We start from the raw sequence: 45,334 nt of genomic DNA, 5'->3' as shown, positions 1-45,334 counted from the left end.
GGATCAACAGTTGAGGCGAATCAGGGGTGCTAAAATCCCGGCACTGGCACCGGCAGTGACTTGGAATGCGGCACCGGAAGTAATACTTGCGGCACCCCCACTGGTCAAACTTACCGAACCCCCGGCAGTGCCACTTAGGGACCCGGCAGCTTGCAGACCCAAGGAACCCCCCGCTTGAACATTCAGCGAGGCCCCGGCTTTAATCCCAACTTGGACCGCTGACTGCACATTAACTTGAGTTGCGCCACTAATGTCAACTTTCAGGGGTGATTTAATCTCGATTCCTGTTTTTCCCAACACTTCGACTTTTAAGCCATCAATTTTAATCCCCGAATTGGATATTTCAATACGATTCGCGCCCACTTTCAGCACGATTTTAGTGGTGCCGGTGAGCTGAATTTCTCCCGCATCGACTTTGAGGGTGCGGGTTTTTCCCGAACTCCCGGTTTTCACGTTCATGTCTCCGACGGAGGTGACATCTATTTTTTTGCTGCCATTATCATCCATTAAGACGGTATGACCGCTATTGGTTTTGGCTTCGAGTTTTTTGTTTTTATCATCTAACAACAGATAATGAGAACCGCTGGTTTTCATTTCTATCTTTTTGTCTGTATCGTTCAGATGCAGTTTATGTTTATTTCCGTCAACGGTTTCGATATAAATTCCTTTTTTACTGCTGCCTTTATCTTCTTCGACAAATTGCAATTTATGACCGAGACGAGTTTTAATCGTTCTGAGACGCACTTTTCCATTGGCGACGGATTCGGCCACTTTTTCCGGGGGTTTATCTTTGCCATTCCAGACACCGCCAATGATATAAGGTCGATGAATATCTCCATGTTCAAAGGCAACCAGCACTTCGTCGTTGATTTCGGGTAAGCAGTCAAATCCGCGATCGGGTCCGCCCCCGATCGCCACCACCCGCGCCCAATTACTTTCATGTTCTTCTGTCAGGGTAGGAAATTTCACCCGCACTCGTCCTAACCCATCCGGGTCGTTATTATTAGATACCACTCCCACCATCATGGTTTGTCCCGGTTCTAGTCGAGTTTCCGGTGCGACGGTGGTGGCAATATCATCCGCCCGCAATCCTCGGACACTAAATTCCGTGGTATAAATGCCATCTTGATAAAGGTGACGGGCTTCGGTAATGTAGTATTTGCCGCTATATTTTCCCATGTCGGCAAATTGGACCAGTTTGCCGGTGCGGATGTCGGGATTGCCTTCGGCAACAGCATCAGCTTGGACAAATTCTCCGCCTAATTCGTTGCACAAAGATTGGGCGATCGTATCGGCTTCTTTATTACTAAAAACAGGTTTATCCACAACTATCATCGTGGCTTTGGAGGGTTTACCATTGAAGGCAGAACTGGTTTTCTTCCCCTCTTGATATTGGGTGCTGGTTAATACCTTGGCAGACTCAGCCTTAGAAACAATCGCTTTTTTTTGTTTATAATCCCACCCGCGCACTTCCACTGCACTCACTTGTTCGCTACTGGAAACTCGCACTCTAAAACTATGGATATCCTGCAACCATTTTAACTCCAAGGTACTGCCTGCTTTGGGTTTTCTAAAATTAAGTTTTCCATCTTGAACAAACAGTTCAAATCCATTGCGGGTTGCTCGTTCCCGCAGAAATTCCATGTTGGTTTGGTTTTCTTGAAACACATAATCATGGGGAGAACCACTAGAATCAATAGTCCCACCGGAGATTCCCACTTCTCCAATCACTTTCTTGAGAATATCCGTATCGCTCATATTTTGAAAAGACCGATTATATCTCCCCCGATGCAGCCGATGACCCACGTCATACCCGCGAATCAGCATGGTAGCTTCTGAGGTTTCGGTAAAGCTACATTCAATGGAGGTAATCTCTCCTTTAAACAGGCTGGCAGTGGTTTTCCCTTGGGAAAATTCCTGGGCTTCAGTGGTACTAGAACTAAACCCAATTTCGATGGATTTACCAATGGCAAATAATTTTTCATGTCCCCAGGGGTCTCCGGTCCCGGGGAAGTAGTCATTATTAATCATCAGGGTAAACATTCCCGGCTGATGAAGGCTTTCTTCTACGGAGATTTCTATAATATCTGCCCTTAATTGTTCAGACGCCTCGGTTCCATCTATTTTTAAGCTAGGTTGAGCTAAGTAAGAGATTGCTGTCATGGTTCTTAATGTAATTTTGGTATAAATTTCTGATGATAATGAATCAATGAAAAGAGCTATTCAGTTCTAATCAACCGATTCTCCCCCATCCTTATAACGGTAGGTTTTTTACGAGGTAATTTTTTCAAGTTTTGGTTGTTCATAGCCCTCCCCTTGGCAAGGGGAGGGTTGGGTGGGGTCCTCTTCTCCTTGGATGATAAGAAAGAGGTTTAATCCTTTACTTAATCAGGGTTCCATTGCAAATCCGGCTATCAAAAGTCGTGTTTTTGCGAACTGGGTGGACCCCACCCTAACCCTCCCCTTGCCAAGGGGAGGGGACCGGAAATAAAAACCTACTCTTGTAAGTCTCACCCATCCTCCCCATCTTCCCCATCCTCCCCATCCTCCCCTACTTCCCATCAGGGTTCTATTGCAAATCCGGCTATCAAAAGTGGTGTTTTTGCGAACTGGGTGGACCCCACCCTAACCCTCCCCTTGCCAAGGCTATGCGTTACTCGCATCTTTCTTAACAATTGATGAGCATTCGCTCAACCCTTATGCTCTCGTTACCTCTTGTCAATAAATTAGGTTGATTCTCAACAAGCCCTCAGTTAAGATTTGTGAAGCCAATGGCGAAAACCCTTGACTGGCAAGGCTTAGAGAATGTTAAGAAATATGTGAGTAACGCATAGCCTTGCCAAGGGGAGGGGACCGGAAATAAAAACCTACTCTTGTAAGTCTCTTCCATCTCCCCTACTTCCCAGTTGCCTTATCCACTTCAGTTAGGGTCAAATCCACTCGCGCTTGTACGGGAGTGCCATCGGGTAAAAAGCGGGTTAATCGATAGCTGAGTCGGGTGACGAAACAGCGCATATATTGTTGTTGTCCCCAGGCAAAAATATAGGTGGGAGGACGTTTTTTGGCGGCAGTTCCTTTGGTGGCAAAACTGACCGCTTGTTTGAGCAGATTGATAGAGGGGAGGATGCTGGTGCCGGTTTCGTAGGTGTCAAAGATGATGTTACTAATGGTGAGGGTGCAAGGTTCGGGATGGGCAAAGCTGACTTTGGATAATCCGGAACTGGTCCGCGCACCTCGACTGGGATTGACGCTAATAGAGTGGTCGAATACCAGTTCGGTGGGGTTGAACATGAATTCGATGGTGTCGCTTTCTTGGGAAATTAGTTTTGCTTTTTCGAGTTTCCCGGAGGCAACGTTGTTACCAGGCATGGCGGTTTTTCCTTATTATGAATACGGCATTAAATACTACATTTACCAGGGCGATCGCCGAGAATACCGACCCCCATTCCGTTCGCGATCAATGGTTAGGCGCTGTTTAATCAAATCGTAAACTTTTCGGGCTAAAATCTCTAAGTTTTCCGGTTCCGGTGTGGGTCCATATCCCAGGGCGGTGATGGTGACTTCTCGACTTCTAGGATCGGAATAGTCGGGGGGATTTTGGGCAGGGACGGGGGACCGATCGCCTTTGGGTTCTGGAGGGGTCTCTCGTTGTACTCCCCAGGGGGTTAACACAAATTCCCCATCGGTATCGATTTGGGCGGTTTGGGTGAGTAAGTCTTCCAAATTCGTCCAAGCGGTTGGCATGGAGTCGGTTGTAGCAGCGATTCCCACATCTAAGGGAGGACTATTGAAGGGGGTTAAGGCGGACAGTTGAGCAAAATTTGCGGGAATCTCTTCTAAGGAGAGGGTGAGGGGGAGTTGAGGGGAGGGATTTGCAGACAGGGTACGTTGGGTTTGCCGATCGCCGATGGAATGCCACTGTCCCAAGGGTTGTCCTGCTTTGGTGGCGATCGCAATTTTGTCTAAAACCCGATCGGACCTCTCCCCCCTGCCCCCCTCCCCTAAGAGGGAAGGGGGAAATACATCTCTTTCTCCCCCTTCCCTCAGAGGGAAGGGGGCTGGGGGGTTAGGTCTCTTTTCCTCTGTGAGGGAAGGGGGAAATAAATCTCTTTCTCCCCCTTCCCTGTTAGGGAAGGGGGCTGGGGGGTTAGGTCTCTTTTCAAAATTGAGATACTCCCCTTCCTCCTCACCGGATGCGATCGCCAGTTCTAACTCAAAACTCGTTAAAGATTCCCGGGCAATGGATTTTAAAAATTGCGGTTCAAAAGGTTTTTGTCCCAGGGGTTGATGGGGCAAAAAAGGCTTGTTAATTCCCAGAGGTTTCAACCCCGCAAGGCGACTGCGATCGCCCGGTTCCTCCCCATAATTCTCCACAGCTTCTACCATCATTTACCCCCTAAATAAAGAACCCACCAGCACCCCTGCCACTCGGGTGAATTTTACCACCGCCACCGAGAGCATTGCCACTGCCACCAGGGTTCGTATCCACCGAAACATTTAACCCTTCATAAGCCAAAGATAACTCTTCAATGGCTACCGTTGCCGCATCTGCCCTTAATGCCGGTGCTCTCCAGGCAACGGGAACCGCCCCGACTAGGGTCCAACATTGAATCGTTTCTCCGGCGGTATTAAATAGTAAAATATTAATATTCCGACGCTGGGGACTCGCGGCATTATCCGGACTGATTTTGGTCAGCATTCGCGATGCCCAACCCCAAAAGGCGGCATCATTGGTTAGCCCTCGTTTGAGGGTGACTTCTGAAAATTGGGTGTTTCCCAGGATAATTCGCTGTTGGTTGTTGACTCCCCCTTCAAAATAGGTGTCATAGTTAACCGTCACGCTCAACCCCGAACATTCGCTAAAACAAGCGGAGATGGAGTTAGTTTCCTGCATCTCCACATAAAAGCGATTGGCTGCAATATAATTCAGTCCGTGGGTTTCCGTCTGATTTTGTTTCGTCATGAATTAATGACTCCCCTTTGATTTGGTGACACATTGAGGCCCCAAAACTATAGCTCAGTTTAGGGTTGTTGGAGGGTTGTGGATACTAGACAAAGGTCGAACTTCACCCTTTTCCCTAGACTAATTTGGATTAGAAGAAATTGTAGGGTGGGCAATGCCCACCTTTCTGTGTTGGTGGGCATTGCCCACCCTACTCCTTCATCCTTTTTTTTATGGAACTCCCGAGGGCGCAGATTCTCGGTAAATTGGAATGAGTCCCGCGCGATCGAGTAGGTTTTGAACTTCTAAGGTGGTGATAATTTCGGCAAATTTTTCTCCGACGGAGGGGAGACGATTGTCCCGGGGATAAATCACCGCCAAAGAATAGGCTAAGGGATAGTGATTTTGGGAAAAAGCGGTCACATTCGGGCGATAACTGCCTTTATTATTACACAAGTCGGTGAGGGGAGAAATCGGTTGGTTATCCAGATTTCTAACTAAGGGAGAAACTGGAGGTTGGTTTCCCTGACTTAAGGCGAGGGGATAAACGGAACATTGTCCAAAGACTTTACTCAAGGTGGCAAATCCAATACTACCGATATTTCTATCCTCAAAATCTCGGATGACGGTTCGCAGCATATTGAAGGTAGACAGTGGGGTAATTGTGGCTGGAATTCTGACTAAACTATCCCCGGTAGTTTGGGCTCTCAGGAGGTTGTGAAATTCAGCGATCGCCCGTTCATCTTTGAGCACGCGCTGTTCAAAGATTCGCAAAGCTTCTTCTTCATTAGGAATATAGAGTTTGACGGGCAGATTAGGACCGCCTACTTCTTGCCAATTGGTAATTTTTCCCGTATAAAGTTGCCGTAATTGCTCGAAAGTAATGCTCCCATTTAACCGTTGGGGGAGGCCATTTTCTCGCCGAGAATAGCTGAAGGAAACGAAAACGACAATGCCATCGTAGGCAAATTCTCGATAGCCAATTTGAGTATGAATTAAATTATCGTAGGCGGTGCGAGCATTGGCTAAATTGGTAATAGCAAAGTCCGTTTCTCCGGATAAAACCTTGGCGATCGCCTCGGTTGAAGAGGGTTCGGGTACATAGCGAAAGGTGTATTTCGGGGGTTCGCTGGGGTCTTCGGGTTGGAGGCGTTGTTGCAAGTCTTGCTCTAATGTTCTGCCCGGGGCAATTAAATTCGGTTGCTGGAGGACATAACTCCAAGTGCCATTTACTGATGCGGTATAAGTAAACTTTCCCAGGGGAATACTGGCTACTTTGTCAATACAACAAACCGGGTCTTTTGCCATAGCTTTTTGCTGCCGAGTCACCATTGCCCACCAAATTAACAGGGCCAGTAATAGTAAACCCAAAATCCCCAATAAAAAGGCTAAAATTCGGGTGCGTTGACGGCGTTTTTTTTCAAGGGTTTTCACAATAACTGTTTCCGGTGTTCCCGAGGGAATCACGCTGCCATCGCCGATCCACCATTCCCCGGATAATTTTAGCAGGGTTTGCCGCGCCACTTGAGCGGTTTCAAATTTTTGAGTTCCCAGTCCAATTAAGTTTAAAATAAAGTCTTTCAGTCCAAGGTGAACGCCCAAAGGCCAATCGTCCTCTATCCTGGGGTCGAGTTCCTGTTCCGTTTGCGGGTTGAAGGTGTGGCCAACTAATAGATAAAAGGCAATATATCCTAAGGCTTTTAAATCTTGTCCGGGAGATGAATAAGTAGAGTCAGACAACAGGGCTTGACCAAAATTTTCCCAGAGAGCTAAATCGCATAAGTAAATAAAAAATCCTTGAACATTGGGGACAAAAATTAGGCTATCTAAACTGAGGTTTCCATGAATAATTCCCTGTTTCAGCGCACCGGAACGCAGACGAAATTTCTGCTCATGGAGAAACTCTAAGCTTTGTAATACTTGGTCGAGAACTTGGCGGACTTGGGGGCTAGTAAAGGGTCCGGTTTCTAAGAGGTAGCTGGACAGGGTGGGGAAAGCGTCGATTTGACCTTTGGTGACGAGATAGCAGCGTTCTTCTCGTAAGGGGGCGACTGCCTCCCAGGGGGAAATCAGCCGCTGGTCCTGGATGCGACCATCGGCTAAATTAATCCCACCGACTAACCGAAATAAGTCTTTGCGCTGGCGAATTTCTTCGGAGTTAAAATAGCGTTTGGGTAAGACATATTCTTTGAGGATGACGGGTTGGCGATCGCTGAGTTGGATCGCTTCATACAGCCGTCCCATTCCGCGATGGCGCAGCAATTTTTCAATTTGGTAAGTTCCGCGATCGCCTCGAATTTTGGTTTCCGGTGCTAAGGGAACCGGAAACCCACATTGTCTGCAATATTTGGCTTGGGATTTTGCCTCCAGGGTCTGTTGAGCCACTTCGCAGCTTAAAGGATTTCCTCGGACACAATCATACTTTGAATACAGGGGTTGAACCAGTTGAATAACCTCTGGTACTGTCCCTATTTCAATTTCTGGGGCGAGTTGCTGCGACTGTTTCTCACTATTTTGGTTTTGACGAAATCTTCCCGGCAGCTTAAATTTTAATTCCGGCAGTTTGGGGGGTTTAATTTTTAAGTTTTGCTGGGCGAAGGGAATCACCCATTGAAATCGAGCGGGGACAAATCGGAACAGGCGATTCTTCATGCCCATTTTCACGGAGGAACCCCGCATGATGATGCGACTGATTTCTCGGCTACCCGCTTCCTGGGCTAATTTTTTGCCAACTTCTTTAGACATAATCTGGTTATTTTTTAAAAGTTGTTTTAGAATTTAAGGGAATGTTTCAGTTGACCGCCTGATAGTGAATGTTTGGAGGAATCTCAAATGGCGCTCCCGGAAGTTGTTCGATTATTTAGAGCAGTTCAAGCCGATCCTTCCCTTAAAGAAAAATATAATTCTGCTCCCAGTTTAGAGAAATTAGTCGCGATGGCTCGTCAAGATGGATATGATTTTACAACGGAGGAATGGATGGAAGCGACCCAGTTTAAGGTCGAAGAACTAGAGTCAAAGTTATCGGAAATTCCGGGCATTTAACCCCCGCAAAGTAAACTGGCACGGCATTGCCTGGGCTGGGCTTAAACGGGCTTGCCATCCACTTTGACCTGACCCTGGTCACATTCGAGATAAAGGTCGGAGCCTAGGGGGGCAAAGGTAATCCCAAATTTGGCAAAATCAAATTCGGCAGCTTTGGCACTGGCAATCAGGGCATTTCGCAAGGTATTTAAGGCGGTTGTATATTGCGTAACTTCTTCCCCGGTTTGACCTTCTAATTTGCGCCGATTGCGGTCTGAAATTAGCCGGTTGACTTCCATTTGGATCTGTTGAACATGACCGTCTAATCCCCCAGGGGTGCGGAACAAATCCGCGACTCGTTCCCGCTTGAGGGTTTCTAACCAGCGGGTGGGTTCGATGTAGGGGTCACTGATATTATGGCGATCGTCTATTTGCGCCTGTCTATCTTTGCCTTTTCGCTGAAGGGTTGTATCCGGTGCAGCCTTGACGGTTAATTCCTCCTCGGGAGTTTGAGCAGTGGCTGGGGTTGAGTGTTCTTCGTCTTCCTGGAGTTGCAGGGTCTCAGGAGTGGCGGTTGCCTGGGTATCGGGCTGGATTAACTCGGCTTCGGGTTCGTCGCGATCGCCTCCCTGACGCTGAATCGTGGGTTGGACCCCCGGAGTTGCCGATTCCTCTGGTGGAAAGATATCAATATTGGCAAAGTTGAAACCCTGACGCTTTTTCCCCTCGGATTCGGCTTGGACCCCCGGCGTCTGTTCCGGGGATGCTTCCGTCGGTGAGGGGAAAGGACGCGACTCAAATTGACCCTCTACTGTAGAGGCTTGGGGATATTTTTTCTTACTTTTGCGCTGAACTAGGGTTCTGATTTTTTTCATAAAGACTCCTCCTGGGGCGAGCAAAAACCGGCACCCTCAAGGGTGGGGGTTTTTATAAACCTCTGAGTAACGTATTCCGTATAAGATGGAATCCACTTATTTTACGGGACTCGGTTGGGGAGTCACATTCGACTTATGGCTAGTTATCCCAACCGTTACCGGGTGACTGGCGGTGGCGGGGGTGGCGGTGGCGGAAGGGTTGGCGCTGTGGGGGTAGGCGCAGGTTCAGCAGTGGGTTCAGCCGCCGGTTCAGGTGTCGGTTCAGGTGGGGGTTCAGCCGCCGGTTCAGCCACCGGTTCAGCTGGGGGACAACCGATTTCCGAAACAGAACCATCGGGCATGATGGCGCGACAGAGGGAGGCGTCAATCAGGATGGTATTCCGGAGTTTGGCGTCGGTTAAGTCGGCGCGTTCGAGGTTGGCCCCTTCGAGGTTGGCGGTGGAGAGGTCCGCTTCGGTGAAATCGCAGAGATAAAGATTGGCTTTGGGGAGAGAGGCCCCAACGAGGTTCACGAAGTTGAATTCGGCATCAGCGGCGATCGCCCCATATAAATCCGCATCCCTTAAGTTAGCTTCATGCAAAATTGCACCACTGAGGTTGGTGACGATTAAAGAGGCCCTGCTGAGATTGGCCCCAATCAGGTTGGCATCGAGGAGAGAGGCCCCGTTAAGATTGGCCCCGTTCAGATTGGCCCCGCTGAGATTGGCCCCGTTCAGATTGGCCCCGCTGAGGTTGACGCCGGTGAGGTTGGCCCCGCTGAGGTTGATGCCGCTGAGTTCGCAGTTGCGACAGTCTCGGGTATTGAAGAGTTGTTGCAGGTGCTGGGGGTTCTCAGCAAGCAGGGGAATTGCGCTGGTTACCCAGAAGGCGATCGCCAGTAGGATTTGTTTCATGAATGCCTCAAGCTTGGCTATTCTATTGTCATTGTCTCCCCTGGGTTTTCCCATTGGCTATTCTAACTAAATAGAAGAAATCCAGGGAGGAAAGGGGGTTGACACCAGACTCCAGGGGTTGAGAGGGTCCAAGGTTGCCATCTATCTGGAGGGGGAGATTGATAAAAGATTGCCAAAAGTTGCCCTCCTTTATGGTGATTTGCCCTACGATTAACTGCATCTCCGGTCCCCTCCCCTTGGCAAGGGGAGGGTTAGGGTGGGGTCCCCGTGACGTGGTTTGCGCCACAGCACGAGCAATGCTTGGTGCGAGTGTCACTATCAGCTTGTAGTTTGAAAAAAGGAGACTAAATAAATGGCTTACTTTTATTCATTGCGGGGTTGGTTGGAACTCGAAGCAGAACAGTTTGAACAGGCGATCTCTTTGGTAAAGTTACTCCAACTGAGTCATAAACAAGATCCAAAAGCTGGACTATCTTTACAGGGTTGGTGTTGGGGCGAATCCCCGGTTAATTGGACTCGGTATTTATTTTAGGGTGCGGATGTCACTGCTGAAGGTTTAGAGTTGTTCCAGGATAATTTGTTCAAACTTCTGGCAATGGATTTAAACTTGTCCGGTTATTTTCACGCTCAAGGGGAAGACGGTGAGAAAACGATAATTTATCGGGTGATTGACAATCAAGTTTACCAGGAAGAAAGCCGGATTTTGATGGGAATCCAGTAGAGAAAGAAAAGGCGCTCTATAACATCGCGCCTAAATGTAGAGGCGATTCGCGAATCGCCTCTACATTTAGGGTCTGCCTGCCCCAAATGAGTAAGTTTTGATTTAATCAGAGGACAACTCAATGGTACTTACATTGGATGCCACAAATTTGGTGTTAAAAGATGTACATCGTTTGTTGAATCTGCAAAGACGGCTTAATGACTCTTTCACCTCATTGCTCTCTTTGCAACCTGTGACAGAATCCGAACAGAAGGCTTTGTCAGAAATTCGCCAAACTTTTGAAAGTTACTATGAAGCGGGGAAAATTTTAGAGGGCCAAATTCAATTTTTATTCATTTCTCCGTTAATGTGGCTGTCTGGGTTTCACCATCCTCAGATTAAAATTAGTCTGGAAGTGGGAATCGCTGATATTGATATCGAAGATGCTGAGACCAAAATTAAGGGTCGGATGGATATTCTAGCCGCGACTCGGAGTCGAGAAGAGGCAACCGTTACTGCTTTATGGGTCATGTTAATTGAATCAAAAAATAGCAGCATTGATGCTTCAGAAGGATTAGCACAGTTACTCACTTATGCTTACACAGGGTTAACTCATCAAGATGCGGTTTGGGGAGTCACCACGAATGGCATGGATTATCAATTCGTGTGGGTTCAAAAAGGTGAACCTCCCACCTATCAACTCTTTCCCAAGCTAAGTTTACTCTATCCAGAACAGTCTATTCAGTTATTGCAGGTAATGAAGGCAATTTGTCAGGAGCATCTTGACACTTGATGTTGGGACAAGGCATTGAAGGGTCCTTCATTTGATTTTGTTGACTTAGGCATGATTAGGCAGGTCCTAGTAACGAGTTATGAGATTCTCTACCTATAGGGTTAGGTCATAGACTGGCTATTTATGCTAATTTGAGGTTAAAGCATAATGCTGCTGTGAACATCATTATTAAATTAGTGCTTAAATGAGTCTAAGGCAAATTGAATTATTTTTACCGAAAGCGAGTGCTGACAAAGTAGAAGGCTTGCTGGAAAACCAGTCGGTTGAGGCGATTTGGCAGAGTCCGATTTCTGAAGAGAAGACTTTGGTTAAAATTATCCTGTCTTCTCAACAAGCAGAAGAGGCGATCGATACTCTATCTTCTCATTTCTCCTCCTTAGAGGATTTTCGGATTATTCTCCTGCCGGTTAGTGCCTATTTACCTCATTCCTCGGAGTCGGAATCATCGGAGGAAGAAGATAAGAATCCCTTGCCCGAGGTGGAATTAGACCCCCAGGGGTCGCGGCTGAATCGGCAAGAACTTCAGCAACAAATTGACCGAGATTTAGAGTTAAATATTCAGCATATTGTCATGCTGTTAATCTCGGCAATTATTGCGGCGATCGGCTTATTGCGAAATGATTCGACGATTATTATTGGAGCAATGGTCATTGCGCCTTTATTGGGTCCGAATATGGGGTTATCCCTGGCAACGACTTTGGGAGATATGTCCTTGGCTAAAAAAGCCTTACAAATTGGGGCCTTTGGAATTTCTCTGGCCCTCGCTTTATCTTTATTGATTGGATTTTTTATTCCCATTAATCTGGATATTACCGAAATTGCTTTAAGAACTCGGGTCCGGTGGTCCGATGTTTTGTTAGCATTAGCGTCGGGAATTGCCGGTGCATTGTCGTTTACTTCGGGGACGATTAGTGGACTGGTGGGGGTGATGGTTTCTGTGGCTTTGCTGCCGCCTTTGGTGACGTTTGGGCTGTTGCTAGGTTCGGGACGGTGGGAGGCTGCTGTTGGGGCGATGTTGCTATTTTTTACGAATTTAGTTTGTTTGAATTTAGCCGGGGTTTTGACCTTTTCGGTACAAGATATTCGTCCAGGGGAATGGTGGTTGGCTTCTAAGGCTCAAAAAGCGACGAATGCCGCTTATTTTCTCTGGTTTGGTTTGTTGTTTGTGGTAATTACCAGTATTGTGTTTTGGAGAAGAACCCATTGGGTTTAACGGTGTCTAACCCAGTAAAATTAGGGAAAAAATAGACTGTTTCCATTTTTGTAATATATCTTTGTGTTCTGGGCAACAAATTAAGATTTGTTGCTCAGGCGGTTGTGAAGTTGCTGAGTCTTATAGAATAAAAGTATCTTCATCAAGACAAATAGTAGAAAAGGTCTTGAATCTGATGCTTGAAAAAATTTCAGGAAATTAACCCTGTATTCTATTCAGTGACCTATCATGCATACCTTAATTTCTGAACCGCTACAACTCCCTATTCCTGAGTTATCCAACCCAGAAGACCTGCTGAATACGTTACTCAAACTCCGTGAAACAGTTCAGGATGAGGGTCGAGAACTGTTTGAACAATGGCGTCCGGGAATTCAAAGACGGTCATTTCTAATTAGTGGGTTGAATTTTGCCTATTATTTAGCCTTGCGAAGGCAGGATTTACGGGATTTACAAATGGCGTTAACTCCCTGGGGATTATCCTCCCTCGGACGCAGTGAGGCGCGGGTTTTGCCGAATTTAGAGGCAGCGATCGCCACCTTAGGGGCGGTTTGTAATCATGACCCCGCAACTTTACCGAAACGCCCTCCCTTACGGGCATTCTTCCGGGGCGATCGCATCCTCAATTACCGCGCCCGCGCCGTCTTTGGTTCCCCCTCCCCCAGTCGCCGCGTCCGAATTATGGTCACTCTCCCCACGGAAGCTGCGGAAAATTATGAATTAGTCCGAGATTTACTCACTCAAGGCGCGAATTGTCTGCGGATTAATTGCGCCCATGATACCCCCGTGGAATGGGAAAAGATGCTGGGTTTCATTCGTCGTGCCGAAGCAGAAACCGGCTATTCTTGCAAAGTTTATTTTGATTTAAGCGGTCCCAAAATTCGCACGGGCAAGTTAATCACATCGGATAAAAAAAAGCGTTTGTTTCTAGGCGATCGCTTTGTTTTATCAGGCAATAAACCCAAATCCCACAAGGGAATGCCCAGTATTAGCTGTACCTTACCCGAGGCAATTTCGGCCTTGAAAGAAGGTGATCCAGTCTGGATTGATGATGGCAAACTTGGCGCGATCGTTGACTCGATTCTGCCTGATGACGTTTTGCTGCGAGTCACCCACACCCGTCCTAAAGGAGAAAAACTCAAAACCGATAAAGGCATTAATTTTCCCGAGACGGTTTTCCCCTTAAGTTCCCTCACTCAGAAAGATTTACAAGATTTGGATTTTGTCGCCAAACACGCGGATATTGTCGGCTATTCTTTTGTGCAAACTGCCGAAGATATGCGGCGATTACAAGAGGAGTTAAGATTGCGATCGCCCGAAAAAGCCCGCACTTTGGCGATCGTTGCCAAAATCGAAACCCAAGAAGCCGTCCGAAATCTCCCGGAATTAATCGTTCAAGGGGCCAGTAAACAACCCTTTGGCGTCATGATTGCCCGAGGGGATTTAGCGGTAGAGCTCGGTTTTCAACGGTTAGCCGAAATTCAGGAGGAAATTCTCTGGTTATGTGAAGCGGCACAAGTTCCGGTGATTTGGGCAACCCAAGTGCTCGAAAGCCTTGCCAAAACTGGGATTCCCTCTCGGGCGGAAATGACCGATGCGGCAATGGCGGAACGCGCGGAATGCGTGATGCTGAATAAAGGGCCGTTTATTTTAGAGGCAGTGCAGATTTTAGATGATGTCTTGACGCGGATGCAGGCGCATCAGTCGAAGAAAACCCCTCAACTCCGGGCATTGCGATCGTGGTAAGGGTCCCTCCTCGGTAAAGTAGCCTCTGGTTCATCGAGGAATGGGTTCATGAACAGACTGATACTCAAATCCGGAGTTCAAAAGTCATCTTGAGCCCGCGCAGGCGGGCTTTGTCCGTATAGCCCCACCCTTTAGGGTGCGGGTTTTTTATTGAAAATCCAAAAAAAAACGCCCACTGGGTGAGTGGGCGTTGCCATCAGGGTGCATCTACTCCATTTAATATAGCAGTGAGGGGTGATACCCCGCAAGTAGATTTACAAATCTTTACAATAAATCTGGGAAGGGGAATTTGTAGTCAATTACACTGCTGCAATTTTAAAAATGGGAGATAAAAAAAACGCCCACTGGGTGAGTGGGCGTTGCCATCAGGGTGCATCTACTCCATTTAATATAGCAGTGAGGGGTGATACCCCGCAAGTAGATTTACAAATCTTTACAATAAATCCTAAACTCTTTGCAAATGCGGGTTTTGCTGGCCCTCCCCAAGATACCGGGGAGGTTCGTGGATCCAGCATGAGCCGGATCAATGGCCCCAGGGGTCAAAAGGTGAAAGGGGCAAGGGAGTCCCAGTTGCTGATTCACACCAATGGGTGAGTGGAGTTTTCAGCCGAGAAGTCAGGGCAATGTTAACAGCATCAGGCTCGATTTTCTCCGTAAAAACCCTGAGATTTTTTTCGCTGATTAAACATTAAATTTTCAGGGAATTGTCCCCGAAAGAGTTACAATTAAAACGAGGAAAAATTTAGGCGGTTTAATCTCAGCAGCCTCATTCATGGGTTGTCTTGCCCAACAGTGAGGAGAGTTTAAGGTAGAAACCGGACTGCACAGCCCCGCCAAATCATCATGGGGCGCAGACAGGTACACAGTTCCCAGAGGAACATTAAGGGTGAGGACAACCATCCCCAATTGGGGTGATGAACAGACCCCGATCGCAGGAGTTAAGGCGATCGCCCGTCTGGGATGAGGCTTCATCCTGGGGAGTTCCCAGACTGGGTGGGATGAAGAAAAGCATTGCTTGGGCTTGCGGATTATTCGGTCTTCAAATCGGTGAGATTTGTCGAGTTTTTCCTGGCATTACTTAGGAATAATTAGCAACAACTACGATGAATAAGACAGGGTACTCTTGGTTGATAGTTCGGGGAATTTTAATTTGCTTCATTGCCCTGATTATTGCGTTTCCCTCTCAATTATTTTTGCCTCAGACTGACAGTTGGGGTGACTTAGAGTCTCAACCGAATGAACCGGGCTGGATTAAGAAAAAGGGGCGGGTCAATTCGGGGTTTAAATTTGGATTTAATCTGAAAAAACAGGGGAAGAGGATGATAGATTTCAAAGGCTATGGGATTTTTCCCTTGGCGATCGCCCCAATTCCCCGGATTCATGAAACTAAAGAAGATAGTCTGGGTATGAGATGGAATTTTTTGAAGCAAACCATTAATGCCACGCGACAACTGTTATGGAATTTCTCCAAAGCCTTACAAAAGGTAATGGAAAAACAATGGATCGAGGAAATTGTCCCGATTCCTAAAAAATAGAGGACTTTGGTGGGGACCAAAATCCTCTGAAAAACCGTTTTATACTCAATCCGGTTGCCAAAAACTTATTTTCTCTGGATGTTGACCCTGGGAAAGCCGGGTTGATTCCTGTCCCTGCATTTTTCAATTGCTCGGCTGTAGGGATACTCTAATAGGTCCCGCTGGCGATCGCCGAATTAGCCATTTTTACCAAATCTTCAGGCTTTCCAGCTTTAATTCCCATCTGATAGCGCGTGCCATTTTGGTCCCAAGTCATCGTCGAATCTGAGCAGTTTGCACCACAAACTGCATCTATAAAATAGCCGGTGATGCCATCATCTAACGGGACCGCTTTCCCTTCTAACTCCGGACTACTTGCTAAAAGAGATTCTCCAGAAACGCTGCCAAATCGACAAGCAGTCCCTCCGGTACAGTCCGGCGTAAATCCGAGAATCAGCGCATATTGAGAAGCCGTTACTGTCTCAATATTGCCATAGAGTTGGGTAGCACCATCGGACCCAAAAATATAATCTGGCAAAAGAATTGGAATCTCAGTTTCTTGTTTAATTTGCGGCAGAATTGGCTCAAAAATTGGATTAGGAATAGGCGCTTGGGAAACCGGAGGATTCTGGGGTACAGAGGGAACGGAAGGATTTGTAGGACCATTCCCCGGGGGAGCATTCACCTCAGTTGTGGGACTGGTGGCACAAGCGGATAACACTAAGAAACTTAGGCAAAGAACTGTTTTAAGGTTTAGCATCGTTAAGAGTGGAGGGGTAAACAATGAGGAGAAGCAGACTGGGATGCCAAGGGTTAGATTATAACCCACAGGCGAGGGGAACTGGATAAAATTACAGATTCACCAACCCCGCACCCAGTGTCGTCTCCTTTCTCTGTCTACAAAAAAAATTCACACTCTCCGTTGAATTTTGCAATCAAAATCCGGATTTACAAAAATCAACCTTTAAAAATCAAACTCTGCCGACATAATAAATGGCACAAATTGCTTAATTTGTGCTGATGTCCGCTACAAAAACGCTCGATGATTCCGGCTTGTTCAAAATTACTGAGTAATCGAGTAATCGTGACTCGGGAAGACCCGATGGTATCGGCAAAATCCTGATGAGTCATCCGTAAATTGATTAATGTTCCTTGATTGTTGCCCAGGGGATGACCAAATTCTGCGGACAGCCATTCCAATAAACTTAAAAAGCGATCCGTAACAGAAAGTTGATGAATGATGCTGAGAAATTTTTCACTTTTCCAAGCCTGACCTAACAAGGCTTGTTGCAAATAAAGATGAGGACCGATTTGGCTAACCTCGACGGGGGTTAAACATTCCAGTTGATATGGGTTCATTTGAGATAACGGTTTACCGACAATATCTCCCTCTCCCCAAAAGCCTAATGTGATGACTTTCCCTTCCTCATTCCAGGTCATAGAACGGACTACTCCGGTTTCAATTTTCCAGATTATGTCGGGTTTTAATGGCAATATTTCTTTACTTTTGAACCGTTCGCTTAGGGCGATTGTCCGCGTCAGTGACGGTAGAGAAAGTTGAGAGTCCATCAGTCGAAGGGGACTGGCAACGGATGTATTTGTGCTCATGTTGGTTCCTCGGTGATAAAGGGGTAACCGGGCAATTTAGGGTGGCCTGTAATTTAGAGTGAGTGGCGGTAAAGTTAGGGGAATTATGTCCATTATTTAATCCACTTGGTTTTCCCCGGTGGTTTAATCCATTCCGGTTAGGTCAATGGACGATATAATCCAAGTTGATAGCTTGGTTTGGGGACAGTTCACCTTGTGTTAATAAGCGATTAATCGTGGGGGAAACGGGCATGGTTTGGCGACAATCTGGACAATACCAATACAACCCATTTCGATTGATAGATCTCAGCATTTTTCCCGAACAACAAGGACAGTTCATATTAAGTTGAGGGGTAAAGGCATTTGTATTGAGTTGAGTGAGGAGGGAGCATCTCAATTTGGCAAAGAGACCTAACCCCCCAGCCCCCTTCCCTAAGAGGGAAGGGGGAGCAAGACGTATAAATTCCCCTTTGAGGTTAAATTGAGATGCTCCCAGTGAGGACTCCTTGGGTGGATCCATAAATCCAGGAGAGTCAGGGAGCTTCTACTTGCAAGTTATTCTCAATTAATAATAGGAGAGTTTGATAGCATTTGTCAATGTTAATTCATGAAATTTTGTGAAGAGGCCCCAAATTTTCTAGTAAAGTCCCTAGATTGCCGGGTAGTTTAGGGAAAATTGGGACAAAAAAGCCCCTAAATCCGTCATTAGCTCTATTCATTGATATAACTTTTGAGAGATTTATCGATTTTAAGACCAATTTGATGACTCCATTAATCAATAAAGATTAGCAATAAGGGTGTTCCAACAAATAAATCATCCAAATCCCGATGGTTAAGCACCTAACAAGACTGTATTAGCCCGCGCAGGCGGGCTTTGTCCGTGTAGCCCCAGGGCTTCAGCCTGCGGGTTTTTTGGGTATTTTATTTTTTGGAGTTCCCTAAGTAAGATGGGGAGAGAAGACAGGCCCCACCCCGAGGGGATGGGGGCAATCTGAATTATCGGGATTGGAATCCCTTCTGAACTCCGTAGTGAACGGTTTTAAATTGCAGGCGATCGCCTCCGGGATGATAGAGGGTGTAAGTCGCCTGACCCGGAATCCGTCCCACACTGCCGACCCCGATCGCCTGTCGGGGAGGGGTATGAGTCACCGTTGCCGATTCTGCTGCATCTAAAGTGGCGATCGCATCCCGAAGAGAACCCCCTTCAATCTGATACTGAAAACTCAATCCAGACCGACCACAAAACAGATAATTCGCCCCCATCCTCATCAGACGGTCCAGAACTTTCATCGGCGGTGTTTCCGGCGTAATTTCATCATCCACACTCACCGTTGTGCCATGAATCAGCAAACAGTCCAACTCAAAAAAACCAAAATCTAAACCACTAATCCATTGAACCGTTTCCCGGGAAACCGAATCCCACAAAACCTTAGTCGTTTTCATCCCATATTGTTCTATCAACTGAGTCGGTTTTCCCGTCCGTCCGAGTCCATGCAAAATCAGACATTGTTCCTCCCACCATCCTTGACAGACCTGCGCTTCCAGTTCCCCCGGGCGCGGATTCCTAATCCGATGCACCAACTTTTCCGACTCCGGAGTTGGTCCAACTACATCCCCTAAAATATAAAGCGCTTCCAGGGACAACTTAGACCGTTTTAAATCCTGAATCACCGCTTCGTATGCCTGTAAATTTCCTTCAATCCCGCTGAGAATTGCCCAATATGCCATCTTGACTGCTGAACTTACTAAAACATCAACAAACCCTTAAAGTTCCTATCTCTGTCTCGACTCATTCAGAGAAAAATCCACAAACATTCCACCGCAAAAATTACCGTTCACAGACATGAGTCGGGTCATCCGCCCGTTCTGCATATTCTAACCCTCGGGCCAACCGCCAAGCAAAAATTTTCGGCAATCCTCTGGCAACGATCGCCTCACAGGTTTGGTGATAATCATAAGTCACTTCCCGCAGAGTCACCTGTTCCGTTTCCGTATTATAAATAACGTAGGTGGCATTAGTCCGTCCATGACGCGGTTCCCCAACCGAACCCACATTGATAATCCGTTTCAAAGGCGTAGTAAACGTTTGGGATTCTCCGTTCCCATTTTGAGTCACCCGAACCCGCAACTCTCCCCCCTCCAGAGTGCGAACATAAGGAACATGAGTATGTCCACAAAACAGCACATCCGCCCCAGTTGCCAAGACTCGTTCACTGGCCACAAATGCATCCATATTCGGCAACAAATATTCATGGGGACTATGCGGACTCCCATGCACAAAAGCGAGATTATCTTGTCGCAAAATGTGGGGAAGTTCGGCTAAAAATTGCCGGTTTTCTGGGGTAATTTCTTGGTCCGTCCATTCATGAGCTTGTTTGCCCCGACTTTCGGCTAAAACCGAGGGATAGCTGCACTCACAGGCATTCAATCCTTCCACAATATCCTCATCCCAACATCCCGCACAGGTGGGAATTTGTAAACTGCGAATCCGTTCCACAACTTCGTTGGGATAGGGTCCATAACCGACCAAATCCCCCACGCAAAAAATCTGTTCTGCTTGTTGTTCTTCGATATCGGCTAATACCGCATCTAATGCGAAAATATTGCCATGAATGCAAGAGATAACGGCGAGTTTCATGAGAGAGCTACCTCGGGAATTTCTAGGTTTTCTTTGAGTTGTTGTTGATAGTAAGCGATGGCATTGTCCCCTAAACAAAATTCCTGTAAGGTCAGGGAAATTGCTGATTTATCTAAGGTTTCGCCCACCACTTCTAAACCACTGAAACGGTCCGGCCTGCCCTCTAACCAGGGACTGCGATTTAAGGGTTGAAAGTCTTTTTTGACCTCATCCCGGGTAAAATCTCCGAGAATCGATTGCCCGTCAACGAGTTCAAAAATCCCTTTAGCGCGGGTGACTGTCCCATACGCGCCTTCGGTGAGTTCATACCAAAAAATCTCTAAACTGGCGGGGTCGAGAATTTCTCCAGTGAGGACCCCTCGAAAAATCTCGGAGGGGGCCGTTGTCAGTTCGGGACGAGGGACGGCAATCACCGGATTCCCCCACTCATGCCAGGGACTGCCGGAACTGCCTTCCGGGACGATCGCCACGCGATCGCACTGATAGCGGTCTAAAACAGGGGCCGTTGCCTGCAAATCCAGATGAAATCCTAACTCGATATAGGCAACGGTATCAGGACCCATTGTCCGCAACCGCGATTCCTCCTCAAGGGTGATAATTTCCACGAGATCGCCAAACTCATCGGCAATCCAAGTGCCATCAATCGGCATGGTATCCGCACTCGGGCAAAAATACAGTACCCGCTTTTGCACCTGGGCAATCTGTTCTCGAATCCAGGTCGTTTTCCCCACTCCGGAGGACCCACCTACAGCAGTAATCATCGGATCCATATTATAAGAATGATAATCATTCTTATTTTAGATGCAAAAAGCGATCGCGGCAAAAATTTTTGCTGCGATCGCCTTTTTGTTCAGTCCTGAGCATAACCCAAGACGAGGCATTTTTAGTTAAATTTTCCCAACGAGAGCAACACCCGGCGGGGATTTAACCCCCGCAGGGTGTTGCAACTTTAGTTCAAATCCCCTCCAGGTGTTGCGTTAGGAGATCAACCGGCGAGTGTTCGAGGCAACCCGGTTCAGGAGGGTCAGGCGGGACCGTTTTAATTGGCCTGCAACTCGCTCATCCCAAAACTGGGTAATTTGTTCGCCGACTTGTTGGGGATAGAAATAGTGAAAAAAGTAGCCCCCCTCGGGAGATTGCCAGAGGCGATCGCCATCTTTGAACCAAGGTTGCCATCCCTGCAATAAGTTGGGTTCAATAATCACATCATTTTGACTGCCGCAGACCAACAGGGGGACTGGCACTCCTCCGGGAAATAACCGGCCTTGCTGATACAAAGTATGGAGAGACAACGACTGACTGAGTGCCCTATCAAACCGGCGGCGAATTTGTTGAACAATCGTCGGAGATTGGCATCCAAATATCTCATGGACCGTCCGAGTCAAAATCGCCGATCGAGAATAAGGTAGGCATTGGAGTTGATTGTAATAGTAAGACTGCCAATCTGCTGCCGCATCGACCCCCACAGAGAGCAAGGTGAGAGAACGCACGGTTTCGGGATGACGGCGGGCATAGAGTAATCCCAGCAGACCCCCGGTGCCATGTCCAAGCAGATGAATCGGGCGATCGCCTTGGGTTAAATAATCATGGAGCAATTCTAAGGCAATTTCTATAGACATGGGCTCATCTTGGGTTTGGGAATATTCCCATTGGCCCACGGTCAGATGTCGCGATAAAACCTTTAATAAAGGGCGATCGAATACTTGGAGAGAGGGGCTAACATTTAGGCAAAGTGCATCGGGAAATTGAGACATGATATCAGTTCCTTGTCAGTACAATTAGCATTAAATCGGGGTAAGGGCATCCGGATTCAAAGTCCCTCTCCCCTTTTGGGAGAGGGATTTAGGGTGAGGGAATGCGCTTTATTTTAGTTTCTATACTCCGAACTCACTCTTGAGTTGAGCGACCCAGGTTTTGATTCGGCTAGGGGTCAAGTCAGACTGATTGTCTTCATCAATTGCGAGTCCGACGAATTTACCATTTTTAACCGCCTTTGAACCATCAAAATCATAGCCATCCGTAGGCCAATATCCGACGGTTTTACCCCCCAAAGATGAGATTTTTTCCTCTAAAATGCCCATTGCATCCTGAAAGTTATCAGCATAGCCCACTTGGTCACCGGCTCCAAAGTAAGCCACTTTTTTACCATTAAAATCAATGGAATCCAGGTCTTCATAAAACCCTTCCCAGTCTGATTGGAGTTCGCCAACATTCCAGGTGGGGCAACCGACAATAATGCACTCATAATTTTCAAAATCACTCGGGTCAGCATTACAAATTTCTTCTGATTCCACCACACTCTCGCCCCCGAATTCTTTTTGAATGAGTTCGGCTACGCTTTCCGTGTTACCTGTTTGAGTGCCATAAAATAGTCCAATTTTTGCCATTGTATTTTGTTGTGAGAGTCGGGTTTACAAAGGGTTTTAGAAAACCGGGTTTCTGAATAGTGAGATAGAAACCCGGTTGCGGGTTGCGATCGGCCCACCGGCTTTATGCTTCTTCAATAGAAGGAGTCAAAGCCTGTTCAACGCGACGGAAATTAAATCCCATCGCCCGTAAGGCGTGCCAGAGATGCCCTTGGAGGAAGAAAAAGGCTAGGAAAAAGTGAGAATTCGCTAACCAAGCCCGAGAAGTATGGTCCCCGAATGGCAACTTCACCGTATCCGCAAAATAGGGGGCAATTCCCAATTTGACCTCTAACGGAGGACCATAAAACTCAACAGGATAGGCGAGGGTATTCACGGCACAGAAGTAAGCTGCGACAAATCCCGCCAACGCAATGCCTCCCAGGGAATAGGAGAGAATCGCTTCCCCCGAGAAAATCAACACTTTTCGGGCCCACTTCAAGGGCGGGACTAGAATGTGCCAAATCCCCCCAGCAATTAGCATCACCCCGACATAAATATGACCGCCCACTAAATCCTCTAAGTTGTCAACGGAAACAAAGTGAGTTTGATAGCCATAAATGACCGCTGGATTCAGGGTGGGTTCGGTCACTAGCCGCACGGTTTGGGTAGCGGCATCGTATAAACCGCCCCAATACATGGCTTTCGCAACTAGCAATAAGGCTCCTGCGCCCAAAAATAGCAGGTGATGGCCTAAAATTAGTCCCAATTGTTTGGGGTCGTCCCATTCAAAATGAAATTTTTTGGCTTGACCCTTAGCAGTTTTCAGGTTTTCCGGTGCGCGGAGGGTATGGAACAGTGCACCGGCGGCGAGTACCGCTGAAGAAATCAGGTGAACGACTCCAATTACAAAGTAGGGGTAAGTATCTACCACCTGTCCCCCGTCCCCGACACCCAATCCGAGGGTGGCTAGATGTGGCAAGAGAATCACACCTTGTTCTCCCATCGGGCGGGTGGGGTCGAACCAGGATATTTCGTATAAGGTGAAAGCACCAGCCCAAAAGGTAATCAGGGCTGCTTGGGCAACATGGGCGGCAATAAATAAGCCGGAAAGGTTGGCGAATCGGGCATTTCCGGCCCACCAGTCGTACTTGACCCTTGGATTGTCGTAGGTCTGCATAGGTTTAGTGCTAGAGAGAGAAAAGGCTCGTTATTGAACTTTATTCTCAATAGACCATACTCGTTATTAAAAATAATTGTCAAGTAAAAATTATGAAGTTTTATGAAGAACTGCCCATTTTGGGGGGATTTTCGACAAGAGTTCCCGGGAGAAATGGTTTTCCCGCTTGGGTTTCAGGATTTTGAGGAATTCATGGGGATAGCTGGTATTGAGGGGGAGGAATGGCTGGAGAGTCGATTTATCTCTAAGTATTCTCAATAAATGAAAAAGGCCCCTTCTAGGCGATCGGGGTAAAATCCAGTCGTCTGAAAGGGGACCATTCCCCGGGTTGTCGGATTTAATTGCAATTTGATACCGTGGGGGATTCAATGTAGGGGTTTGGTTTCCAAACCCCTACTATCAGAGGGTTTTGTAGGGGTTTGGAAACTCAATACCCACCATAAGAGAGAAAGTGATAAATTTTAATTCCACAAATTAACGCCAAGGCGGGGATTTTCAATCCCGCCTTTATTTTAAATCTCCCTTGTCAGTTCCTCAAGTCGTTCCCGAGTTAACCCCGTGACATTGATAATTTGTTCCACTGGCATTCCACTGCGGAACAGATTCATGGCAACTTGTTCAAAACCTTGTTGAAGACCTTGTTGAAGACCTTGTTGGATACCTTGTTGGATACCCTGTTCGATACCCTTTTCCAACCCTTCATCTAAAATGGATTGATACATGGACGACTCGCGCATGAGGTCCCTCCTTAAAATCCGTTGAATTGACTCTTGATTCAATATTAACCCAGCCAGAATCGAGGAAGCAGCAGCAATATTAGCCTGTTCTTCTGGATCCTCGATTTGTTCCACCGCCTGCGCCACTTGAGTTAACACTGCAACGGGGTTATCGGTACGACTTAAGGCAGCAAAGGGGAGTAAACCCGGTGAGTTTAAGAACAGTTCCGTGGGTTGTTCCCATAACCGAACCACCTCAAACTCGTGGTGGAATTTATCTAAGTTAAACTGATTTTGATAGACTAAGGGAGATTCGGTGGGTCTGAGGTAAATCACCACCTGTTTCATTTCTTTGTCCGGGAAGCGTCGATAAACCCTCAGACGATAGTCCGCCATCCGAAAGAAAATTTTGGGGTCCGGGTTTATTTGGAATTCTAGGTGGAGAATAAAGTCAAACGATTGCAGTAAAATCAGGGAATCGGCGCGAATCGGTTCTAGGGAGAGTTCCCTGGGACTAAGTTCGGTTAATTCAACGGCTTGTCCCACGAACAACCGGGCAAAATCTAGGCTAAAGTGTTCCGCTAAGAACTTACAGATGTTATCATACATAGTGACAGTTTATTTTGACGATGAACTGTTGATTTTTATTCATGTCTAAAATAACACAAAGCCCGCACTTGTGCGGGCTTTTTCTTAACTATTGGTCCCGGTTAGGGTGAAGGATTACACGGTGGCAGCGCGTTTATAGGCTTCATCCAGGACTTCGGAAAGGGTGGGGTGGGTATGAACGCTAAAGGCTAATTCATTGACGGATTCCCGATTGGCGATCGCATTGGCAGCTTCTTGAATTAAATCAGCGGCATGATAGCCAAAAATATGGACGCCGAGGATTTCTCCGGTATCTTTGCGGTAGATCACTTTGGCAATTCCATCGGTTTCTCCCTCGGCGATCGCCTTGGAATTCCCCTTGAAATAGGTTCGCACTGCCGCAACTTCAAATCCCTCTTCTTTCCCTAATTCTTGCGCCGCAGGTTCAGTTAATCCCACAAAACTCATTTCGGGATGGGTAAACGCAGCAGCAGGAATACTCCGATAATCAATAGTGCGAGGACGTCCACAAATGTTTTCAATCACGGCAACCCCTTGTGCCGATGCAGCGTGTGCCAACATCATTTTACCCATTGCATCGCCGATCGCCCATACATTAGGAACAGGTTCACCCCCGGCTAACAATTGCATGGCATCATTCACCGGGAGGAACCCTCGGCGATCGGTTTCTGCACCCACAGATTCCAATCCTAAGTTTTTAGTAGCAGGAATTCGTCCCGTTGCCACTAAACAGGCATCGACTTCTAGGACTTCCACCACTTCCTTAGTTTTGGGGTCCATTAATTCAATCACCACCGGAGCACCGGGAGTGACTTTGGCTGCTAAAACTCCCACCCGAGTTTCAATGTCCCGAGGTGCAATTAACACTCGTTGCGCTTGTTTGGCAATATCCGGATCGAAGGTTGGCATCAGTCTATCCAACGCTTCAATCATGGTCACTTCCGAACCCAAGGCGGTGTAAATATCAGCAAATTCTAACCCGATATAACCACTGCCAATAATGGCAATCCATTGGGGTAACCAGTCTAATTTAATTGCATGATCGCTGGTAAAAACCGTTTTGCCATCGACTTCAATCCCAGGAGGAACCCAAGGCACGGAACCGGGTGCTAACATGATATCTTTAGCGGTAATTGTCTTTTCACCACTAGAGGTTTCTACGACAACTTTTTGACTTCCGGCCAGTTTTCCCCACCCTTCAATCACATCCACATTCAGGCGTTTGAGACTGTTGACCAATTCGCCGCGCAATTTAGAGACGGTATTATCGGCATGATTGGCGATGGTTTCGCGATCGAACGAGATGCCACCGAGTTGAATGCCGAGGGTTTTCAAGTGATGAGCATCCCGCAACTCTCGCACTCGTCCCGAGGCTGCAAGCAGGGCTTTTGAGGGAATACAGCCACGATTGACGCAAGTACCTCCCATAACCCCTGCTTCGACGATCGCCGTTTTTAGGCCACATTTCACGGCGTGTAAGGCGGCACCATGTCCCCCCACTCCTGCGCCAATAATCACTAAATCGTAATCAAATCCTTCACTCACCGTCATTTCTCCTGATGCGCGTTGTTAATTATTCCCATTGTTAAATGCTGGAGGGATATGAAGCAAGATTTTGGGAAGATGGAAAAGTTTGTAGTAACGACTTCAGTCGTTTCTTAAGTTGGTCTTCCTGAGATCTTGCACCCATTGCAACAACCGGCGGGGGTTCAAACCCCCGCCTGTAGTGGCGCTTCGCGAAGCGCCACTACGTCGGTTGAAACCGACTGAAAACCCCACCGTATCAGACTTGCAGTCGTCTTTAGACGACTTTAGCTATGAGGCGCTTGATTGATCCCCCGCCGTTTGTTGCAACTTCAGTCGTTCCCTCCCCATCTCCCCCAATGACCAATGACAAATGACCAATGACCAATGACAAATGACAAATGACAAATGACTAACACCAAACCTCCACCACCCGTCCTGTAATCTCTCGTTCCAACCAAGGGGTGTTACTCGACAGGGATTTGAGACTCTCTCCCGTCACCCGCCAAGACTGTTGAGGGTCAAACAAGGTGAAATCTGCTGCTGTACCCGGTGCGATCGCCACTGGGGTTTGTTGCAGACATTTGGCAGGATTGCTACTCAACCCCCGCCATAATTCCACTGGCGATAACTTCTCAGTTGTCACCAGATGTTCCCACAATAAGGGTAATGCTAATTCGAGTCCGATCGCACCGGGTGGAGATTCAGCAAAGGCGACGGTTTTCTCTTCGTAGGTGTAAGGGGTATGATCAATGGCGATCGCATCGATGACCCCGGATTTCACTCCCGCAATCAACGCCTGTTGGTCCTGGGGATTCCCCACCGGCGGTTCTAGGTGCAGACTGGGACAGTAGGGAGTAAACAGCGCTGGATTGTTAATTTGTGCCGCATTCACCAACAGGTGCATCCAGGAGGTACTGGCAGTGATAGGTAATCCTTGCGCCTTGGCAGCTTCAATTAGTTGCACTCCTCGCTGGGTAGACACTCGCATAATATGAACCGGCGTTCCCGTTGCTGCAACAATTTCCAGCAATGCTGCTAAAGCGGTTGTTTCTGCGATCGCCGGATTTCCTGGCAATCCCAACCGAATTGAGGCAGTCCCTTCCCGAACAACACCATCTCCTGCTAACTTACGACTACAAGCCCACAGTGCCACAGGTTTACCCCACGGTTGCAAATATTCCAAAATCCGCCTCAGCAGTGCTAAATCGGCAATGGGTTGACCATCAGCAAAACCCACGATGCCGGATGCCTCTAATTCGGCTAATTCTGTCATTTGTTCTCCCTTGATTCCCAGGGTTAATGCACCCCAAAAATGCAGTTTCGGCAAGGAAGGAGTTGGGGGAGGCAACAATCTATTCAGGGTTCTAATTCCTTGGACTTTTTGTTGCAAAAATGCTAACCCTCCAGGATTGTCCACCGATGGAGAAGTATCCGGCAAAATTGCCACTTGAGTAAACCCTCCACTTTTTGCCGATTGCATTAATGAAGTCAGGGTTTCTCGTTCCTCAAATCCCGGATCGCCACTGTGACTGTACAGATCCACTAAACCAGGACCTAAGATTAATCCCTGGCAATTCCGCACTTGAGTATCACTTCCCCAGTCGGCAATTTCTGGCGCTATTTGCGCGATCGCACCATTAGCAATCCCAACATCGGCGATCGTATCCTCTCCCGAAACCGGGTCAATTATCCGAACTTGTTGCAGCAGTTCATTCACAGTCCACACTCAACAGCAAACACTATCAATCAATCTCTCTTTATTCCGGTCCCCTCCCCTTGGCAAGGGGAGGGTTAGGGTGGGGTCCTCCCCATACGCAAGGATTCAACATTCCGGTCCCCTCCCCTTGCCAAGGGGAGGGCTTTTAAATCCTTGAAATTCTGGGTTTCTCATCATCCCTGGGGGAACCCCACCCAACCCTCCCCTTGCCAAGGGGAGGGCTTTTCAATCCTTGCAATTCCGGGTTTCTCATCATCCCCGGGGGAACCCCACCCAAACCCTCCCCTTGCCAAGGGGAGGGCTTTTATAAAACCCAGTTCTAAAATTACAATGCACCTGCCGCAGTCTTGTCCAAAATTCCTCCAAAATGGGTTGTAATGTTAACGGCTTCTAACACTGGGGGGTGATCCGGTCCTAGGGTGTAGTCAATCACTGTAATTGCGCCATTCCCTTGTTTGAAGTTCCAAAAATGCTCAGGATCCAGACCAAAGAAATGACATAACAGCGCTTTATTAATCGCATCATGAGCAACCACTAATCCCGTCGTCCCGGGTTTAGCAGCTTTGACGATCGCATTCCATGCCTGAATACTCCTTTCCCACACCTGTTCCAAATTTTCCCCTTCTGGCATTTGCACCAATTCGGGACTATCTTTCCATTGGTCTAACATTCCCGGAAAGTCGTTTTCGATTTCAGATTCAAACTTTCCTTCCCACAGTCCATGACTAATTTCTCGCAATAAATCATCCACTTTTAATTCAACTTCTGGATGATGTTGCAAGATGATTTCAGCAGTTTCTTTGGGACGCAACATGGAACTACTCACGGCAAAATCAATTTGCACATCTTGTAAGTAGTCAGCGGCACATTTAGACTGTTCTCTCCCATTATCATTCAGGGGAACATCAATTTGTCCCTGAAAACGCTGTTGCCGGTTCCACTCCGTTTCCCCATGCCGGACTAATAACAGTCGGGGTCCAATATGTCCGGGTCTAGGTTTGGGCATTTTTTCCCCGACATGACTGGTTAAATTCATCGATTCCAGTTGGACGGGGAGTTTCCCTTTTAATGGGGGTCGGGGTGTGCCAAAATTCAGGATACTAATCCCACAATTCGACTGTTGAATCGAATGATATCGCGCCGGGGAAATTCCCAAAGCGGTACTCAACAAACAGCGATTAATTCCATTATGACCCACGACTAAAATGGTTTGATTGGGATGGCGAGGTAAGACTTCATCCCAGAATTGTTTCGCTTGTTCATGCAATGCTAAAACAGGAAAATGTTCCACAGTTCCGGTTTCTCCGGGAACATTCATCGAAAATTCATGGGGTCTTTCTTGCCAACAGCGGTAATCTTCGGCAAACTTCTCCTGGACTTCTTCCCTGAGCATTCCTTCCCACAACCGCAAGTCCACTTCCATGAGTTGATCGCTGGGTTGGGGTGCGGGAGGTTTGGAGTCTCCCGCCAAATCAGCAACGATCGCCTCGGCGGTTTCTTTCGCCCGTTTTAGGGGACTACAGTAGACGGCATCAAAGGAAATGCCACTGAGGGCTGCCGCTACTTGACTCGCCGTCTCGCGACCCTTTTCGGTGAGGACGGATTTATCGAGGCGACCTTGGATGCGCCGTTCTTTGTTAAACGTGCTTTGACCATGACGGACAATAATTACGCGAGTAGTCAGGGTTCTATCCTCCAACAGAAATGGTGCAGAGTCCCAAGGCGAGTGAAGCGCAGGGGCAGAATCGATCGCATTTTACCCCTTCTTGGTCTCCAGTTAAACTAGGCGACTGCATTTTTATTCCCCCCTTGCCGCCTATTCCCTCCCTCTCAACCAGACCCCTGATTCAGGGCTATGAGCAGCATTTCTTTCGGAATTAGGCAAAAACTTTAGTCTAAAATTGAGCCTTAATCTTTAACAGTTAAACTTTTGGCTATTTCAAAATCTAACAATTCTCAGAGGTGAATTACTCAGGCAAAGCAGCTAACTTCAAACTGAATTAATCCATCCATCCCCAGATTAACTTAACCTGACTGCCACAATATTTAACATAAAATTCTCAATGTAGAGGCGATTCGCGAATCGCCTCTACATTGAGATTAGATTGTCAAAACCTGCACAATTCCTGTTCAATTCTTATCAATTTCCCAGACATCCAGACGTTTAGACTCCAATCCAAGGTAAACTGACAACAGCGTGACTGTCGAATTATCATCCCATCTACCGGATCCAGAGGAAGAAGAAACAGACAATGGATGCAATCAAGCTCATTAAGCGCGTGGTTTTAACGGCACTAACCCTGCTGGCACTTTTCCTGGTGGGAACCTCTTTGGTTCAAAGTTTCAATCAACCCCAGGTTCAAAGCCGTCTAGAACTCTATCAAACCAATCTGCTGCTTCATGTGGCAGAGTACCAAGGCGAGTCTGACAATGATCCGGCACTGCAAATTGTCCAGGCTTTGGGCGGGGAAGAACCCCTAGAGGCAGCGCTGAAACAGTATCAAGAAGCAGTCACCTCCACAGAAGAGGCGATCGCCACCCAACGCAGTCGCCTCTCCTCCACTGTCATCCTCCCACCGGATGAATCTTCGGAACCTCCGCTAATTGAAGGCATAAATTCCCCGGAACTTGCCGAACTAAAAATTCAAAAGCAAATATCCAACCAAGAAACTCTCAGGGATGAACTCCTGTTAAGACTCGGTATTTTAAAAGCCAGTCAAGGTAATTTAGAACAGGCGATCGAGACTTGGACTCCCTTAACTGAACGTTCTAGTCCCCATCTGCAACCTACCGCTAATACAGCAGATTTATTATTAACCCTTTGGCAAGATTCCCCCACCCTCCCCGCTAATTCAGAAGAACTTCTCACCCAAAACTTAGACGGATGGTTTCGTTATCAAGCCTTCCGACAACTGTATCAAATCCAGGGACAAGATGAAGCCTTAACTCGCCTCAATCTCCAAGAACAAGAGATGGCAGCGGAATCGTTAGGGAAATTAGCAACCGTTACCGGCATTCCCGCATTTGGGTTTGTTGTCGGAGTCAGTTTACTCATCTTTCTCGGGATTCAATGGTTCCTCAAACGCAAAGATTCCCTCCTGGTTCAAAATGGCGATAACAACTGGGAAACTCCTTGGGATTGGGAAACTATCTGGCAAGTGTTCATTGTCGGATTCTTCTTCCTCGGACAAGTTTTAGTCCCCATCGGTGTTCAACTCTTAGGCGTCCAATCTGCCATGTTAGATGTTCGCAGTCGTGCCTTCTATATCTTGGCAACTTATATTGCGATCGCCATTGGCGGATTATTAGTCCTCTTCTTCTCCATCCGGTCCTTCTTTCCCCTCGCCAAAGACTGGTTTCGCTTTAATGTTCTCCAGGCAAGCTGGATTTCCTGGGGATTCGGCGGTTATTTCGCTGCCTTACCTTTAGTCATTCTGATATCCATCATTAACCAACAATTTTGGCAGGGACGCGGTGGCAGCAACCCCATTTTATCCATCGCTTTAGAAAACCGAGATACCGTAGCATTAACTATCTTTTTCATCACCGCATCTGTGGCAGCACCTATTTTTGAAGAAATCATGTTTCGGGGATTTCTGTTACCCTCCCTGACTCGTTACTTCTCCGTTACCACCGCTATTGTCCTCAGCAGCTTATTGTTTGCCTTGGCACATCTCAACCTCTCCGAAGTCCTGCCATTAGCAACCTTGGGAATGGTCTTGGGATTCGTCTATACGCGATCGCGCAATCTCCTCTCCTCCATCCTCCTCCACAGTCTCTGGAATAGCGGCACACTCTTTAGTCTGTTCGTCCTCGGCAGTGGCGGCAGTTAAATCCAGACCCTTCCAGGCAATCCTCGGTTGTTAACCTGTAATAAAAGTTGGTAGTGACTCCTTCAGGAGCAACAACCGGCGGGGGATCAATCCCCCGCCTAACAGATCAAGTCGGTTGAAACCGACTGAAAACACCAGGGGATAAGACTTGCAGTCGGTTTTTAACCGACTTTAGCTATGAGGCGGGGGATTGATCCCCCGCCGGTGTTGAGAATGGTACAAAATCTCAGTTTTAACCGACTGAAAACACCACCGAATAAGGCTTGCAGTCGGTTTTAACCGACTTTAGCTATAAGGCGGGGGATTGATCCCCCGCCGGTGTTGAGAATGGTGCTTCCAGGCAATCCTCGGTTGTCAACCTGCAATACTTGAACTTGTGGATAAAACAAGGGTTAGAAACCGGGTTTCTTGTCCAAATTTCTGCCAACTTTCAACAACTTTGGAGCAGAAACCCGGTTTCTTGTCCTGCGATGTCACAAGTTTTAGTTTGGAGGAAAACGGCGATCGCGAACGTCTTCCCCATAAGCCTGTACCGCCTGAGTAATCGTCTCCTGCAAATTAGCGTAGCGTTTTGCAAAAGGCGGCACTCGGTCAGTCAAACCCAACAAATCATGAGTCACCAAAACCTGTCCATCACAATGCACCCCGGCACCAATGCCAATGGTCGGAATCACCAAAGTTTTGGAAATTTCTGCGGCTAATTTACTAGGAATATGCTCCAAAACCACCGCAAAAGCACCGGCTTCCTGCAAAGCGACTGCCTCCTTAAAAATGCGATCGCTCGTTTCCGGAGTTTTTCCCTGTTTCCGATACCCTAATTGATGCACAGATTGCGGCGTTAACCCCACATGACCCAACACCGGAATTCCTGCCAACACCAATCGCCGCACAGTTTCCGCAATTTCCGGATATCCCCCCTCCAACTTCACCGCCTGAGCACCCGTTTCCTTCAAAATTCTTCCCGCCGAATGCATCGCCTGTTGCGAACTTTCTTGATAAGTTAAAAACGGTAAATCCACCACCATCAGAGCTTTTTCGATACCCCGTCGCACAGCTTTCGCATGATGAATCATCTCATCAAGGGTTAACGGCAGAGTGGTTTCATATCCCAACACCACCATCCCTAACGAATCGCCAACTAACAGCAAATCCACCCCAGCGCGATCGAGCAATTTCGCCGAGACATAATCATAAGCCGTCAGCGCCACGATCGCCATTCCTTGTTGTTTTCGCTCTAGTAATTGTTGAGGGGTGATGGGCATAGCTGGGTGAGTTCAAGTCGGTCAATCCGCTGGCAAGAGTAGCAACCGGCAGTCACATCATTATATAGAGATGGATTGCCTTTCCAATCTTATCAGATCCCTAGCGGCGATCGGGGATTCCCCCTGTCTCTAGGATTCTAGGCACTCCTAACTTACAGGATGGAGTAAGTACACAAGTTGGCTGATTTGTCAATAGCCGGTGTTGGGTGGCGAAAAAAATTAGTCACGGGGGAGGACAGATGGGAGGCGATCGGGACTAAAAATTGGCCCCACTGACAACGGTATCATAAGGGTTATCGGCAAAAAGTTGTGGCAAAATCCAGCAATTTTAGCAACAAGGCAAACTGCTCCGCTGAAAATACACTCTACCATAATTTGGCAGATTGTCAAAAACTGCCCAAAACCCTTGCCAATTCGTTGGGGATGCGGGTAGTGAATTTAGGGCAAAAACTGGGCAAAGTTTAAATTATTGTATCGGTTTTTAGCAAGCGTATCAGTCAAAATTATCAATTAGCCGATGGTTGTTGCTTACTGATATAATTAGTTAATTCAGATAGAAACAATCCTGATTGAGGGATATAGAACAGATGAGCATTGTTCCACGCGGCATGACAGTGACTGAAGCGTATAGACTCTATCGGTCAGGAAACTTATTAGTAAACAGAAAATATCAAAGAAAATTAATTTGGTCAGTTGAAGAAAAAGGAAAATTAATTGGAAGCATTTTAAACGGATATCCCATCCCCTTAATTCTCCTAGCTGAACGTCCTAAAGTTCATGGAAGTGGCAAGTATGAGATTATAGATGGTATGCAGCGACTTAATGCGCTTTGCGGATTTATTGAAAATTTATTTTCATTTGATAAAAAGTTTTTCGATATTAATGAGTTTTCTTATGCAAAACAATTAGCTGATGACAAAGTTTTTAAATATGAAGAAAAGTCCGAGGTTGATAAGCTAGACAGAAAAAAGTGTGCAGATATTTTAGACTATCAGCTTGCCGTAACCATCTATACGGCAATGGATGAAAGTGACATCACTGAGGTTTTTGGCAGAATCAATTCTGGGGGTAAGCATCTAAGCAATCAAGAGAGACGACAAGCAGGTGTTACAACATCATTTGCAGAAACAGTTCGGACAATTGCTATGCAGTTGCGTGGGGATGATACTCAGAAAACACTTCATCTATTTGATATGCCACAGGTGAGTATTGATTCAAAACGAAACCATCAAGGCTATGGGATTCAAGCAGAAGAAACTTTATGGTGCAAGCAAGGAATTCTCACCATACCTCAACTGCGTGATAGTGAAGATGAAAATATAATAGCAGATATTGCCGCATCGATATTACTTGATAAACCTTTAGAAAGAAGCAAAGAAAAGCTCGATAGTTTGTACGATGAAAAAAGCAACAATTTCAAGTTAATAGAAAAGAAAATTGCTAGTTATGGAGCCCACCGGCTACAAGAAGAAATTGTCAAAACTTTTTCTGTTCTTGGAGAAACGATTGAAACATATAGCTCGGATAATAAATGCTTACAACAGCTTGTTAATCCCGGAACTAAGAATCCTATACCGCAGGCTTTCTACACAATATTTATGGCTTTTTTTGAATTAGTTATCCAATTAGAGTTTCTGCCTACTGATCCTCAAAAGATTATGCAATCACTCGAAAGGCTTCAGAGAAAGCTAGATTTAAGCAAGCGCTACGCAGCGACAAAAGATCGCATGAATAATATTAATCAAACTCAGGGACTAATACAAAAATACTTTGCGAAGAAAGATAAATCAAGTCTGGGTCAAGGTGCTGAGTTGATACAAACTTTCAAAAATTCTTTACTTCGTTCTCGTATAGAAACTACAAAGTATGAATGTAAGCAAGGCTTACTTGATTTGTCACCCAAAAGAGAACTAAATAACAAGTTGCTCGAACGACTGGTTGAAACAATTTGTGGAATTGCTAACTCGGATCCGAATAATGATGGGTATATTTTTTTGGGGGTAGTAGATAAAAAGGAAGATGCCGAAAAAATTAAAAGGTTATATGGGATTGAACCCAATGAAATCAATGATAGATATGTGGTGGGAATTGATAGAGAAGCTAAATTTTTATGTAAAACACTAGAGGATTATGTTGGAATATTAATTAATACCTTGAAAAACTCTGAATTAACTAATCCTCTAAAGACTCAAGTTCTGACAAGAATTGATACTATAAATTACAAAGGTAACTCTGTAATTAGAATTAATATCCCACCTCAAAAAGAGATTTCATTTGTAGGTGAAAAAGCTTTTATAAGGCAGGATTCTTCAACAGTAGAAGCTAAAGGGCCAGAACTACTTGCTATTTTTCAACTTTTTCAAAAGTAGCTATAGTCTGGAGATACCTGGTTTACAACGAAACGAGCGAACGAAAAATCGCCCTCACCCTGGCTCGAACTGATTGGGGAAATCACTTGTCCCGAGGAAGACCCCCCGGAACCCGCCACCCCCGATGAACTGCGCCGCGCCCTCAAAGGCCTACAACGCCGTAACCTCGAACCCCACCGCGCCATCCGGTTCGACGGGGAAAGATTTTCCACCCCTATGAAACCCACACCAGAAGCGATCGCCTTTTGCCAAAAACTGACCCGGGAAATAGTCGTAGCCTTCCTCACCGACGAACCCCTAGAAGCGCCGTTAAAAGGCTTTCCCCCCAATCAATCGAATCTGATATCAACCATTGAAACCGGCTTAGAGGAGATTTGAGGATTTGCGTTTTTTAGGTTAAAATATCCTTAAGTTGATAGACAACAGGAAGAAACAATGGAAATTGCCACTCAACTCACTGATGAACAAGCTCAAAAACTTGCTTTTATCCAACAGAAAACCAGACAAAATCCAGATGAAATCTTAGGAACAGCCCTTGACTATTATTATCAACAACTCTTGACTACTTCTAATAATCATCTGGAGAATTTTAGTAAAATTGGCTTTATTGGTTGTATTGAAGCGGAACCTGACCTAGCTGAAAACTGCGAATCCATCTTAATGCAGGAAATAGGGACTGAACAATGATTATTGTTGATACCGGCTTTTGGGTGGCCTTAGCCAACAAAAACGATAACTACCATGAAGCGGCTAAACAAACTTTCGGTCAATATAATGAACCTTTGATAACCACATGGTGTGTTGTCACAGAAACTTGCTACTTTCTACAAGCTCGTCGGGGAGTTCAATCTTCAGTTACGTTTATTAATGCCATGTCTGAGGGATTATTTCAAGTTTTTGAAATTAAGCCTTACCATATCTCCAGACTCAAAGATTTGATTAATAAATATCGCGATGTTCCGATGGATTTAGCAGACGCATCCCTAGTTCTGTTAGCAGAAGAGTACAAAACTGAACGAATTTTATCATTAGACATTAAGGATTTCAGTATTTATCAATGGAATAACAAGAATTATTTTGAGAATCTTTTCATGTCTTAACAGCAAAGCGAAACCTGCCTTATTAATATCATCATCGCCTGGAAGCTCTAGTCGGTAGCCGTAATGGTCAATACAGCATCGGGATTAACGAGCAATATCGCATTTGCTTTGTCTGGAGTGAACAGGGTCCTGAAGCGGTGGAAGTCGTCGATTATCACTAATATCAATTCTGGAGTAATTCATAATGGTTCGCATTCCCACTCATCGCCCCCCCACTCATCCGGGGGAGATGCTTTTAGAAGAGTTTCTCAAGCCGTTGGAACTGACACAACGAGACTTAGCTGATGCGATTCATGTCCCCTATCAAGGCTTCCCCCCCAATCAACCGAATCTGAGATCCGCCATTGAAACCGGGTTAGAGGAGATTTGAGCAACCGGGTTTCTGACACAATTTTCTTAATTATATTCGCGGCACTTCATGGTTTATAGGCTTGACTCCGATGAGCGATCGCCACAACAAACACCCGAACTACTTCATCTTCTATTGAATAAATAATCCTATAATCTCCAATTCTATACCGATAGAATCCTGCCAAATCTCCCTTGAGAGATTTAATATTAGGATGAGAACGAGGATTTTGCTCTAGCTGCTGCAAACATTGAGCAATTTTCTTGACTAGGGCTTGATCAGCGTTAGCATAAACGTTTTGAGCATCGGGATGAAGCAAAACTTCATACATCAGATCGAATGTTTCTCCAGTTTGTGTAATCTGTTTTAGGAGTAGCTTGATTTTGCTGAATTCGTTTTAACAGCCCAGGAATTGCCAAAATTTCCTGGGTTGCTGCTTCACTTTCAACCTGAACTAAGTAAGCAGCAAAATCAGCAACTACCTGTAATTTCTGGGGTGATAGTTGCTTGAGTGTCTCATTTAGCTGGGATTCCAATTCTGTGACAGATATTGCTCCTGCTAATGATTGCTCTGGCATTGGGGAATTGTCTGTAGTATTCATAGCGGTGTTTGACCTTTTTTTTATTTTACTACAATTTCCTGCGGACAAAGATGGACGAACGACACCAGGGCAATCGTGGAAAACAGAGATCCACCCGCAACTCCGGCCCAACTACGCTGCCACCAAAGCTGCCTAAAACATTGTAACCTCCTCCCTCACCGCGCCATCATCTTCGCGAAGCATCTCCGTAGGAGAGGAGAATCGCCTTTCTCACCGACGAATCCTTAGACCCGCCCTTAAAAGGTTTCCCCCAATCAACCTCATTTGTTGCGATACCGGGAGGGTGAATTTGACAGTAACTCTACCCCTGAAATTTTGCCTATCTATACTAATAGCATGACAACCGTGCTATCATGTCATTATGATTGTCTCGTTCAAAGACACAGCGACCCAAGATATCTTTAACGGTGAAAACACCAAAGCAGCGCGCAAGACTTGTCCAGAAACCCTGTGGAAAGTTGCCCAGCGCAAACTCGATCAACTTGATTCAGTCATCAGCCTTGATGAGCTAAGAGTACCCCCCGGTAATCGCTTGGAAGCTCTAGGCGGTAGCCGTAATGGTCAATACAGCATCCGGATTAACGATCAATATCGCATTTGCTTTGTCTGGAGTGAACAGGGTCCTGAAGAGGTTGAAATCGTCGATTATCACTAATATCACTTACGGAGTAATTCATAATGGTTCGCATTCCCACTCATCGCCCCCCCACTCATCCGGGGGAGATGCTTTTAGAAGAGTTTCTGAAGCCGTTGGAACTGACCCAACGAGACTTGGCTGATGCTATTCATGTCCCCTATCAACGAGTCAATGAGATTATCAATCGACGGCGAGGAATCACTCCCAGTACCGCTTTGCGCTTGGCTAAATTCTTTGATATATCACCCGATTTTTGGCTGAATCTTCAACTGCGTTGGGATTTATATCATACCCAACAGGAAGAACAAGAGATTCTGAATAAAATTTCCTCTCGGGGCAATCTGCTAAAATTGTAGTCAGACAATATATCCCTCTTGAAGTCAAACCCGGTTGAAAACCTGATTCATCGTTGCCAGAAACAACGGAAAAAGGTAGGGGAATGACCGCTAAGGCAGAGAGTTAGGTCTCAGCGGTCAATTATGGAGGGTTATCGATTTAATGTTAGTCATGCCGATCGCCCCATTCCAGGCAAAACTTTCCAGGCAAAACTTAGGGAGCATTAATTCTAAGACTGCTCACGATAACCGGATGATGAAACACCAAAGACGATCGCCCCCAATTACGACATCCCATCTCGACGCCCCAACTCATAGACGCCACAAATAATACAGGCAATAATCCCCACAGAAATCGCCCAACTACTCCCCAGGGTAAATTGGACACCCCAGTTGCAAACTCCCCCCATCGCTAGAAAGGGGACAATACTCAACACCGAGGCATAGAGGGCATTTTGGGACTCTCTAGCCTTTTTTGAGCGCTCGAACTCTTTTTCTGAGGTGTAGAGAGCGCGATCGGCAAAGTTAAACCAGCGATTGAGTTGTTCCGTCACCCATTCACTGAGGCTGGAAAGCCCCAGATATAAGGCCAGGGCCCATAATGAGGCTCCCGCTAAGGCGGTGGTATCTATGGCAAATTGAAAGGGAAAAATTTCAGTTAACATAGTTGAGGCACTGGGGTCATGAATTTATCTTTGTCAGCGATTTTAACAAAAGTTAAGAATTTAGGATCCGGTGTCCTCGGATGAGATGAGATTGATTCAGGGCAGCCCCAAAATTAAACCGATTTATGGATTCGGTGCGTGAATGAGTGACCAGGGTACAACTTAGGGTAAAATCCACGTCGAGAAAATAACTTTCCTAGTAGCGTTGGGGTAGGGCCTGTTGAATGACTGGGGTGCAGAATTTGATGGAACGCAAGGGGTTCTCAAGCGCGACCCTGACCTCGACGTGGTGGATCAATCCACCCTCAAAATGGGGGCGCATTTAATTTCATGGCCCTCTTGAGAAAAGATTTATCTGTTTGATGCTCAAACGGATTTGAACGGATTCATAATGTTAATCTGTGGTTGAGGAATTGAAGTGATGATGCGAAATGCTATCCCCGGATGGATGCACAAACACTTAACCCGTACTTTACGACGGCTGTTATTTGTCGGGCTAGGTTTAGTGGTGATACTGGTTCTGGGGCTGCAACCCCAGGTTGCTCAATCTCAGGGACCGGGAGTGCCACAGACGGCAACGGCGAATTATTGGCAAGGGGCTTCCTTTCCGGTGGAAAATTTTCAGGCTTATACCTCGCCGTTTGGCTATCGCCAGTCCCCGACTGGAGGTTTCACCCGGGAATTTCACTCGGGGTTAGATATTGCGGCACCGATGGGAAGCTATGTTCGCAATTGGTGGGCGGGAACCGTGTCTCAGGTGATCGATGACGATCGCTGTGGCATTGGTTTGGTCATCAAATCCGGAGAGTGGGAGCATATCTATTGCCATATGCAAGGCGCTGTTGAGCGTTCCGGGGGGCGTCTTTACCTGATCGATCGCACCGGGGGCTTACAAATTTTTGACGGTCAACAGGTTCCCGCTGGGGTCCGCATCGGTCGAGTGGGGATGTCAGGACGCAGTACGGGTCCTCATCTCCATTGGGGTCTGAGATATGCCGATGAGTGGTATGACCCGGCATTAATTTTGCGGGCGATGTATGGCTCATCCAGGCGGATTTCGATGGAACCTTAAAAAAAAGCTCCCCCCCGGTTGAGGGTGGAAGCTAATTGAATCAAGCCCGCCTAGGCGGGCTATTTTTTTAACCGTTAACTGTTACTGACAAGCTGTTTTGCCGGGAGGTCAACAGATTGGCTGACGAGTTGGCGGAAGTCTTCCCCTTCGATGGTTTCTTGCTCTAACAGCATATCCACGAGGCGATCGAGCAGTTGCCGATGCTGACGGAGGATGACTCGGGCTTTTTCATAGCAGTCAAAGGCGATTTCTCTCACCTGGCGGTCCACTTTGGAGGCAACTTCTTCGGAATAGTCCGTTTTGCTGCCGAGGTCCCGACCTAAAAACACTTCGGCGTTCTGAGTTTCCAGGGCGAGGGGACCCAAGGCAGACATTCCGTAGCGGGTGACCATTTCTCGGGCTAAATCGGCAACCACGCGGATATCGTTACTGGCTCCAATGGTGATTTCCGTATCCCCAAATACTTCCTGTTCGGCGGCCCTCCCCCCTAGGGTAATGGTAATCCGGTCCATTAACCAAGCTCGGGTGTAGAGACCACTATCAATCATTTCTTCGTTGAAACTTTGTTGAGCGAAGCCGCCAATGCCGCCAGAACGGGGAATGATGGTGACTTTGTTTAAGGGGTCGGAATTTTCCAAAAGGGTCATCAGCAGGGCGTGACCGACTTCGTGATAGGCAATCAGGCGCTTTTTCTTGCTATCGAGTAGGGGGGTCAGTTGCATCCCGATGGTGATGCGATCGATGGCGTCGTCGATTTCTAAGTGACCAATTTCTTCTTTCCGTCGCCTTGCGGTTAAAATGGCGGCTTCGTTGAGGAGGTTGGCTAAGTCAGCACCGGAAAATCCTGGGGTGCGACGGGCGATCGCCTCGATGGCAACTTCTGGGGCCAGTTTCTTATTCCGCGCATGGACTTGTAAAATCCCTAGGCGGCCATTATAACTAGGCAAATCGACCATCACCTGGCGGTCAAATCGTCCGGGACGGAGTAAGGCTTGGTCTAGGACGTCGGGTCGGTTGGTAGCAGCAATAATAATAATTCCAGAGTTGCCCTCAAATCCATCCATTTCGGTGAGGAGTTGGTTGAGGGTTTGTTCTCGCTCATCGTTGCCACCACCGATGCCTGCACCACGCTGACGACCCACGGCATCAATTTCATCGATGAAGACGATGCAGGGGGAGTTTTCTTTGGCTTTTTTGAACAGGTCCCGGACGCGGGAGGCCCCGACGCCGACAAACATTTCCACGAATTCAGAACCCGAGATGCTGAAGAAGGGGACGCCTGCTTCTCCGGCGATCGCCTTGGCAAGTAAGGTTTTGCCGGTTCCCGGGGGTCCAATTAATAGGACGCCTTTAGGAATTTTGGCCCCGATCGCCGTAAATCGTTCGGGTTTTTTCAGGAAGGTGACCACTTCTTGCAGTTCTTCTTTAGCTTCCTGAATTCCAGCAACGTCATCAAACATGACGCCGGTTTTGGCTTCCATTTGAAATCGGGCTTTGGATTTGCCAAAACTCATGGCTTGATTTCCCGCTTGCGCCGATCGCTTGACAATCATCATCAATCCTCCAATTAACAGGAGAATTAAGAGCAGATTGGCAGCCATGCCAAAGGCGGCTGAGGGGTCAGAGGTGGGCTGAACGTCCAATTGGATCGTCTCTGCTGCCCGGTTTTGTTCTCTAATTCTTTCAAATAATTCCGGGTGGCGATCGAACAGGGGAACGGTATATTCCCGATCGCCCTGTAGTAATTTAACTCGGGCAACTCCTTGGGCCGGATCCACTGCTACCCGTTGGACTTCTCCGGCATCAATTTTCCGCAATAATTCGCTATAACTCAGGGCAGTGGCTTCGGTTTGGGCGATCGCCGGAGTGGTCAGCAGCACCCCTTGAGTCAGTATTCCCGATGCCAGCATGGCCCCTAGGGTACTGGCTAGTTTGGCCGGGAGAGATGTTTTTTTAGCGACAGGCCCTGTACTGTTGGCACGGTTGCCTTGTTTGGTCATGCTCTGACGGTTGAGTGAACTCGGTTGACTGACTCCCCGTTGTCCCTCGATCCACTGTTTCAAAAAACCTTTCATCTTTCTTCCCCCTTGGAGACCCGCACTATACCTGCTGGACCCAGGTTGATGTCGGGAGGAAAAGGGTGTAGGGTTTGCAACATAAGCGTAGCCATCCTTCTTGCTTGAAAATAATTGAATTGATGGGGATTCGACAAAAATTGTTGTATTTGCCGAACCCCGTTTTTTGGGATTTCTCCCACTCTGATTTCTCAGGTAATGTTAGCTTCGACAATGTTAGGAGTCGGTACTATCCCAAAAGCACTGGTTTAACCCATTTAAGCCTGTTTAACTTTTGAGTTTTAGAGCTTGGGACTAGCTTCGCATCCCAAGGTAAGAACTTTAACGCTTGCTCCTAACGTAGGTATCTCTACCTGAGTCTGGTAAACTTCGGGCTTCTTTCAAAGCCCACACTGTACGCTATAGCGTCAGTGCTGGGTTGTTTACATTCAATCGCTTCACCTGTGCCTGTTTGAAGTTGTCTATGCTGAGGTCCCAAAGATGAACCCTCGGCGATTGATCCCTCGAAATTAGGTCCTGTTTCTAGTTTAACGTTTGTCCGGTCGCCCTGCCTTGATCCGGTGTTACTCTTTCAATTAAAACCCTCCCCCTGGACGATATTTCCAAGGGGAGGGTTTAATGCCTGCCGAATCAAGGGATCCGGCATCTGTTGACCTTCACGCTATTTGACCGACGATTGAGTTGGCGTCGGGTTAGAGGCGGACGGTGCAGACGGGGGATGGCATTTGGTCCTATTTAGCTGTTGGGAATGCTGATCTGAATGGAGCGCCGAGATGCCATGAGTGCCAAGGGAAGTTGGCAGTGGGGAGACTGGGAAAATGTGCGATCGCAATCGAGTTTAATGGGATGAAATTGCCACTAACATGAGGGCGGCAACGCTCAAGGTGACCACTTGCAGGGCGATGGTGCCTGCTAACCAGAGAAAAGGTTTCCACGTATAATCCATAAATGACTCCTCCTCAACACCGTGAGGAATACTGACGTTCATGCTCAACGAATTCTCCACCCATTTGGGTGATCCGATCGCGTTCGGTTGTGCGATCGTTATCACCGGAGATTTTGATGGCGATCGCATCGCTGGCGGTTTCCCAGTTTTGGGGATCGCTAGAGCGCCGATCATACTGGCGATCCCGGTAGGCGATTACCAGGACTGACGGGCAAAAAAATGGATGGATTATTATTTTCCAGATGCTCCATTTTTATCCAATTTCTGACTTTCAAGGTCTTTTGACTCTCCCTCACCATAACAAAATGTACCCACTAGACGATGGGAAGGGGCTTTCCCGGGAGAAAGCCCCTACAAACGACTCAATTTTAATCAATTGTGTCAGTTTTCTAATTTAACATCCAATCCATGACAGTATTTTCCTGAATCAGCCCTCTACTCAAGGGCTTCTCTGGAGGTTCATCCCAAGCCCCCAGTCCGATTGTCTCAGTATGACTATCGGTTGTAATGAATTGTTTCATCCGGGGATGTTCGACCAGTTTACCACAGAAACTGATATCTGTTGGTTAACTTCCCCGGATGAAACCCGTCTCCCTCTGGAAAACGGGTCCCTTGATTATCCAGTGATTTCACTCTCCAGAGGGATCTCAACAAATGTGCGATCCCCTCTCTACCCTCAGATAGATTTTTAGTGATGGTGGTGATGGTGATGGCTGTGAGGAGCCGAAACTAAGGGGACTCCGGCGACAGCAGCGCGATCGCTGAGTAACTCTTCAATCAGGGGGTTGGCCCATTCTGCCACCATTTTCAAAAACTCCGGCTGTTCGTTCACACAGGGCATCTGAATATAACTCACATCAGAGTGACGCTTCTCTAAATCATGAATAATATGATGCACATCCAGCAGAGTTTCATGATTTTCCGTCGCAAACCCGATCGGCATAAACACCACTGCTTTAGCGCCGAGTTGGATCAAGTTCTCGGCAGCAAGGGTGGCATTCGGTTGAGTCCAGTCAATCAAGGGGGTTTGGTGATTCAACCAACCCACAGAAATCAGGGGATAGCGCTCAATCAGTTTATCCCGGACTGCATCATAGAGGGCTTGACTTTCAGTAATGCCCGAAGTAAAGCCTTTAGCCTTGTGAGGACAACCGTGATTCATGAGCACAATCCCGATTTGTGAGGCAAAATGTTCCCCGGTGAGTTCAGCAGCAATGGTTTGTTCGACCATTTGTGCCATTAAATTGATATAGGCGGGTTGGTTATAAAAAGAAGGGATATAGCGCATATCCTTAACCCACTGTTCGCTCTCTCCCTCACTGAGTTTTTCTAAGGCTAAATTGACTTGTTCTACGGCAATCCCACTGGTAAAGATAGAATCCACCACTAAGAGGGGATAAATCAGCAGTTTATCAAATCCTTCGGCTTTAATTTGGGTGAGAACTTGCTCCGGGAGGTGCGGTGCACAGAAGTTAAAGGCTTTGAAGACTTTAATGCGATCGCCCCACTGGTGTTGTAATTCATGTTCAATTCCCTCCCGTTGTTTCTCAAAAATGGCATTGTGAGGGGAGATGAATTTGCCATGTTGATGACTCCACTCATGGAAATCAAAAATGGCGAGTAATTTTGCCAGGGGGGGGTATATCCAGCTAGGAACAGGTGCGAACTTCGCTGTGAGTAGATTCAGCGCTTGTTCGTTATAGTTGGCGAAGTCGTCATAACTTTCGACTTCGCCATACCCCATGAGTAAGACAGCGACGCGATCGCCTTGCGAATCACTGCCACTGCTGACTGTTGTTACTTGTTGTTGTTCGGGACTTGCAACCACGGTTGACTCCTCAATATTCGAGTTAGGGTTCTGCGATCGGGTTCATGTTTCCGATTCCCTCTAGGGTAACATCCCCTCGGGGGGGAAGGAGGGGTACGGTGAACCCAACCCAGGGACGGGATTGGCAAGACTGGGTAAAGATGAAAAAGCCCTCCCCAATGTCTTGAGGAGGGTTAAACCTGTAGCCCTGTAAAGGTGTATTGATTTGTAGGGGCGCAATGCTTGCGCCCTTGGGGCGCAAGCATTGC

The 45,334-nt window shown here is 47.0% G+C and carries 46 protein-coding genes; 16 read left to right on the top strand and 30 right to left on the bottom strand.

From position 1 onward, the window contains the following. Positions 1-3: 3 nt before the first annotated feature. The 5 genes from NG833_RS05790 to NG833_RS05770 form a co-directional block, all read right to left on the bottom strand. A complete protein-coding gene (locus NG833_RS05790) occupies positions 4-2,163 on the bottom strand; it encodes a VgrG-related protein (RefSeq protein ID WP_254564358.1) in 2,160 nt (719 codons plus the stop codon). A 732-nt stretch (positions 2,164-2,895) separates the two neighbouring features. Further along, positions 2,896-3,369, bottom strand: a complete 474-nt coding sequence (locus NG833_RS05785) for a phage tail protein (protein ID WP_254564357.1) — start codon at positions 3,367-3,369, stop codon at positions 2,896-2,898. 42 nt (positions 3,370-3,411) lie between these two features. Continuing rightward, positions 3,412-4,389, bottom strand: a complete 978-nt coding sequence (locus NG833_RS05780; protein ID WP_254564356.1) for a hypothetical protein — start codon at positions 4,387-4,389, stop codon at positions 3,412-3,414. A 7-nt stretch (positions 4,390-4,396) separates the two neighbouring features. Further along, entirely contained in the window at positions 4,397-4,963 is a 567-nt protein-coding gene (locus NG833_RS05775; protein WP_254564355.1) for a phage tail protein, read from the bottom strand. 210 nt (positions 4,964-5,173) lie between these two features. Continuing rightward, positions 5,174-7,687 (bottom strand): substrate-binding domain-containing protein, encoded by a 2,514-nt coding sequence (locus NG833_RS05770; RefSeq protein ID WP_254564354.1) that lies wholly within the window; start codon positions 7,685-7,687, stop codon positions 5,174-5,176. An 87-nt stretch (positions 7,688-7,774) separates the two neighbouring features. Between NG833_RS05770 and NG833_RS05765 the strand changes: the two genes are divergently transcribed. Continuing rightward, the gene (locus NG833_RS05765) at positions 7,775-7,984 is read left to right on the top strand and encodes a Nif11-like leader peptide family natural product precursor (protein ID WP_254564353.1); all 210 of its coding nucleotides are present in this window, start codon (positions 7,775-7,777) and stop codon (positions 7,982-7,984) included. Between the two features lie 41 nt (positions 7,985-8,025). On the opposite strand, the gene NG833_RS05760 is transcribed toward NG833_RS05765, so the two are convergent. The 3 genes from NG833_RS05760 to NG833_RS05750 all read right to left on the bottom strand — a co-directional run bounded on the left by NG833_RS05760 (position 8,026) and on the right by NG833_RS05750 (position 10,047). After that, complete coding sequence (locus tag NG833_RS05760; protein WP_254564352.1) at positions 8,026-8,838, bottom strand: hypothetical protein; 813 nt, start codon at positions 8,836-8,838, stop codon at positions 8,026-8,028. 155 nt (positions 8,839-8,993) lie between these two features. Beyond that, positions 8,994-9,731, bottom strand: coding sequence for a pentapeptide repeat-containing protein (locus tag NG833_RS05755; RefSeq protein WP_254564351.1), 738 nt, complete (start codon positions 9,729-9,731; stop codon positions 8,994-8,996). Between the two features lie 28 nt (positions 9,732-9,759). Next, complete coding sequence (locus NG833_RS05750) at positions 9,760-10,047, bottom strand: hypothetical protein (RefSeq protein WP_254564350.1); 288 nt, start codon at positions 10,045-10,047, stop codon at positions 9,760-9,762. Positions 10,048-10,083: 36 nt separating this feature from the next. Between NG833_RS05750 and NG833_RS05745 the strand changes: the two genes are divergently transcribed. The 5 genes from NG833_RS05745 (at position 10,084) to NG833_RS05730 (ending at position 14,180) form a co-directional block, all read left to right on the top strand. Further along, positions 10,084-10,263, top strand: a complete 180-nt coding sequence (locus NG833_RS05745) for a hypothetical protein (RefSeq protein WP_254564349.1) — start codon at positions 10,084-10,086, stop codon at positions 10,261-10,263. 63 nt (positions 10,264-10,326) lie between these two features. Beyond that, positions 10,327-10,452, top strand: a complete 126-nt coding sequence (locus NG833_RS30335; protein WP_256555835.1) for a hypothetical protein — start codon at positions 10,327-10,329, stop codon at positions 10,450-10,452. Positions 10,453-10,573: 121 nt separating this feature from the next. After that, complete coding sequence (locus tag NG833_RS05740; protein ID WP_254564348.1) at positions 10,574-11,224, top strand: restriction endonuclease subunit R; 651 nt, start codon at positions 10,574-10,576, stop codon at positions 11,222-11,224. A gap of 184 nt (positions 11,225-11,408) precedes the next feature. Further along, positions 11,409-12,437: a TIGR00341 family protein gene (locus NG833_RS05735; protein WP_254564347.1), complete on the top strand. Its 1,029-nt coding sequence runs from the start codon at positions 11,409-11,411 to the stop codon at positions 12,435-12,437. A gap of 228 nt (positions 12,438-12,665) precedes the next feature. Next, positions 12,666-14,180, top strand: a complete 1,515-nt coding sequence (locus NG833_RS05730) for a pyruvate kinase (protein ID WP_254564346.1) — start codon at positions 12,666-12,668, stop codon at positions 14,178-14,180. Between the two features lie 696 nt (positions 14,181-14,876). Here NG833_RS05730 and NG833_RS05725 read toward each other — a convergent pair. Further along, a complete protein-coding gene (locus NG833_RS05725) occupies positions 14,877-15,152 on the bottom strand; it encodes a hypothetical protein (RefSeq protein ID WP_254564345.1) in 276 nt (91 codons plus the stop codon). Between the two features lie 131 nt (positions 15,153-15,283). On the opposite strand from NG833_RS05725, the gene NG833_RS05720 reads away from it, so the two are divergent. Next, positions 15,284-15,715 (top strand): hypothetical protein, encoded by a 432-nt coding sequence (locus tag NG833_RS05720; protein WP_254564344.1) that lies wholly within the window; start codon positions 15,284-15,286, stop codon positions 15,713-15,715. A gap of 148 nt (positions 15,716-15,863) precedes the next feature. On the opposite strand, the gene NG833_RS05715 is transcribed toward NG833_RS05720, so the two are convergent. From NG833_RS05715 to NG833_RS05655, 13 genes are all read right to left on the bottom strand, one after another. After that, positions 15,864-16,454: a hypothetical protein gene (locus NG833_RS05715; RefSeq protein ID WP_254564343.1), complete on the bottom strand. Its 591-nt coding sequence runs from the start codon at positions 16,452-16,454 to the stop codon at positions 15,864-15,866. A 197-nt stretch (positions 16,455-16,651) separates the two neighbouring features. Further along, positions 16,652-17,302, bottom strand: coding sequence for a Crp/Fnr family transcriptional regulator (locus NG833_RS05710; RefSeq protein WP_254564342.1), 651 nt, complete (start codon positions 17,300-17,302; stop codon positions 16,652-16,654). 142 nt (positions 17,303-17,444) lie between these two features. Continuing rightward, complete coding sequence (locus tag NG833_RS05705; RefSeq protein WP_254564341.1) at positions 17,445-17,594, bottom strand: thioredoxin family protein; 150 nt, start codon at positions 17,592-17,594, stop codon at positions 17,445-17,447. Positions 17,595-18,277: 683 nt separating this feature from the next. Then, positions 18,278-19,009, bottom strand: a complete 732-nt coding sequence (locus tag NG833_RS05700; protein ID WP_254564340.1) for a metallophosphatase — start codon at positions 19,007-19,009, stop codon at positions 18,278-18,280. Positions 19,010-19,109: 100 nt separating this feature from the next. Continuing rightward, positions 19,110-19,919, bottom strand: coding sequence for a metallophosphoesterase (locus NG833_RS05695; RefSeq protein WP_254564339.1), 810 nt, complete (start codon positions 19,917-19,919; stop codon positions 19,110-19,112). Further along, positions 19,916-20,680, bottom strand: a complete 765-nt coding sequence (locus NG833_RS05690) for a GTP-binding protein (protein WP_254564338.1) — start codon at positions 20,678-20,680, stop codon at positions 19,916-19,918. Before NG833_RS05690 ends, NG833_RS05695 begins: the two co-directional genes overlap by 4 nt. Before the next feature lie 216 nt (positions 20,681-20,896). Further along, positions 20,897-21,673, bottom strand: a complete 777-nt coding sequence (locus NG833_RS05685; protein ID WP_254564337.1) for an alpha/beta fold hydrolase — start codon at positions 21,671-21,673, stop codon at positions 20,897-20,899. 120 nt (positions 21,674-21,793) lie between these two features. After that, positions 21,794-22,306, bottom strand: a complete 513-nt coding sequence (fldA, locus tag NG833_RS05680; protein WP_254564336.1) for a flavodoxin FldA — start codon at positions 22,304-22,306, stop codon at positions 21,794-21,796. 103 nt (positions 22,307-22,409) lie between these two features. Next, positions 22,410-23,444: a chlorophyll a/b binding light-harvesting protein gene (locus tag NG833_RS05675; protein ID WP_254564335.1), complete on the bottom strand. Its 1,035-nt coding sequence runs from the start codon at positions 23,442-23,444 to the stop codon at positions 22,410-22,412. Positions 23,445-23,956: 512 nt separating this feature from the next. Further along, on the bottom strand, positions 23,957-24,769 hold the full coding sequence (locus tag NG833_RS05670) for an Rpn family recombination-promoting nuclease/putative transposase (RefSeq protein WP_254564334.1): 813 nt from the start codon (positions 24,767-24,769) through the stop codon (positions 23,957-23,959). A gap of 114 nt (positions 24,770-24,883) precedes the next feature. Next, entirely contained in the window at positions 24,884-26,314 is a 1,431-nt protein-coding gene (gene lpdA / locus NG833_RS05665; RefSeq protein ID WP_254564333.1) for a dihydrolipoyl dehydrogenase, read from the bottom strand. 391 nt (positions 26,315-26,705) lie between these two features. Then, a complete protein-coding gene (locus NG833_RS05660) occupies positions 26,706-28,013 on the bottom strand; it encodes a dihydroorotase (protein WP_254564332.1) in 1,308 nt (435 codons plus the stop codon). Between the two features lie 325 nt (positions 28,014-28,338). Next, entirely contained in the window at positions 28,339-29,697 is a 1,359-nt protein-coding gene (locus tag NG833_RS05655) for a histidine phosphatase family protein (RefSeq protein ID WP_254564361.1), read from the bottom strand. 568 nt (positions 29,698-30,265) lie between these two features. On the opposite strand from NG833_RS05655, the gene NG833_RS05650 reads away from it, so the two are divergent. Beyond that, positions 30,266-31,846, top strand: a complete 1,581-nt coding sequence (locus NG833_RS05650) for a CPBP family intramembrane glutamic endopeptidase (RefSeq protein ID WP_254564331.1) — start codon at positions 30,266-30,268, stop codon at positions 31,844-31,846. 482 nt (positions 31,847-32,328) lie between these two features. On the opposite strand, the gene panB is transcribed toward NG833_RS05650, so the two are convergent. Next, positions 32,329-33,108 carry a 3-methyl-2-oxobutanoate hydroxymethyltransferase gene (gene panB / locus NG833_RS05645; RefSeq protein ID WP_254564330.1) on the bottom strand — a complete coding sequence of 260 codons (780 nt, stop codon included), beginning with the start codon at positions 33,106-33,108 and terminating at the stop codon, positions 32,329-32,331. Positions 33,109-33,695: 587 nt separating this feature from the next. Between panB and NG833_RS05640 the strand changes: the two genes are divergently transcribed. The 5 genes from NG833_RS05640 to NG833_RS05615 all read left to right on the top strand — a co-directional run bounded on the left by NG833_RS05640 (position 33,696) and on the right by NG833_RS05615 (position 36,947). Then, the gene (locus NG833_RS05640) at positions 33,696-35,477 is read left to right on the top strand and encodes a DUF262 domain-containing protein (protein ID WP_254564329.1); all 1,782 of its coding nucleotides are present in this window, start codon (positions 33,696-33,698) and stop codon (positions 35,475-35,477) included. A 69-nt stretch (positions 35,478-35,546) separates the two neighbouring features. Next, the gene (locus tag NG833_RS30935; protein ID WP_375293883.1) at positions 35,547-35,855 is read left to right on the top strand and encodes a hypothetical protein; all 309 of its coding nucleotides are present in this window, start codon (positions 35,547-35,549) and stop codon (positions 35,853-35,855) included. A 57-nt stretch (positions 35,856-35,912) separates the two neighbouring features. After that, the gene (locus NG833_RS05630; RefSeq protein ID WP_254564327.1) at positions 35,913-36,164 is read left to right on the top strand and encodes a hypothetical protein; all 252 of its coding nucleotides are present in this window, start codon (positions 35,913-35,915) and stop codon (positions 36,162-36,164) included. After that, complete coding sequence (locus NG833_RS05625) at positions 36,161-36,577, top strand: type II toxin-antitoxin system VapC family toxin (RefSeq protein ID WP_254564326.1); 417 nt, start codon at positions 36,161-36,163, stop codon at positions 36,575-36,577. The genes NG833_RS05630 and NG833_RS05625 overlap by 4 nt, the downstream gene beginning before the upstream one ends. A gap of 184 nt (positions 36,578-36,761) precedes the next feature. Then, entirely contained in the window at positions 36,762-36,947 is a 186-nt protein-coding gene (locus tag NG833_RS05615) for a hypothetical protein (protein ID WP_254564325.1), read from the top strand. A gap of 46 nt (positions 36,948-36,993) precedes the next feature. On the opposite strand, the gene NG833_RS05610 is transcribed toward NG833_RS05615, so the two are convergent. Both NG833_RS05610 and NG833_RS05605 read right to left on the bottom strand, forming a co-directional pair. Then, entirely contained in the window at positions 36,994-37,257 is a 264-nt protein-coding gene (locus tag NG833_RS05610) for a type II toxin-antitoxin system RelE/ParE family toxin (protein WP_254564324.1), read from the bottom strand. Further along, the gene (locus tag NG833_RS05605) at positions 37,250-37,528 is read right to left on the bottom strand and encodes a hypothetical protein (RefSeq protein WP_254564323.1); all 279 of its coding nucleotides are present in this window, start codon (positions 37,526-37,528) and stop codon (positions 37,250-37,252) included. Before NG833_RS05605 ends, NG833_RS05610 begins: the two co-directional genes overlap by 8 nt. A gap of 361 nt (positions 37,529-37,889) precedes the next feature. Between NG833_RS05605 and NG833_RS05600 the strand changes: the two genes are divergently transcribed. Further along, positions 37,890-38,183, top strand: coding sequence for a type II toxin-antitoxin system RelE/ParE family toxin (locus tag NG833_RS05600; RefSeq protein WP_254564322.1), 294 nt, complete (start codon positions 37,890-37,892; stop codon positions 38,181-38,183). 23 nt (positions 38,184-38,206) lie between these two features. Next, a complete protein-coding gene (locus NG833_RS05595; protein ID WP_254564321.1) occupies positions 38,207-38,521 on the top strand; it encodes a HigA family addiction module antitoxin in 315 nt (104 codons plus the stop codon). Between the two features lie 263 nt (positions 38,522-38,784). Here the strand turns inward: NG833_RS05595 and NG833_RS05590 are convergent, their stop codons facing one another. Further along, the gene (locus NG833_RS05590; RefSeq protein WP_254564320.1) at positions 38,785-39,165 is read right to left on the bottom strand and encodes a hypothetical protein; all 381 of its coding nucleotides are present in this window, start codon (positions 39,163-39,165) and stop codon (positions 38,785-38,787) included. 421 nt (positions 39,166-39,586) lie between these two features. Between NG833_RS05590 and NG833_RS05585 the strand changes: the two genes are divergently transcribed. Next, positions 39,587-40,237, top strand: coding sequence for a M23 family metallopeptidase (locus NG833_RS05585; RefSeq protein ID WP_254564319.1), 651 nt, complete (start codon positions 39,587-39,589; stop codon positions 40,235-40,237). 74 nt (positions 40,238-40,311) lie between these two features. Here the strand turns inward: NG833_RS05585 and ftsH are convergent, their stop codons facing one another. The 4 genes from ftsH to NG833_RS05565 form a co-directional block, all read right to left on the bottom strand. Next, positions 40,312-42,312, bottom strand: coding sequence for an ATP-dependent zinc metalloprotease FtsH (gene ftsH, locus NG833_RS05580; RefSeq protein WP_375293882.1), 2,001 nt, complete (start codon positions 42,310-42,312; stop codon positions 40,312-40,314). A gap of 838 nt (positions 42,313-43,150) precedes the next feature. Next, complete coding sequence (locus NG833_RS05575) at positions 43,151-43,432, bottom strand: hypothetical protein (RefSeq protein ID WP_254564318.1); 282 nt, start codon at positions 43,430-43,432, stop codon at positions 43,151-43,153. Positions 43,433-43,946: 514 nt separating this feature from the next. Continuing rightward, the gene (locus tag NG833_RS05570; protein WP_254564317.1) at positions 43,947-45,086 is read right to left on the bottom strand and encodes a ferrochelatase; all 1,140 of its coding nucleotides are present in this window, start codon (positions 45,084-45,086) and stop codon (positions 43,947-43,949) included. Positions 45,087-45,108: 22 nt separating this feature from the next. Continuing rightward, a partial coding sequence (locus NG833_RS05565; RefSeq protein ID WP_254564316.1) for a hypothetical protein occupies positions 45,109-45,334 on the bottom strand: 226 nt, incomplete at its 5' end.

The sequence above is a fragment of the Oscillatoria sp. HE19RPO genome (assembly GCF_024220515.1).
GTDB lineage: Bacteria > Cyanobacteriota > Cyanobacteriia > Cyanobacteriales > Laspinemataceae > Laspinema.
Note: the sequence above shows the minus strand (reverse complement) of the source record. Positions and strands in the feature narration are given on the sequence as shown.

What these genes read in the sequence shown, in the direction of transcription:
- NG833_RS05630 (WP_254564327.1), top strand. Translation starts at nt 35,913, where the DNA reads ATGGAAATTGCCACTCAACTCACTGATGAACAAGCTCAAAAACTTGCT.
- NG833_RS05690 (WP_254564338.1), bottom strand. Translation starts at nt 20,680, where the DNA reads ATGATTACTGCTGTAGGTGGGTCCTCCGGAGTGGGGAAAACGACCTGG.
- NG833_RS05790 (WP_254564358.1), bottom strand. Translation starts at nt 2,163, where the DNA reads ATGACAGCAATCTCTTACTTAGCTCAACCTAGCTTAAAAATAGATGGA.
- NG833_RS05575 (WP_254564318.1), bottom strand. Translation starts at nt 43,432, where the DNA reads ATGATCGGCGCTCTAGCGATCCCCAAAACTGGGAAACCGCCAGCGATG.
- NG833_RS05590 (WP_254564320.1), bottom strand. Translation starts at nt 39,165, where the DNA reads ATGTTAACTGAAATTTTTCCCTTTCAATTTGCCATAGATACCACCGCC.
- NG833_RS05720 (WP_254564344.1), top strand. Translation starts at nt 15,284, where the DNA reads ATGAATAAGACAGGGTACTCTTGGTTGATAGTTCGGGGAATTTTAATT.
- NG833_RS30335 (WP_256555835.1), top strand. Translation starts at nt 10,327, where the DNA reads ATGGATTTAAACTTGTCCGGTTATTTTCACGCTCAAGGGGAAGACGGT.
- NG833_RS05700 (WP_254564340.1), bottom strand. Translation starts at nt 19,009, where the DNA reads ATGGCATATTGGGCAATTCTCAGCGGGATTGAAGGAAATTTACAGGCA.
- NG833_RS05640 (WP_254564329.1), top strand. Translation starts at nt 33,696, where the DNA reads ATGAGCATTGTTCCACGCGGCATGACAGTGACTGAAGCGTATAGACTC.
- NG833_RS05760 (WP_254564352.1), bottom strand. Translation starts at nt 8,838, where the DNA reads ATGAAAAAAATCAGAACCCTAGTTCAGCGCAAAAGTAAGAAAAAATAT.
- NG833_RS05610 (WP_254564324.1), bottom strand. Translation starts at nt 37,257, where the DNA reads ATGTATGAAGTTTTGCTTCATCCCGATGCTCAAAACGTTTATGCTAAC.
- NG833_RS05710 (WP_254564342.1), bottom strand. Translation starts at nt 17,302, where the DNA reads ATGAGCACAAATACATCCGTTGCCAGTCCCCTTCGACTGATGGACTCT.
- NG833_RS05625 (WP_254564326.1), top strand. Translation starts at nt 36,161, where the DNA reads ATGATTATTGTTGATACCGGCTTTTGGGTGGCCTTAGCCAACAAAAAC.
- NG833_RS05670 (WP_254564334.1), bottom strand. Translation starts at nt 24,769, where the DNA reads ATGTATGATAACATCTGTAAGTTCTTAGCGGAACACTTTAGCCTAGAT.
- NG833_RS05605 (WP_254564323.1), bottom strand. Translation starts at nt 37,528, where the DNA reads ATGAATACTACAGACAATTCCCCAATGCCAGAGCAATCATTAGCAGGA.
- fldA (WP_254564336.1), bottom strand. Translation starts at nt 22,306, where the DNA reads ATGGCAAAAATTGGACTATTTTATGGCACTCAAACAGGTAACACGGAA.
- NG833_RS05735 (WP_254564347.1), top strand. Translation starts at nt 11,409, where the DNA reads ATGAGTCTAAGGCAAATTGAATTATTTTTACCGAAAGCGAGTGCTGAC.
- NG833_RS05615 (WP_254564325.1), top strand. Translation starts at nt 36,762, where the DNA reads ATGGTTCGCATTCCCACTCATCGCCCCCCCACTCATCCGGGGGAGATG.
- NG833_RS05780 (WP_254564356.1), bottom strand. Translation starts at nt 4,389, where the DNA reads ATGATGGTAGAAGCTGTGGAGAATTATGGGGAGGAACCGGGCGATCGC.
- NG833_RS05745 (WP_254564349.1), top strand. Translation starts at nt 10,084, where the DNA reads ATGGCTTACTTTTATTCATTGCGGGGTTGGTTGGAACTCGAAGCAGAA.
- NG833_RS05695 (WP_254564339.1), bottom strand. Translation starts at nt 19,919, where the DNA reads ATGAAACTCGCCGTTATCTCTTGCATTCATGGCAATATTTTCGCATTA.
- NG833_RS05770 (WP_254564354.1), bottom strand. Translation starts at nt 7,687, where the DNA reads ATGTCTAAAGAAGTTGGCAAAAAATTAGCCCAGGAAGCGGGTAGCCGA.
- NG833_RS05775 (WP_254564355.1), bottom strand. Translation starts at nt 4,963, where the DNA reads ATGACGAAACAAAATCAGACGGAAACCCACGGACTGAATTATATTGCA.
- NG833_RS05765 (WP_254564353.1), top strand. Translation starts at nt 7,775, where the DNA reads ATGGCGCTCCCGGAAGTTGTTCGATTATTTAGAGCAGTTCAAGCCGAT.
- NG833_RS05650 (WP_254564331.1), top strand. Translation starts at nt 30,266, where the DNA reads ATGGATGCAATCAAGCTCATTAAGCGCGTGGTTTTAACGGCACTAACC.
- NG833_RS05685 (WP_254564337.1), bottom strand. Translation starts at nt 21,673, where the DNA reads ATGTCTCAATTTCCCGATGCACTTTGCCTAAATGTTAGCCCCTCTCTC.
- NG833_RS05600 (WP_254564322.1), top strand. Translation starts at nt 37,890, where the DNA reads ATGATTGTCTCGTTCAAAGACACAGCGACCCAAGATATCTTTAACGGT.
- NG833_RS05785 (WP_254564357.1), bottom strand. Translation starts at nt 3,369, where the DNA reads ATGCCTGGTAACAACGTTGCCTCCGGGAAACTCGAAAAAGCAAAACTA.
- NG833_RS05585 (WP_254564319.1), top strand. Translation starts at nt 39,587, where the DNA reads ATGATGCGAAATGCTATCCCCGGATGGATGCACAAACACTTAACCCGT.
- NG833_RS05705 (WP_254564341.1), bottom strand. Translation starts at nt 17,594, where the DNA reads ATGCTGAGATCTATCAATCGAAATGGGTTGTATTGGTATTGTCCAGAT.
- NG833_RS05755 (WP_254564351.1), bottom strand. Translation starts at nt 9,731, where the DNA reads ATGAAACAAATCCTACTGGCGATCGCCTTCTGGGTAACCAGCGCAATT.
- NG833_RS05725 (WP_254564345.1), bottom strand. Translation starts at nt 15,152, where the DNA reads ATGAAGCCTCATCCCAGACGGGCGATCGCCTTAACTCCTGCGATCGGG.
- NG833_RS05675 (WP_254564335.1), bottom strand. Translation starts at nt 23,444, where the DNA reads ATGCAGACCTACGACAATCCAAGGGTCAAGTACGACTGGTGGGCCGGA.
- panB (WP_254564330.1), bottom strand. Translation starts at nt 33,108, where the DNA reads ATGCCCATCACCCCTCAACAATTACTAGAGCGAAAACAACAAGGAATG.
- NG833_RS05595 (WP_254564321.1), top strand. Translation starts at nt 38,207, where the DNA reads ATGGTTCGCATTCCCACTCATCGCCCCCCCACTCATCCGGGGGAGATG.
- NG833_RS05730 (WP_254564346.1), top strand. Translation starts at nt 12,666, where the DNA reads ATGCATACCTTAATTTCTGAACCGCTACAACTCCCTATTCCTGAGTTA.
- ftsH (WP_375293882.1), bottom strand. Translation starts at nt 42,312, where the DNA reads ATGAAAGGTTTTTTGAAACAGTGGATCGAGGGACAACGGGGAGTCAGT.
- NG833_RS05715 (WP_254564343.1), bottom strand. Translation starts at nt 16,454, where the DNA reads ATGCTAAACCTTAAAACAGTTCTTTGCCTAAGTTTCTTAGTGTTATCC.
- NG833_RS05740 (WP_254564348.1), top strand. Translation starts at nt 10,574, where the DNA reads ATGGTACTTACATTGGATGCCACAAATTTGGTGTTAAAAGATGTACAT.